General features: G+C 70.0%; 54 protein-coding genes and 1 riboswitch (2 of these 55 only partly in view). Of the genes, 19 read left to right on the forward strand and 35 right to left on the reverse strand.

All coding sequences use genetic code 11. From position 1 onward, the window contains the following. Positions 1–677, forward strand: partial view of a helix-turn-helix domain-containing protein gene (locus tag ACN20J_RS03050; RefSeq protein WP_419665130.1) — the 3' portion only. The gene continues 316 nt to the left of window position 1, outside the view; only the last 677 of its 993 coding nucleotides appear in the window; the start codon falls outside the window, past its left edge; the stop codon is at positions 675–677. Between the two features lie 63 nt (positions 678–740). Here the strand turns inward: ACN20J_RS03050 and ACN20J_RS03055 are convergent, their stop codons facing one another. After that, positions 741–1,490: an SDR family NAD(P)-dependent oxidoreductase gene (locus tag ACN20J_RS03055; protein WP_361918915.1), complete on the reverse strand. Its 750-nt coding sequence runs from the start codon at positions 1,488–1,490 to the stop codon at positions 741–743. Positions 1,491–1,618: 128 nt separating this feature from the next. On the opposite strand from ACN20J_RS03055, the gene ACN20J_RS03060 reads away from it, so the two are divergent. Beyond that, positions 1,619–2,053, forward strand: a complete 435-nt coding sequence (locus ACN20J_RS03060) for an Rrf2 family transcriptional regulator (RefSeq protein WP_030942118.1) — start codon at positions 1,619–1,621, stop codon at positions 2,051–2,053. A gap of 66 nt (positions 2,054–2,119) precedes the next feature. Here the strand turns inward: ACN20J_RS03060 and ACN20J_RS03065 are convergent, their stop codons facing one another. Then, positions 2,120–2,908, reverse strand: coding sequence for a class I SAM-dependent methyltransferase (locus ACN20J_RS03065; RefSeq protein ID WP_361918911.1), 789 nt, complete (start codon positions 2,906–2,908; stop codon positions 2,120–2,122). A gap of 170 nt (positions 2,909–3,078) precedes the next feature. Here ACN20J_RS03065 and ACN20J_RS03070 point away from each other — a divergent pair, with 170 nt between their 5' ends. Next, positions 3,079–4,335: a sensor histidine kinase gene (locus ACN20J_RS03070; protein WP_419665131.1), complete on the forward strand. Its 1,257-nt coding sequence runs from the start codon at positions 3,079–3,081 to the stop codon at positions 4,333–4,335. Then, entirely contained in the window at positions 4,332–4,964 is a 633-nt protein-coding gene (locus tag ACN20J_RS03075) for a response regulator transcription factor (RefSeq protein ID WP_361918905.1), read from the forward strand. The genes ACN20J_RS03070 and ACN20J_RS03075 overlap by 4 nt, the downstream gene beginning before the upstream one ends. 251 nt (positions 4,965–5,215) lie before the next feature. Here the strand turns inward: ACN20J_RS03075 and ACN20J_RS03080 are convergent, their stop codons facing one another. Together ACN20J_RS03080 and ACN20J_RS03085 are read right to left on the reverse strand one after the other, a co-directional pair. Next, entirely contained in the window at positions 5,216–5,701 is a 486-nt protein-coding gene (locus tag ACN20J_RS03080; RefSeq protein ID WP_419665132.1) for a hypothetical protein, read from the reverse strand. 195 nt (positions 5,702–5,896) lie between these two features. Next, the gene (locus tag ACN20J_RS03085; RefSeq protein WP_419665133.1) at positions 5,897–6,400 is read right to left on the reverse strand and encodes a hypothetical protein; all 504 of its coding nucleotides are present in this window, start codon (positions 6,398–6,400) and stop codon (positions 5,897–5,899) included. Positions 6,401–6,651: 251 nt separating this feature from the next. Between ACN20J_RS03085 and ACN20J_RS03090 the strand changes: the two genes are divergently transcribed. Continuing rightward, complete coding sequence (locus tag ACN20J_RS03090) at positions 6,652–7,038, forward strand: hypothetical protein (protein ID WP_419665134.1); 387 nt, start codon at positions 6,652–6,654, stop codon at positions 7,036–7,038. A gap of 12 nt (positions 7,039–7,050) precedes the next feature. On the opposite strand, the gene ACN20J_RS03095 is transcribed toward ACN20J_RS03090, so the two are convergent. The 3 genes from ACN20J_RS03095 to ACN20J_RS03105 all read right to left on the reverse strand — a co-directional run bounded on the left by ACN20J_RS03095 (position 7,051) and on the right by ACN20J_RS03105 (position 9,168). Further along, positions 7,051–7,533 carry a VOC family protein gene (locus ACN20J_RS03095; RefSeq protein ID WP_419665135.1) on the reverse strand — a complete coding sequence of 161 codons (483 nt, stop codon included), beginning with the start codon at positions 7,531–7,533 and terminating at the stop codon, positions 7,051–7,053. Positions 7,534–7,583: 50 nt separating this feature from the next. After that, positions 7,584–8,399 carry an N-formylglutamate amidohydrolase gene (locus tag ACN20J_RS03100; protein WP_419668820.1) on the reverse strand — a complete coding sequence of 272 codons (816 nt, stop codon included), beginning with the start codon at positions 8,397–8,399 and terminating at the stop codon, positions 7,584–7,586. Between the two features lie 172 nt (positions 8,400–8,571). Beyond that, positions 8,572–9,168: a hypothetical protein gene (locus ACN20J_RS03105; protein ID WP_419668821.1), complete on the reverse strand. Its 597-nt coding sequence runs from the start codon at positions 9,166–9,168 to the stop codon at positions 8,572–8,574. A gap of 270 nt (positions 9,169–9,438) precedes the next feature. Then, positions 9,439–9,521, forward strand: a riboswitch (cobalamin riboswitch). Positions 9,522–9,713: 192 nt separating this feature from the next. On the opposite strand from ACN20J_RS03105, the gene ACN20J_RS03110 reads away from it, so the two are divergent. The 6 genes from ACN20J_RS03110 (at position 9,714) to ACN20J_RS03135 (ending at position 14,955) form a co-directional block, all read left to right on the forward strand. Beyond that, positions 9,714–10,733 (forward strand): FecCD family ABC transporter permease, encoded by a 1,020-nt coding sequence (locus ACN20J_RS03110; RefSeq protein WP_372505563.1) that lies wholly within the window; start codon positions 9,714–9,716, stop codon positions 10,731–10,733. 36 nt (positions 10,734–10,769) lie between these two features. Continuing rightward, complete coding sequence (locus ACN20J_RS03115) at positions 10,770–11,540, forward strand: ABC transporter ATP-binding protein (protein ID WP_419665136.1); 771 nt, start codon at positions 10,770–10,772, stop codon at positions 11,538–11,540. Between the two features lie 8 nt (positions 11,541–11,548). Then, entirely contained in the window at positions 11,549–12,547 is a 999-nt protein-coding gene (locus ACN20J_RS03120) for an ABC transporter substrate-binding protein (RefSeq protein WP_419665137.1), read from the forward strand. Between the two features lie 85 nt (positions 12,548–12,632). Then, positions 12,633–12,971: a PadR family transcriptional regulator gene (locus ACN20J_RS03125; protein ID WP_189841942.1), complete on the forward strand. Its 339-nt coding sequence runs from the start codon at positions 12,633–12,635 to the stop codon at positions 12,969–12,971. Next, entirely contained in the window at positions 12,968–13,846 is an 879-nt protein-coding gene (locus ACN20J_RS03130) for a hypothetical protein (protein WP_419665138.1), read from the forward strand. Before ACN20J_RS03125 ends, ACN20J_RS03130 begins: the two co-directional genes overlap by 4 nt. Before the next feature lie 149 nt (positions 13,847–13,995). Next, positions 13,996–14,955, forward strand: coding sequence for a DUF4184 family protein (locus ACN20J_RS03135; RefSeq protein WP_419665139.1), 960 nt, complete (start codon positions 13,996–13,998; stop codon positions 14,953–14,955). 54 nt (positions 14,956–15,009) lie between these two features. Here the strand turns inward: ACN20J_RS03135 and ACN20J_RS03140 are convergent, their stop codons facing one another. Both ACN20J_RS03140 and ACN20J_RS03145 read right to left on the reverse strand, forming a co-directional pair. After that, positions 15,010–15,915 carry an NAD-dependent epimerase/dehydratase family protein gene (locus ACN20J_RS03140; protein ID WP_361918879.1) on the reverse strand — a complete coding sequence of 302 codons (906 nt, stop codon included), beginning with the start codon at positions 15,913–15,915 and terminating at the stop codon, positions 15,010–15,012. Positions 15,916–15,953: 38 nt separating this feature from the next. Further along, on the reverse strand, positions 15,954–16,748 hold the full coding sequence (locus ACN20J_RS03145) for an alpha/beta fold hydrolase (RefSeq protein WP_361918876.1): 795 nt from the start codon (positions 16,746–16,748) through the stop codon (positions 15,954–15,956). Positions 16,749–16,930: 182 nt separating this feature from the next. On the opposite strand from ACN20J_RS03145, the gene ACN20J_RS03150 reads away from it, so the two are divergent. Further along, positions 16,931–17,410, forward strand: a complete 480-nt coding sequence (locus ACN20J_RS03150; RefSeq protein WP_189841938.1) for a MarR family winged helix-turn-helix transcriptional regulator — start codon at positions 16,931–16,933, stop codon at positions 17,408–17,410. Between the two features lie 46 nt (positions 17,411–17,456). On the opposite strand, the gene ACN20J_RS03155 is transcribed toward ACN20J_RS03150, so the two are convergent. Both ACN20J_RS03155 and ACN20J_RS03160 read right to left on the reverse strand, forming a co-directional pair. Then, on the reverse strand, positions 17,457–18,266 hold the full coding sequence (locus ACN20J_RS03155; RefSeq protein WP_419665140.1) for an alpha/beta fold hydrolase: 810 nt from the start codon (positions 18,264–18,266) through the stop codon (positions 17,457–17,459). Between the two features lie 46 nt (positions 18,267–18,312). Then, complete coding sequence (locus ACN20J_RS03160) at positions 18,313–18,771, reverse strand: cupin domain-containing protein (RefSeq protein WP_189841936.1); 459 nt, start codon at positions 18,769–18,771, stop codon at positions 18,313–18,315. 134 nt (positions 18,772–18,905) lie between these two features. Here ACN20J_RS03160 and ACN20J_RS03165 point away from each other — a divergent pair, with 134 nt between their 5' ends. Then, positions 18,906–19,511, forward strand: coding sequence for a TetR/AcrR family transcriptional regulator (locus ACN20J_RS03165; RefSeq protein WP_419665141.1), 606 nt, complete (start codon positions 18,906–18,908; stop codon positions 19,509–19,511). Positions 19,512–19,549: 38 nt separating this feature from the next. Here ACN20J_RS03165 and ACN20J_RS03170 read toward each other — a convergent pair whose 3' ends face one another. Then, a complete protein-coding gene (locus ACN20J_RS03170; protein WP_190231162.1) occupies positions 19,550–20,236 on the reverse strand; it encodes a response regulator in 687 nt (228 codons plus the stop codon). Then, the gene (locus ACN20J_RS03175) at positions 20,233–21,408 is read right to left on the reverse strand and encodes a histidine kinase (protein ID WP_419665142.1); all 1,176 of its coding nucleotides are present in this window, start codon (positions 21,406–21,408) and stop codon (positions 20,233–20,235) included. The genes ACN20J_RS03170 and ACN20J_RS03175 overlap by 4 nt, the downstream gene beginning before the upstream one ends. 181 nt (positions 21,409–21,589) lie before the next feature. Here ACN20J_RS03175 and ACN20J_RS03180 point away from each other — a divergent pair, with 181 nt between their 5' ends. The 3 genes from ACN20J_RS03180 (at position 21,590) to ACN20J_RS03190 (ending at position 25,672) form a co-directional block, all read left to right on the forward strand. Beyond that, on the forward strand, positions 21,590–22,165 hold the full coding sequence (locus tag ACN20J_RS03180; RefSeq protein WP_189841932.1) for a class I SAM-dependent methyltransferase: 576 nt from the start codon (positions 21,590–21,592) through the stop codon (positions 22,163–22,165). Positions 22,166–22,249: 84 nt separating this feature from the next. Then, the gene (locus ACN20J_RS03185) at positions 22,250–24,475 is read left to right on the forward strand and encodes an MMPL family transporter (protein WP_419665143.1); all 2,226 of its coding nucleotides are present in this window, start codon (positions 22,250–22,252) and stop codon (positions 24,473–24,475) included. Positions 24,476–24,652: 177 nt separating this feature from the next. Further along, positions 24,653–25,672, forward strand: coding sequence for an NAD-dependent epimerase/dehydratase family protein (locus ACN20J_RS03190; protein WP_419665144.1), 1,020 nt, complete (start codon positions 24,653–24,655; stop codon positions 25,670–25,672). Positions 25,673–25,847: 175 nt separating this feature from the next. Here the strand turns inward: ACN20J_RS03190 and ACN20J_RS03195 are convergent, their stop codons facing one another. Next, positions 25,848–26,321, reverse strand: coding sequence for a carboxymuconolactone decarboxylase family protein (locus ACN20J_RS03195; protein WP_189841929.1), 474 nt, complete (start codon positions 26,319–26,321; stop codon positions 25,848–25,850). 140 nt (positions 26,322–26,461) lie between these two features. On the opposite strand from ACN20J_RS03195, the gene ACN20J_RS03200 reads away from it, so the two are divergent. Then, positions 26,462–26,809, forward strand: a complete 348-nt coding sequence (locus ACN20J_RS03200; protein WP_055610190.1) for a VOC family protein — start codon at positions 26,462–26,464, stop codon at positions 26,807–26,809. Between the two features lie 22 nt (positions 26,810–26,831). Here the strand turns inward: ACN20J_RS03200 and ACN20J_RS03205 are convergent, their stop codons facing one another. The 13 genes from ACN20J_RS03205 to ACN20J_RS03265 form a co-directional block, all read right to left on the reverse strand. After that, the gene (locus tag ACN20J_RS03205; RefSeq protein ID WP_361900351.1) at positions 26,832–27,341 is read right to left on the reverse strand and encodes an SRPBCC family protein; all 510 of its coding nucleotides are present in this window, start codon (positions 27,339–27,341) and stop codon (positions 26,832–26,834) included. Positions 27,342–27,433: 92 nt separating this feature from the next. After that, positions 27,434–28,423: a sugar kinase gene (locus ACN20J_RS03210; protein WP_419665145.1), complete on the reverse strand. Its 990-nt coding sequence runs from the start codon at positions 28,421–28,423 to the stop codon at positions 27,434–27,436. Beyond that, entirely contained in the window at positions 28,420–29,271 is an 852-nt protein-coding gene (locus ACN20J_RS03215; RefSeq protein ID WP_419668822.1) for an SMP-30/gluconolactonase/LRE family protein, read from the reverse strand. Before ACN20J_RS03215 ends, ACN20J_RS03210 begins: the two co-directional genes overlap by 4 nt. Positions 29,272–29,393: 122 nt before the next feature. Then, complete coding sequence (locus ACN20J_RS03220; protein WP_419665146.1) at positions 29,394–30,026, reverse strand: bifunctional 4-hydroxy-2-oxoglutarate aldolase/2-dehydro-3-deoxy-phosphogluconate aldolase; 633 nt, start codon at positions 30,024–30,026, stop codon at positions 29,394–29,396. Positions 30,027–30,103: 77 nt separating this feature from the next. Next, positions 30,104–30,922, reverse strand: coding sequence for a hypothetical protein (locus ACN20J_RS03225; protein ID WP_419665147.1), 819 nt, complete (start codon positions 30,920–30,922; stop codon positions 30,104–30,106). Continuing rightward, positions 30,919–32,064, reverse strand: a complete 1,146-nt coding sequence (gene dgoD / locus ACN20J_RS03230) for a galactonate dehydratase (protein WP_419665148.1) — start codon at positions 32,062–32,064, stop codon at positions 30,919–30,921. The genes ACN20J_RS03225 and dgoD overlap by 4 nt, the downstream gene beginning before the upstream one ends. Beyond that, complete coding sequence (locus ACN20J_RS03235; protein ID WP_419665149.1) at positions 32,061–32,846, reverse strand: FadR/GntR family transcriptional regulator; 786 nt, start codon at positions 32,844–32,846, stop codon at positions 32,061–32,063. The genes dgoD and ACN20J_RS03235 overlap by 4 nt, the downstream gene beginning before the upstream one ends. A 34-nt stretch (positions 32,847–32,880) precedes the next feature. Continuing rightward, a complete protein-coding gene (locus ACN20J_RS03240) occupies positions 32,881–33,654 on the reverse strand; it encodes an SDR family NAD(P)-dependent oxidoreductase (protein ID WP_419665150.1) in 774 nt (257 codons plus the stop codon). Between the two features lie 71 nt (positions 33,655–33,725). After that, positions 33,726–35,789, reverse strand: coding sequence for an alpha-galactosidase (locus tag ACN20J_RS03245; protein WP_419665151.1), 2,064 nt, complete (start codon positions 35,787–35,789; stop codon positions 33,726–33,728). Next, positions 35,786–36,634 carry a carbohydrate ABC transporter permease gene (locus tag ACN20J_RS03250; protein WP_189841919.1) on the reverse strand — a complete coding sequence of 283 codons (849 nt, stop codon included), beginning with the start codon at positions 36,632–36,634 and terminating at the stop codon, positions 35,786–35,788. The genes ACN20J_RS03245 and ACN20J_RS03250 overlap by 4 nt, the downstream gene beginning before the upstream one ends. Continuing rightward, positions 36,634–37,569, reverse strand: coding sequence for a carbohydrate ABC transporter permease (locus tag ACN20J_RS03255; protein WP_189841918.1), 936 nt, complete (start codon positions 37,567–37,569; stop codon positions 36,634–36,636). The genes ACN20J_RS03250 and ACN20J_RS03255 overlap by 1 nt, the downstream gene beginning before the upstream one ends. Position 37,570: 1 nt before the next feature. Further along, entirely contained in the window at positions 37,571–38,860 is a 1,290-nt protein-coding gene (locus ACN20J_RS03260; protein WP_189841917.1) for an ABC transporter substrate-binding protein, read from the reverse strand. 113 nt (positions 38,861–38,973) lie between these two features. Then, on the reverse strand, positions 38,974–41,133 hold the full coding sequence (locus ACN20J_RS03265) for a glycoside hydrolase family 27 protein (RefSeq protein WP_419665152.1): 2,160 nt from the start codon (positions 41,131–41,133) through the stop codon (positions 38,974–38,976). Positions 41,134–41,515: 382 nt separating this feature from the next. Between ACN20J_RS03265 and ACN20J_RS03270 the strand changes: the two genes are divergently transcribed. After that, a complete protein-coding gene (locus tag ACN20J_RS03270) occupies positions 41,516–45,595 on the forward strand; it encodes a discoidin domain-containing protein (protein ID WP_419665153.1) in 4,080 nt (1,359 codons plus the stop codon). 64 nt (positions 45,596–45,659) lie between these two features. On the opposite strand, the gene ACN20J_RS03275 is transcribed toward ACN20J_RS03270, so the two are convergent. From ACN20J_RS03275 to ACN20J_RS03305, 7 genes are all read right to left on the reverse strand, one after another. Further along, complete coding sequence (locus tag ACN20J_RS03275) at positions 45,660–46,043, reverse strand: VOC family protein (RefSeq protein WP_190231176.1); 384 nt, start codon at positions 46,041–46,043, stop codon at positions 45,660–45,662. 93 nt (positions 46,044–46,136) lie between these two features. Beyond that, positions 46,137–46,736, reverse strand: coding sequence for a PadR family transcriptional regulator (locus ACN20J_RS03280; protein ID WP_361996839.1), 600 nt, complete (start codon positions 46,734–46,736; stop codon positions 46,137–46,139). Positions 46,737–46,789: 53 nt separating this feature from the next. Next, complete coding sequence (locus tag ACN20J_RS03285) at positions 46,790–47,587, reverse strand: SGNH/GDSL hydrolase family protein (RefSeq protein WP_190231178.1); 798 nt, start codon at positions 47,585–47,587, stop codon at positions 46,790–46,792. A gap of 161 nt (positions 47,588–47,748) precedes the next feature. Then, positions 47,749–48,873 (reverse strand): PP2C family protein-serine/threonine phosphatase, encoded by a 1,125-nt coding sequence (locus tag ACN20J_RS03290; protein ID WP_419668823.1) that lies wholly within the window; start codon positions 48,871–48,873, stop codon positions 47,749–47,751. A 288-nt stretch (positions 48,874–49,161) separates the two neighbouring features. After that, a complete protein-coding gene (locus tag ACN20J_RS03295; RefSeq protein ID WP_189841911.1) occupies positions 49,162–49,920 on the reverse strand; it encodes an IclR family transcriptional regulator in 759 nt (252 codons plus the stop codon). A gap of 48 nt (positions 49,921–49,968) precedes the next feature. Beyond that, positions 49,969–50,436, reverse strand: coding sequence for a ribonuclease E activity regulator RraA (gene rraA, locus ACN20J_RS03300; protein WP_190231179.1), 468 nt, complete (start codon positions 50,434–50,436; stop codon positions 49,969–49,971). Between the two features lie 112 nt (positions 50,437–50,548). Continuing rightward, positions 50,549–51,388 (reverse strand): methyltransferase domain-containing protein, encoded by an 840-nt coding sequence (locus tag ACN20J_RS03305; RefSeq protein WP_190231180.1) that lies wholly within the window; start codon positions 51,386–51,388, stop codon positions 50,549–50,551. A 278-nt stretch (positions 51,389–51,666) separates the two neighbouring features. On the opposite strand from ACN20J_RS03305, the gene icmF reads away from it, so the two are divergent. Further along, a complete protein-coding gene (gene icmF / locus ACN20J_RS03310; RefSeq protein ID WP_419665154.1) occupies positions 51,667–54,897 on the forward strand; it encodes a fused isobutyryl-CoA mutase/GTPase IcmF in 3,231 nt (1,076 codons plus the stop codon). Positions 54,898–54,952: 55 nt separating this feature from the next. Here icmF and ACN20J_RS03315 read toward each other — a convergent pair whose 3' ends face one another. Beyond that, on the reverse strand, positions 54,953–55,574 hold the 3' portion of the coding sequence (locus ACN20J_RS03315) for a zinc-dependent alcohol dehydrogenase (protein WP_361918816.1). The gene runs 407 nt beyond the window's last position; the window shows 622 of its 1,029 coding nt (coding positions 408–1,029); its start codon lies beyond the right edge, outside the window; the stop codon is at positions 54,953–54,955.

Raw genomic sequence — 55,574 nt, forward strand, 5'->3', positions numbered from 1 at the left:
ATTTCACCCGCCCGCGAGGCCGCGACAGATTCGCCGTGCCGGCAGGTCAGTTCATCGCGCGGTACAACAACTCGTCATGGCAGTTCGCAGTAGCCTCACACACGACACAGAAGTTGATGCTGCCGGTCGCTCACCTGGGACCGCTCATCCGAAAACGACCAGTCCTCGGACCGTCCGAATCCGCCGAAATGCGGCTGCTCTTGGCGCATGTACGCATGATCGACGCCACGCTGGACGAACTGTCCCCGGCCGGAGTGCATGCAGCCCGCAACGCTCTGGTCGAACTGACAATGGGGGTGCTCGCCCAGAAGACCGACGGAGCCGAGCCGCTGCTCGCTCCCGCACTCGCCCAGGCCGCCCAGGACCTCGCCAACACGCATCTCACCGACCCGGAGCTTTCTCCGGCGATGCTGGCTCGCGAGCTCAACGTCTCGGTGCGAACACTGCAACGGGCGTTCGCTGTGACCAATGAGTCCATGACCGCCTACATCCGCCGCCAACGGCTGGAGCAAGCCCGGCACGCACTCATCACGCCTCACGGCCGGCCGAGTATCTCCGAACTCGCCGCCCACTTCCAGTTCGCCGACAGCAGCCACTTCATCCGGACCTTCAAAGAGTTCTACGGCCAAACACCTGCCCAGTACGCCCGGTCCCACGGCCGCACAGCGACGCCCTAGCAGAATCTGCCGCCGCGCCCCGAAGACGGGATTTCCTTCGGGGCGCGCGGCAGGGGTTCGGGTTCAGGCGTTGTAGCCGCCGTGGGCGTCCAGCACCGCGCCCGTGACGTACGACGCGGTGGGGCTCGCCAGGAAGGCGATCGCCGCGGCGATTTCTTCGGGTTGACCTATGCGTTGCAGGGACAGCGAGCTGAGCAGGGCCTTGAGGGTCCCGGGGTCCGGCGGTTGCATGCCGCCCTCCATCAGTCCGGCCTCCACGACGTTGGCCGTGATGTCCCGGGGCCCGAGGTCGCGCGCGGCCCCCATGGTGTACCTCTCGATTCCGGACTTGGTCGCCGAGTAGTCGGCGAGGCCGGGGGCGCCGACCCGGGAGCCCAGTCCGGAACTCACCGTGATGATGCGGCCGCCCGTGCGCAGCACTCGTGAGGCGGCCCGGATGACGGCGATCACGCCGAGGTAGTTGGTGGCGTGCATCCGGTCCAGTGCGGCGGTGTCGGCGTCCGGGTCGTCCACCGTGCCAGCCACGGAGATCGCCGCGTTGTTGACGAGGATGTCCAGGCCGCCGAAGTGCGCGACCACGTCGTCGATCAGCGCCGGCGCCCGACTCGTGTCTGCCTGGTCGGACTGGAAGGCGACAGCCTTGGCTCCCTTGCCGTGCACCTCGTCGACGACGGCCTGCGCTTGCTCCTCGGAGCTGACGTACGTGAAGGCGACGTCGGCGCCCTGCTCGGCCAGCAGCCGTACGGTCGCGGCTCCCAGTCCGCGCGACCCCCCGGTGACCAGGGCGACCTTGCCCATGAGTGGCTTGCTCATTCTTCTCACCTCGTTGATTGATCCTTCCCGGCAGTCGCAACGTTAATTGTTACGACAGCCTGTTGCAACCTTTGCTGTTACGACTGCGCCGTCGTAACATGAAGCGTTGCGGCCGAGAGGAGGAGTCCATGAGCGCCAACAGCAGGCTGACCATTGCCGCCCACGCGCTGGCCTGGATCGGTCTCTACCAGCGACAGGGCCATGAGGTCGCCACCTCCGAGCAGATCGCGACCAGCGCCAACACCAACCCCGTGGTGATCAGGCGGCTGCTCGGCGAGCTGCGCAGAGCCGGGCTCGTGGAGTCCCGGCGGGGCGTGGGCGCGGGCTGGTCGCTGGCGCGCGAGCTGGAGTCGATGACCCTGCTCGACGTGTACGAGGCAGTGGAACCCGGCCCGCTGTTCGCGATGCACCGCACCACCCCGGACCAGGGATGCGTGGTGGGTTACGGCATCCAGCCGGCGATGCAGGGCATCTACGAGGGCATCGAGGAGACCCTGAGACACGAGCTGGCCCGCGTCACGCTCGAGAACGTACTCCGGGACGTACTCGCGGCACCTCGCTAGCCTCCCCGCTACGCCCTGACATCACCAAGATCCACATCCATGTTCATGTCCATGTCCAAGTCGGTGTCACTGCGGACCGAGGTCCCCATGGGTCACACGGATCTTGGACTGGCCGTGCGGGAGTTCCTCCCAGTCGTCCATGAAGCGCGCCCGCAGTCCGTGTTGTTCGGCCAGAGCCGTGAGCGTCTCGGTGCGGTAGTAGAAGTCCTCCCTCAGGACGTGGTGTTCCTCCCCCTCGGTGCGGTCGAAGGTGAAGTCGAACCAGCCGCCCGGCGCGAGCACCCGGCCGACGTGGGCCAGGCATTCGTCAATGACGGGGAGCGGCGAGTGCGAGAAGACGCTGTGGGCGTGCACCACGTCGAAGTGGGCGTCGGGCAGGAACCGCAGCGTCAGGTCGCGGACCGGGGTCAGTGTGGGGAGCCGCTGTTGCAGGCCCATCTCCACGACGGTGTCCTGGGCGGCGACGAGGATGTCGGGCGAGATGTCGATGCCGTGGTAGTGCCCGGGCTCCAGGTGCCGGATGAACCGCCAGCCGCCCCGCAGGTTGCCGCAGCCGATCTCCAGCATGCGGTGTTCCCGGCGCAGGCCGTGGCCGAGCAGGTAGTCGAACTGCATCGCGCCCAGCGCGAGCCATCGCTCCCGGCTGCGGCTGCCGACCGCCGCGTCCGGGTCGGCCCGGGTGTCGGAGCGCATCACGGCACGGTAGTAGGAGACGTGGTCGGTGTGACGGTGGCGCAGCCACAGGTCCCGGGCGGCTCGGGTCAGATGGCGTGGCACCCGGTCCGGGTGACGCAGGGCGTAGCCGATGCGGTGGCCGAGGGCGGCGCGGTTGGCGGTCAGGTTCTTCGGGGGCATGTGGTCGCTGCCTTTCCGAGGGGTACGAGGTGTGGTTTCAGCCTCGGTGCGGGAGCGGTGCGGTCGGCTCGGTCAACAGGCTGCGTTCCTGCGGAGGTTCGGGTGACGGCCGAGTCAGCCGATCGGTTGATGCGGTGCCGCGTCCGACGCGTTAGACACGGAGGATGAGGATGAGGACGAGACACAGTGATCCGGACGAACGCTGGCTGGACGCGGTCGTGCACGCCGCGTTCTTCCTGCTGCTTGGCTCCTCGTTCGTCCGCTTCCTGACCCGCGACGCCGGCGGGGCGCGCACCGGGTGGGTGGTGGCCCTGTTCGCGGTCTTCTGTCTGCTGTACGTCCTCGGTCGCTTCCTCGCTCCGGCGCCGCCCTCCGGCTCGCGCCCGACCCGGCGTCATCTGGTCTGGCTGGGCTCGGTGTCCGCGGTCTGGGTCGTGCTCCTGGCCCTCGCGCCGAGCGCCACGTGGTGCGCGATGCCACTGCTGTTCGCGGGCCTGCACGCGCTGCCCCCGCGGATCGCGGTGCCGGTGGCGGCCGTGCTCACCGCGCTGGTCGTGGCCTCCCAAGTACGCGTCGCCGAGGGCGCGTTGAACCCCAACATGGTGATCGCCCCGCCCGCCGTCGCCGCGGTCGCCACCGCCGTGATGGTGCATCTGCAGCGTCAAGGGGCCCGGCAGCGCGTCCTGATCGAGGATCTGATCCACACGCGTCAAAACCTTGTTGTCACCGAACGGCGGGCGGGTGTCCTGGCGGAGCGCCAGCGGCTGGCCGCGGAGATCCACGACACGGTCGCGCAGGGCCTGTCGAGTCAGCGGATGCTTCTCCAGGCCGCCGGGCGCGTCTGGCGGACCGACCCGGACGCGGCCCGCGAGCACGTTCACAGGGCGGCGGAGATCACCTCCCGCAGCCTCGCGGAGGCCCGTCGCTTCGTGCACGACCTGGCGCCGGCCGACCTCGCCGACGACACCCTGCCGGGCGCACTCGCCGTACTCGCCGAACGGGAGAGCGGTCCTGGGCTGACCGTGGAGTTCCGGCTCGACGGCGAGCCGGGCAGGCTGCCGGAACGGGTCGAGGCGGCGCTGCTGCGGATCGCCCAGGGGGCGCTGGCCAACGTGCGCGAACACGCGGCGGCGACCCGGGCCGCGCTGACCCTGACCTGCCTGGACGACCAGATCTCGCTGGACGTCGCCGACAACGGGCGCGGATTCGAGACGGACCCCTCGCGCGGCTCGTCCGGCCCGGCCCCGGACAGCGCGCGCGGGCACGGGCTGCCCGCCATGTACATCCGGGCCGCACAGGCGGGCGGCACACTCACCGTGGAGTCCACGCCGGGCGAGGGCACCGTCGTGTCGGCGGCGATCCCCCTGGCACCCCTGGCGTCCGTGCCCCTGTCCCCTTCGACGACCCCCAAGGAGCCCGTCCTGTGACGCCCGTCCGGCTGTTGTTGTGCGACGACCACGCCGTGGTACGTGCGGGGCTGCGCGCCCTCCTGTCCAGCGCCGACGGCATCGAAGTGGTCGGTGAGGCGGCCACCGGCGAGGAGGCGCTCGCGATGGCTGCCCGGCTGAGTCCGGACGTTGTGCTGATGGACCTCCAACTCGACGGCGGGATGGACGGCGTGACCGCCACCCGACGCCTGACCTCCGAGTGTGGTGGGACGGGCCCCCGGGTCCTGGTACTCACTATGTTCGACACCGACGCCGACATCACCCGGGCCATCGAGGCGGGCGCTACCGGCTACCTCCTCAAGGCCGAACACCCTGACGAACTGTTCACGGCGATCCGCCACGCGGCGTCCGGCCGCACGGCTCTGTCGGCCCCGGTGGCCGACCGGTTGATGACCCGGCTGCGCAGCCCGAGCCCCACCCTGTCCCCGCGCGAGCACGAGATCCTCGGACAACTCGCCCACGGCTCGGGCAACCGGGAGATCGCCCGAGCTCTGTTCATCAGCGAGGCGACGGTCAAGACCCATCTCGGGCGGATCTACGGCAAGTTGGGGGTGGAGACGCGGGCGGGAGCCGTGGCGGTCGCCAAGGAGAAACGGCTGCTGGAGTGAGCACTTTCAGCGTGGCCACCGAGTCCCGATCAGGTTGTCAGGCGGCTGTGGTGACATGCGGCGAAGACCCCATGTCGCTGCGGCACCGGCGCGGGCGGAGGCGCGTTTCGGCCTCAAGGTGGTGGCCGGCGTCATCGAAGGGACGTCGCGACATGTCCCAGCGCGATGGGGCCGACACCGACCCTGGAGCGGCGGAGAGCCCTGCCCAGGGCTATGGCTATGGCTATGGCAGCAAGCTCCGGGCTGCAGACCTACGATTCGGAGCGCAATCCCAGAGCGCTGTGCTGCACCACACCCGAGGGAAGATCACTCGTTCCCGAAGCCCTGGCAGTCAACTCAACAAGGCCGGCCCGGAGTTCGGCGGCGGGCTCACCGAGGACGATCGCGCTGATGACCAGCTCCATCATCAGACAGTCGTACTCGTCGCCCATGTTCCGGTAGCGCTTCCCATCGGCCTCCACCACAGCAGAGGCGATCTTCCTCCCACGACCAGCAGCGGGGGCAAAGGACACCTCATAGACGCCGCGACCGGTCCAACTCCGGTGCAGAAAAAGGACATCGCCTTCAACGAAGACGTTCCACTTCTCATCCATGTCCCGGGCTCGATATCCGCGCCGGATCCGGTCCCAGTCCTCGTCGGTCCAGACAGGCTCCGGCAACTGAGACACCGGCCGGGGTGTGCTGATCGGGTGGAGGCGCCGGAACGACTCTCGGGTGAGCGGGGCATCAGCAGTCATGACGCGATCTTATGAAAGCACCACTCCGCCAGGACAGCGGATTACCTCCAAGCGCAGGCAACCTGGGTGGAGGACCCCTTCAGCCGCCTTCCCGACGCGTCGGCAGAGTCCTGAACAGCAGCTTGGCAAGAACTCCTTCACCATAAACCCAGATAGCCGGAGCGGCTTGGCTCCGCCGACCACCGGCAACTCGCCTCAGCCGCAATACGTGTTGCTCAACAGCATGTTGATCCGCTTGCCGTCAGCCATGGACACCTTGTGGTCCCCCCTGCTGAAACGTCGGGCGGCGACCTGGTCCGGATTGGCGACGTTCCGTTGGAGGTCGGTGCACTGGGCATCGGCTTTGTCGATGTCCTCGGGTGCGCCCAGTGCGGGATCGATGTAGCGCAGGTTGCCTTGCAGCGCGACGACGCCTGCCGCGCGAAACGCCTCGTCGACCTGCGCGCTCGCGTCCGTAGCAGGGTCCGCCGGAAGAGCGTCGTCGGTGGGGCGGGGCGAAGCGCTCGGACTCTCGTCGGGCGTGGCGTCGGGATCCGACGATGGCGCGGCTGCCGTCGCCGACGTCCGGGGCGCGCTCGATCGGTCCTGGGTGGCCTTGTCCGTACCGTCGCTCCCACACCCTGCCAGCAGTAGTGCCACACCAGGGGTGAGGAGTGCGACGAGGACTCCTGGGCGTCGAGTGGAAAGCATCTGGCGCATGGGCTCCGCTCCGCGGTCAGGACCGGTGGCTGTTCCGGGCGAGCTCATGGTGAGGCACGGCAACCGGGACCGCTCCCGAGTAGGCCCAACTCGTCCACCACCAGGATCAGTTGGGACACAAGGCGTGACTCGCGGACTGTCCGGCGGGCATCATCTGGGGGTGCACCGGCGGCGCGGACACCGACAAGGGTGTACGCACCCGCCCGCGGCACCGCGCCAGGTCTGCACGCACCGGCCAATGGAGGGTCCTCATGATCGAGTCCGAGCTGAAGCGAGCCCTGCACCCCCATCTGCGCAAGGAGACACTGAAGGTGGCCCTGTCCGGGTACCTCGGTGCCGGATTCCGGCGTGCCGTCCTCGGGGTGACCGACCGTCGGGTGCTTCTGGTCAAGAGCTCCTACTGGTCGGTCAGCAACAAGGGACTCATGTGGGCGGATCCGCTCGACGAGGTGGCTCTCGGCAACAGACCCAGGGAGCTGCACATGAGCGGCGCCTACACGGGCAACACCTACGTCCGCATCCGCCGCGCGGACGGCAGCACGTTCCGTCTGAACCCCCGTACGAACTTCATCGGCGGGGGTGACGGCACCCGGCGCAGCGTGGAAAGCCTGTACTCATCGGTCAAGGGCCGCTTCTGAACCCATCCGTGCTCAGAAGACCAACTCGCCGACGCCCAGCAGGTTTCCCTCGCTGTCACGGAACCAGGCACCGCGTTCACCCCGTGCGCCCTTGCTCGGATAGTTCCCCTCGATCTCGGCGATGCCGTTCGTGGTGCGGAGTCCAGGCACGTCGACCTCCTCGAACACCACGCCACGCCGCTTGAGTTCCGATACGACCGTCTCGATGTCGTCGACCTCCAACGCCATCTGCGTAAAGGTCCCGGGCGAGGCCCCCGTCGACTGGAACACGACGAAGTCCGCGCCTGCGCACCGGTACAACAGCCCACCCGGCCGCTCGTCTACGGGATCCAGACCGAGTTTCTCGGAATAGAAACGTCGCGCCCGGTCCAGGTCCTGGGCGGGAAGCCTCGTCGCCACCCGTGCCCCGGCCAGAATGTTTCTGTCGTCTGCGTTCGTGTCTCCACTGTGCCGTGGGCAGCGGCCGGACGGGCGGAGGCGACAGCGGCGAGCCATGGCGCACGCCATGTGGAACCGCGCCCGTTCGCGGTGGAAGCAGGCCCGCGTCAGGCGCGCAGCGCACCGGCCGTACTCGCCATGTCGACCAAATCAGCAAGCGCGCTCGCAAGCGCATCGAGGCCGGGGCCCACCGGGCCGCCCGGCTCGGTCATGTAGACGTCCCGCCGGATCTCGATCATCAGGGCGCTGACCCGGGGGTCGGTCCCGTAGTACTTCAGCGGGACGTACGTCCCCTCGAAGGGGGTGTTGATGCCTGTGCCTCCGAAGCCCGCGAACGCCTTCTCGGCGTGGGCCAGCAGGTCGGCCGGGGTGTGGAAGGCGTCCCGGCCCAGGCAGATGGGCGGCCGGGGGCCGTCACCGTGCAGTTCGTAGGGCAGGCGCTCGGTCGGGTAGGAGTGGACGTCGATGATCACGGCCCGTCCGCCTGCTTCCAGCCGCTGTGTCACGGCGTCCGTGACGGCGGCGGCGTACGGGTGGAAGTAGCGCTCGACGAGCCGCTGTCCGTCGTGGTCGGCCGGGCGGAGCTCCTCCCGGTGCGTGGTCCGGGTGTAGACCGCGCCCATCCCGACGGCCAGCATCTCCTCACGCTCGTCGGGGAACCGTTCGGGGTCGACGACAAGCCGAGACAACTGGTTGACGAACTGCCAGGGCTCAGTTGCGCAGCGTTCGGCTGCCGTCGCCGCGATCCGGGCGGTGTGCGAGTCGGTGATGTGGCCCAATTCCCCTTCCAGGGCGGCATCTTCGAGCACGATGCCTCTCCGCACGTCCTGCGGAATCACGCGCGATGAGTGCGGGACGTGCAGGATCACAGGGGAGTCCGGCGCGCCGGCCACGAGACGGTAGGAAGCCGACAGGTCGTTCATTCTGGAGTCCTCGATGCGGGCGCGTGGGGATTGGCGGTGGGCGCTGGTGCGGGTGCGGGTCATGCGTCAGGGCATGTGCACCCTTCCTACTACACCGACCAGTCGAGCCGGAGGGGTGCGCGGGCCGCACGGCGGACCGGCGGGAGTGGCCACCCCTCCAGCAGGGGCCGGGTTACAGGCCGTCGCGGACCATGGCTGCGACGATCTGGACGTGGCGATTGGCTGCCGTGCCGGAGAACTCGTTCTCGTAGTTCAGGCCGTAGGGCCAGAAGTGGCCGCCGCCGGTGGACAGCGTGGCACCGGAGCCGTCGAACTGCTTGACGAGCGCTGTGGCTTGGGCTCCGCGCCAGGTCCCGCTGCCTCCGAGGGAGGACCAGCCGGAGCTCGTACCCACGCCGATGGTGTGGGCGATCTCGTGCAGCGCGGTCCGCTCGGTCATGTAACTGCGGTTGCCGAAGCGGATGGTGCCGTTGATGTTGCCGTCGGCCGTGGGTACGCCCGGGTCGTAGCGGACGGTGATGGTCTTGCCGAGGTCGCTCACGTTGTTGTAGCGGGACACCGCGGCGTTCATGGCCGTCGTGATGAGGTTGTACGCCGTCTGCTGGTCCTGGGTGGGGTTGGCGGCCCGCTCGAGGGTCCACGTGATGGTGGCCGCCGCCACCTGTTCCTTGGGGGCCGGGGCCGCCTGAGGTGCGGCCTGCGCGACGCCGGGCCCGACCACTAAGGCTCCCGTCAGCGCGGCTATGGCCACCTTCCTTCGCCAGGGCATGGTCGGTCGCACAGTGGGCTCCGGGGTCTGTCGTGGGGTCATGGAGAGGTGCTCCTGTGTGTGGGGGGGATGTGGAGGTTGAGCCGTCGGGTGCGGAGATGACGGCTTGAACAGTCCATGCCGTGGCCGACATTTCAAGCGTTGTTCGAAATGCCGATCAGACGTACTGCTGTCAGAACCTCCGTCAGTATCCAGTCGTTGACCGCGACGTCAAGTGCCCCAGCCCATCCGCCACTTCCCCGGTTTGCTACGCTCCCGTCGCTGCCTGTGGGGGAAGTCCGGTGAGAGTCCGGCGCTGACCCGCAACGGTGTGCGTGGCGAACCCGTCGTTCGTCGCGCGAGCCCGATCGCCCGTAGGTGGTGCGACCCGTTGACTGCTCGCCGTGGACTGCGAGAGGGGACCGCACGGCTGGCGTGTCGTACGGGCTGCCTCTTTTCTTGACGTTCAGGCGGCCTCAGATGAAGGACCGCCCCCGACCGTGCGCCGAAGTCCGAGCTCGATCCCGAACCCAACCCCGAACCCGAGCCCGAGCCGAATATTCGTCGTGCCGTTGGTCGTTGGGCTGGGACTGCTGCTCCTCGTGTCGATCGTGTGCGGGGTGGCTCTCGGGGCCGCGGGGGTCGGCTGGGCGGACGTGCAGCGGTTTCTGTGGGCCGGGTTCACCGGCGGGACGGTGCATGCCGGGGATGTCGCCGCGTACACCATCGTCTGGGAGATCCGTCTGCCGCGTGTCGTGCTCGGTGCTGTCGTCGGAGCGGGGCTCGCGGCCGTCGGTGTGGCGGTGCAGGCGATGGTGCGCAATGCGCTCGCCGACCCGTTCGTGCTGGGTATCTCCTCGGGCGCGGCCGTGGGTGCCAACGCCGTCATCCTGCTCGGCGCGTTCGCGGGGCTGGGGGTCTGGGCGCTGTCGTTGTCTGCGTTCGTCTCGGCCCTCGCGGCGATGGTGCTGGTGTACTCCGTGGCCCGGTCGGCGCACGGGTTGACGCCGCTGCGGCTGATCCTGACGGGGACGGCTCTGGCGTACGGCTTCGAGGCCGTCACCACCGTGATGGTGTTCGGCGCGGCCCGGGGCGAGGCGGCCCGGTCGGCGATGATGTGGCTGCTGGGAAGCCTGGGCGGCGCGACGTGGGCGCAGGTCCCGCTCGCCGCCGTGACCGTGGCGGCCGGGTGGGCGTGGTTGCGGTGGCGCGCCGAGGCGCTCAACGCGCTGGCCATGGGTGACGAGACCTCGGCCGCGCTCGGTGTCCAACCAGGGCGGCTGCGCCGGGAGTTGTTCCTTGTCAGCGCGGCTGTGACCGGGACCGTGGTCGCGGTCAGCGGGGCCATCGGGTTCGTCGGACTGATGGTGCCGCATGTCGTGCGGATGCTGGTCGGTGCCGATCACCGGCGGGTACTGGCGGTGGCTCCGCTCGCCGGCGCCGTCCTGCTCGTGTGGGCGGATCTGCTGTCCCGGCTGCTGTTGGCGCCCGCCGAACTGCCCGTCGGGGTGATCACAGCGGTGGTCGGTGTGCCCGCCTTTCTGCTGCTCATGCGGCGCGGCGGCTACGCCTTCGGGGGCCGCTGATGGCCACCGAGTCAGATCTGAGGAGGGTGGGCGGCCATGCGGCTTGACCTGGAAGGCGTGGCGGTCGAGGCCGCCGGGGTCCGACTGGTCGACGACATCCGACTCGCCGTCGACAGCGGTGAGTTCGTCGGTCTTGTCGGCCCGAACGGCAGCGGCAAGTCCACACTCCTGCGCTGCGTGTACCGGGCGCTGAGCCCGGCGGCGGGCACCATCCGGATCGACGGGGACGACGTACACGCCATGTCGCCCAGGGCCGCCGCCCGGGTGCTGGCCGCACTGCCGCAGGAGTCGTCGGCCGAGTTCGACTTCACCGTCGCCGAGGTGGTCGACATGGGCCGGCTGCCGCACCGGGACCGTACGGCCGCCGGGGACCGTTCCGTGTGCGCGGACGCCATGGCCCGCACGAGTGTCGCGCACCTCGCCGAGCGCGGGTTCCTCTCGCTGTCCGGTGGTGAGAAACAGCGCGTCCTCATCGCCCGCTCCCTCGCCCAGCAGCCCAAGGTGCTCGTCCTCGACGAACCCACCAACCACCTCGACATCGCCCACCAGTTGGACGTGCTCTCACTGGTACGAGGCAGCGGCCTGACCGTGCTGGCCGCCCTGCACGACCTCAACCTGGCCGCCGCGCACTGCGATCTCCTGTACGTCATCGACGGCGGCCGAATCGTCGCCTCGGGACCACCGCACGACGTGCTCCAACCGGACCTGCTCGCCGGGGTGTTCGGGGTCCGCGCGCATCCCGTACGGCATCCGGAGACCGGCGCCGTACAGCTCCTCTTCGACCGGCTCCCGCTCACCACCCCGTAAGGATCCCCATGCGCAAGTTCCTCTCCGCTGCCCTGTGCCTCGCCGCGACCGTCACGACCGCCGGTTGCGGCGCCAGTATCGAGTCCTCCGGCGACGCGAAGTCCTCGTCGGTCGGCCTGACCAACTGCGGCCGGAAGGTGACGTACGACGAGGTCCCGAAGCGGGTGGTCACGAACGATGTCGGGATCACGGAGCTGATGTTCGCGCTCGGCCTTGAGGACCGTATGGCCGGGTTCGCCATGCCCGACGACAAGGGCGATCTCAGCGGCGTGCCCTGGAAGGACGGCTACGACAAGGTGAAGTGGCTGTCGAAGGACCAACTCACCAAGGAGAACGTCCTCGACGCCCGCGCCGACCTCGTCTTCGCCGGCTGGAACTACGGCTTCCGCGACGACAGCGGCTTCACCCCCGAGGCGCTGAAGAAGCTCGGCATTCCCTCGTACATCCTCACCGAGTCCTGCCGCAACGGCCGCACCAAGACCTCGCGCGGCCTCATGCCGCCCCTGGACGCCCTGTACGCCGACCTCACCAATCTCGGAAAGCTGTTCGGCGTCGAGAAGCGGGCGGCCACGCTGATCGCCGACTTCAAGAAGCAGATCGCCGACGTACGGGCAAAGGCACCCGAGGGCGCCGAGCGGCCCAAGGTCTTCCTCTACGACAGCGGGCAGGACCAGCCCTTCACGTCCGGCCGTTACGCCGCCCCCGAGCAGATCATCAGCAAGGCAGGCGGCGTCAACGTCATGCACGACGTCGCCGACTCCTGGACCACCACCGGCTGGGAGAGCGTCGTGGAGCGCGACCCGGATGTCATCGTGATCTGCGACTACGGGGACGTGAGCGCCGAGCAGAAGAAGAAGTTCCTGCTCTCCTACGCCCCGCTGCGCAACGTCTCCGCCGTCAAGCACCGGCGGATCTTCGTCCTCGACTACGTCGACCTCGTCGAGAGCCCGCGCAACCCGGCGGCCATCGCCCGCCTCGGTGCGTACCTGCGGACGACGGTCGAGTGACCCGACCCTCCCCTAGTCCCTGGCCCTGGCCCTCGCCCTCGCCCTCGCCCCTAAGAAGGTCCGTCGGACGGAATACTCTGCTGGTATGAGTGAACGAGGAATGCAGGAGCTGGCCCTGCTGCTGCTGACGGCGCTGGCAGATGCGCCTCGGCACGGATATGCCGTCGCTCAGGAGGTCAAAACCATCACCGACGGCCGGGTGGTGCCGCGTACCGGGGCGCTGTACGGGGCGCTGGACCGGCTGTTGGCGGAGGGTTTGATCCAGGTGGAGCGTGAGGAGGTGGTGGGCGGCCGGGCACGCCGGATCTTCGCTCTCGCTCCCGCCGGGCGGGAGCGGCTGGAGGCCGAGGCGGAGCGGTTGGCCGCCACCGCCCGGGAGGTCAGGCGGCGTCTGGGCACCGGCGGGGCGGCGGCGCTGACGTGACCGACCCTCTCCTGCGTCTGTATCCGGCCGCGTACCGTGCCGCGTACGGGCAGGAAATCGTCGATGTGCACCGGGAGATGACGGCGGACATGCCGCGCGTGGCCCGGCTGCGTGCGGACGCCGACCTGGCCGCGCACGCCGTACGGGTTCGACTGGGCCTCGACTCGGCGTCGCCCGCGGGACGCTTCTTCGCCCTGGCCGCCCCGTTCGCCCTGGCGGCCGGTGCGGTGGACAGCGGGCTGCACCTGACGCGCTGGTACGCAGGACTCGTTCGCTCGCCCGCCCCGGTGTGGATCCAGCTCTCCACGATGGATGGCGCCCGGACCCTGTACTTGCTGCTCTCACTGTTGGTGTGCCTCGGCGCGGTCATCGCCTTGGCCGGGCGATGGCTGCCGGGTGCGGGGATGGCCGTGTTCGGGCTGGTGGGGACGGCCGTGCAGTGGGCTGTTGCCACGCCCTCGCCCGGCGGGGGGGCGATCGCTCCTGTCACCGCGGCCCTGCTGACCACCGCCGTCGTGCTCAGCTGCCCTCCTGATCGACGCGGTGACAGGCAACTGTCCACGGCAGCCGGGGTGATGGCCGCTGCTGCGTGGTTTCCCGTCGTGGTCGTGGACACCGGGGCCTTCGGCGTGACGACGGACTATGGCGCCTGGCCGATGCTCGTGCTCGCTCTTACGGGGGCCGTCCTCGCCGTACGCGCGCGTTCCTCCGGTCTGCGTGAGCTCGGGGCGATGGCGGTGGCTTCTCCGCTTCTGGTCGCGCACGCGTACACGGATGCCTGGCTCGAAGTCCGGCCTGTATTGGGACTGTTCCTCCTGCTGCCGATCGCGGCGGCGCTCACCGCGTGCTTCCAGATCGTTCGCCGCCGGCGCTGACACAGCCGCATCACCCAGGTCGACGGCCGCCGGCGATTCGACCGCGCTTGCGATAGTCCGTTGAAGTGAATACTCTCCCCGGTGTTCTATTCGTGAGTTCCTTCGGGAGCTCCTTCGTGAGTTCCTTCAGGCCAGGGAAGACCATCGAATTGCCATTCACCGTGTCCCACCCCGCCGCCGTGCTCCCGCTGATGCGCCGCCCGTTCGTTCCGGCTGCTCTGGTCGCGGGAGCCGTGGCACCCGACGTCCCGTACTTCCTCGCCCGCATCGGCGTATCGGAGACCGGCCCCCATGACTGGTACGGGCCGCTCCTCAACGCCACTGAGACCCACTCCTTCGATGCGGGCCTGTTGGTCGGCTTGCCCCTTGCCGTCGGCTTGGTCGCTGCGTACCGGATGCTGCGCGCGCCGGTCACCGCCCTGTTGCCGTCGCGCTTCGGCCTTCCGGAATCGGAGCGGGTGCCCGGCCTGCGCGCCAAGGCCGGGCACACGATGTGGCTGCTGGTCTCCGCGCTGATCGGCATCGCCTCCCACCTGGCATGGGACTCCTTCACGCACGGCGACGGCTTCCTGGTCACCCATGTGGAGGCGCTACGAGCGTCAGCCGTGGGTGGCCTGACGGTCGCTCGGCTGTTGCAGTACGTGAGTACCGTCTTCGGCCTGGCGGTCGTCGGTCGGCATCTTTGGCGGCGTCGCGACCGGCTGCGCGCCCAGGGCGGCACCGTGGCCCGCCTGGGTCCTGTCATGCGGTGCAGCGTGGTGGGTCTGCTGGTCCTGTCCCCCGTGCTGGGCGGCGCCGCGCATGCCCGCGCCGACTTCAACGCCTACCGCCATGTGACCGAAGTGGACTACGGCCACCCGACCACCGTCGACTTTGGAGACGGTGCGAGCGAGACCACTTACCCGTCCAAGACGGTCCGGGCCCCCTGGGGCACCCTCGCCGAAGGCGTGCTGACCGGGGTCGCCACGAGAGCGGGCGCCGCCTTCGCGGGCGCTGTGCTGTTGTACGCCGCTGTCTGGCAGATCGGGGATGCCACCCGCCGCCGCCCGATGAGGAGGACCAGCTCCACGCTCTCGGTCCGGTCCTCCACGCCGCCGTCCTCTGGATGACCCGCCACCTCGTCGCGACCCGCGCTCGACGATCGCGGTGTCTTCTGCGGGGTCTCAGCCGTCGGTCTGGGCGGACTTCCATGCGCGGTAGTGCTGCTCGGGCGCGTCGGTGAAGGAGGCGTGGCGTGGGCGCCAGCCGAGCAGGCGGTGGGCCTTGGCGCTGGTGACGAGTTCGTCCTGGTCGGCGGCCATCTGCATCATGCCGCCCGCTTCGGCGGTCTCCAGGGTGATCTCGCCGGTGAAGCCGGCGGCACGGACGGCGGTCTGCTGTATGTCCAGGGCGCGCAGACGCTGGTCGTCGGCGATGACGAAGACCTCGCCATCGACGGCTGTGGGGTTGTCGAGGATGCGTACGTAGGCGTCGGCGAGGTCGTCGACGTGGATCCAGCTCCAGCGCTTGGTGGTGTCGCCGTAGAAGACGGGCTTGCCCTCCTCGGCGGCGGCGAACCACTGGCCGGTCATGGAGGTGGTGGCCGGGCCGCCGTACATGAAGCCGGGACGGACCACGGTGTGCGCGAGGCCGCCGGCGGCAAGCTCCTTCTCCAGGGCGAAGCGGAAGCCGATGGGGCTCTCGGGGTTGCCGGGGGTGTTCTCGTCCATGAGCGCGAGTCCGGTGCGGCCGTAGGAGGAGATGCCGGTCGTGAAGACCAGGTGGCGGTGGCGCCCGTCTCGCTCCTGCGCCGCGGCCAGTTCGGCGAACAGCCGCTGGTCGCCGCCGACGGGGTCGCTCATGTCCATGAGCAGGTGCACCACCGCGTCCGTGCCCTCCAAGTGGGCGCGCCACGTCTCGGGTTCGGAGAAGTCGCCCCGTACAGGGGTGACTTCATTGACGGCGAGCTCCCGGGCGGCCGGGCCGTCGGTGTCGCGGGCCAGGCCCAGGACAGTGTGTCCCGCGCGGGACAGGGCGGTGGAGACGCGGCGGCCGGCGTAGCCGGTGGCGCCGATGACGAGGACCTTCATGACAACGTGCTCCGTTCGGTGTGGTGCGGATTCCCGCGTCAGACGGCCGGGGTGGTGGTGAAGAAGCGGGCCAGGCGTTCGGCGGTCCATTGCGGGTTGTCGGCGGCGAAGGTGTGAGCGGCGCCGGGGACGATGTCCGCGCGCACATCCGTCGCGGCGTCGCGGGCGCCGTCCAGCAGAACCCCTTGGGGCAGGCCGTGTTCGCCGTTCAGGACGAGGACCGGCATGCCGACCGGACCGTACGCGCGGGCCGCTCGGCCGTCCTCGACGAGCGTGGCGTAGTGCTCGAAACCGCCGCGCATCGCGTCGGGCCCCGTGTAGACGCGCAGAAGGTCGGCGCGGTCGGCGTCCGTGATGCCGCCGCGGGTCATCATCGACCAGAACCCGCCCAGGTACTGCTCCTCCTTGCCGTCGGTGAGCATCGCGGCCAGGTCGCTCTGGGCGTGGAAGCCGAAGTGCCACGAGCCTCCGGTGGCATGGTTCATGTGATCTTCGAGGCCGTATCCGGGCAGGAACGCCTCGCTGAGCACGAGACGTGTCACGTCCTGCGGATACGCCTGGGCCCAGGCGTGGGCGGTCATGGTGCCGACGTCCGTGCCGACCACCTGCGCCTCGTCGTGCCCCAGGTGGTGGAGGAGCTGGTGGAGGTCCTCGGCCTCGTCCCGTTTGGTCCAGCGCCCGGCCGGGATCGAGGAGTCGCCGGAGCCGCGAAGATCCGGCGCGATGACGGTGAAGCCCCGCTCGGCGAGCAGCGGCATCAGCGCGCGCCACTCGATCCAGCTGAACGGCCAGCCGTGCAGCAGCACGACGGCGGGTCCGGACCCACCACTCACGTAGTGCACCCGAACGCCGTTGACCTGGGCATATCCGTGACTGAACCCGTCCGGCACCACAGCCTGAACCGGGGAAATGGGTGATGTTGTCGGTGATGTGGGTGGTATGCGAGAGCCTCCAAAGTTGCTTGCTTCAGCAACAATGACTCCTGATTGCTTGCTTCGTCAAATAGACTGGGCGCATGCCTGCCGACACCGACCCCGCACCCTTGTCCCCGGACGAGCTTCAGCTCTGGCAGAGCCTGGGACGCCTCGTCCACGCGCTGCCCCGCGCGCTGGAGGACGACATGTCCCGCACCGGCGTCACCATGACCGAGTTCGCCGCCCTGCTGCTCCTCAGCTCCGCCCCCGACAGGCGGATGCGCATGTCGGCCCTGGCCGACGCCGCCGGGCTCACTCCCTCGCGCATCACCCGCGTCGTCGACGGCCTGAGCAAGCACGGGCTGGTCCGCAAGGAACGCCACGGCGAGGACGGCCGGGGCAACGACGCCATACTCACCGAGTCGGGGCTCCACGCCATGCAGGCGGCGCAGCCCGCCCATCTGGCCAGCGCCCGTCGCCGTTTCCTGGACCAGATCCCCGACGAACTCGTCCCCGCTCTCGCCAGCACCTTCGCGAGCCTCGCCGACTCACTGTCCCAGCCCGGTCGAACGGCGCCCTGACTCCCCCGCTACGCCCGGAAGCCGCGGCGGGCTCCCTTTCCGGCAGTCAGTGCCGCGGCCGGTCAGTGGCGTGGGCGTCGGTGAAGTCCCAGAGCACCGGCAGGAGTTGCTCGGGCGTCTCGGCCTGGGGCATGTGGCCGGTGCCCTCAAGCAGCCGGAACTCCGCGTCGGGGATGGCCTGTGCGTACGCACGCCCGTAGTCGGCGTCCACGACCTGATCGCTCGCACCCCACGCGACCAGGGTGGGGTGGGCGACCTTGGCCAGGCGGTCGGTCAGGGTCGGGTCGGCCATGGCGTGCGGGCCCGAATAGACCTGCAGGGTGGCCCGGTTGGCGGCCATCACCGTGCGCTGCGCCTCGGTCAGCGCGCTGGGGTCGAAGCTGAACTTCGAGGGGTCGTGGAAGGAGAGACGGGACAGTTCGACGGGCGTCAGGGAGAAGGTGTCGGCTATCGGGTGGCCGGGGACCTGGATGCCGACGGCGTTGACGAGGGTGAAGCTGCTGATCCGGTCGCTGCCCAGGGCCGCCAGTTCGGCGGCGATCCAGCCGCCGATCGAGTTGCCGACGACGGCGACGTCGCGCAGGTCGAGTGCGTCGAGCAGCCGAGCGTAGACCTGGGCCAGCGTCGTGACGTCGGTCAGCCAGTCGGGGCGGTCGGTGCCGTCGAAGCCGGGATGGACCGGCGTGAACACCCTGGCCGGCCGCTGCTCGGCCAGGAGTCCGGCGAACGGCGTGACGGTCTGCGGGCCGCCGCCTCCGTGCAGGAGCAGGAAGGGGTGCCCCTGCTGTCCGTGGAGGTCGACGGTGACGTCGAGGGTGCCCTGGTCGAGCGTGAGGGTGTGGGTGGTGCGTGTCATTCGGTGCTCCTCAAGTGGGCCGTGCGGTAAGGAAGATGAGGTGCCGTCACACGAAGTCGGTCGCGGGGACCGTGGCGTATCGGCTCATGACCTCGACCGTCGATTCCGGGGTCAGTTCCCCGCCGCCGGCGATCATGTTCCGCAGGTCGCGGAAGTACTGGACGTACAGGTCGGGCGTGAAGGTATTGATCATCACCGCGGGTGTGTCGCCGAGGTTGGCGAAGGTGTGCGGGGCGCCGGGCGGGATCATGGCGAGCGTGCCGGCCGGGGCGACGTGGGTCGCCTCCCCGATGGTGAAGTGCACGGTGCCGGAGACGACGTAGAAGCCCTCGTCGTGCTGGGCGTGGCGGTGCTGCGGCGGGCCCTGGGTGTGCGGGGCGAGCGTGATCTCCCCGATTCCGAGGCGGTGCCCGGTGGTGGTGCCGTCCTCGATGATGCGCATCTGTGTGGGGCCCAGCTGGATCGTCTCGCCGTCGCCCGGGCCGACCACCGAAACCGTGCTCATGGTTCCTCCTGCGCAATCCTTCGTGAGAGTTGACTCTCATGAGAGTAGAGAAGCCGAGCCTCGTTATGCAAGTGAACTCTCATAACGCGTGTCGGCTGCTAAAATGCGTGTGAGCCAACAGGAGGAGTCCCACGATGACGGCGCAGGCGGGTACCGGCCGCACCAACCAGAAGCAGCGCACACGGATGGCGATCGTGGCGGCCGCCCGGGACCTCATCGGCACGGGCGCCGAGGTGACCATGCCCGCGATCGCCCGGGCGGCCCTGGTCTCCGAGGCCACCGCCTACCGGTACTTCCCCGACCTCCCCTCGCTGATCAGCGAGGCACTCGCCGGTGTCTGGCCGCCTCCCGCAGAGGCGCTCGCACCGGTCGCGGACTCCCCCGACCCCGTCGAACGCGTCGCTTTCGCCTGCGAGTTCCTGTTGCGCGGCATCCACTCCCGCCAGGGCTCGGTCCGCGCGATGATCGCCGCCACCATCGCCCGGCCCGAGACGGTGACCACGCGCCCGGGGATCCGCTTCGGACTCATCGACCATGCGCTCCTCCCCCTGGAGGGCACCCTCGGCGCGACGGCCCCGGACGCCTTCGCGCAGCTCAAGAGGGACCTCGCGGTGGTCGTGAGCGCCGAGGCGTTCTTCACCCTCACCGATCTGTGCGGCCTCGACCCCGACGAGGCCATCGCCAGTGCCGTACGGACCGCGACCACCCTCACCGAGGCGACAGTGCGCTCGATCGCCTGACGCGCCTTACGGCCGACCGCCCGGAGTGCCGCGGATCGCTATTCGAGGCCCTCGGCGAGACGGAAGTCGTCGTCGACCAGGCCCAGTCGGTGAGCCACGACCGCCGCCTGGACACGGTTGCGCAGTCGCAGTTTGTCCGTGACGGAGGCGACGTGGGTCTTGACCGTGGTCACGCCGAGGTGGAGGGATTCGGCGATCTCGGCGTTGGACTGTCCGACGCCGACGAGGGCGAGTACGTCTCGTTCGCGGGGTGTGAGGGTTGCCAGAATCGCCGGGTCGGCCGTGTCGCCGGTGACGTCCTGGTGGTGTGACTGGACGGCGCGCCGGACGACACGCGCCATGACCGCGGGAGCGAGCAGCGACTCGCCCTGCGCCGCTCGCCGTACGGCGGCGAGCATCGCGTCGGGCTCGCCGTCCTTGAGCAGATAGCCGACGGCCCCGGCGCGCAGGGCACCGTAGACCTCGGCGTCGTCGTCGAAGGTCGTGAGCATCACGATGCGCGTCGCCGGGAGGGTCTTGAGGATGCGGCGGGTGGCCTCGATCCCGTCGACTCGTGGCATGCGCAGGTCCATGAGGATGACGTCCGGGCGCAGCCGCTCGGCCATGCGTACGGCTTCGAGCCCGTCCGTGGCCTCACCGACCACGTCCTCCCCGGCCGTACGCAGCAGGAGGGTGACCCCGGCCCGTACGAGGGTCTGGTCGTCGACGACGAGTACGCGGATCATGAGCGGGCTCCGAGGGGCAGCGTGACGCGCAGTCGCCAGCCGCCGGTGCGGGTGGGGCCGGCGGCGAGGGTGCCGCCGAGGATCTCGACGCGTTCGCGCATGCCTGCCAGGCCGTGGCCCGACGCGGGCAGGGTGGGGTGCGGGCCGACCGGGCCGGAGTTGGCCACCTCCACCGACAGTTGGGTGTCGTCGACGTCCACGGTGGTTTCGACCTCGGCGCCCGGGCCGGCGTGCTTGAGCGCGTTGGTGAGTGCCTCCTGCACCACGCGGGCGGCCGTCACCCGGAGCGTGAGCGGTGCCTCTGTCGTGCCGTCGTCGAGGTGGGCGACCACGTGCAGTCCGGCGGTACGGCTGCGCTGGACCGCGTCGGCGATCATCTGCTCGGGGTCGACGAGGGACTCCTGCTCGGAGGGGTTCCGCAGCACGCGCAGCAGGCTGCGCAGGTCGACGAGGGCCTGGCCCGCGCTGGTGTGGATCGCGCCCAGAGAGTCGACGGCCACGCTCAGGCGCTGTTCGGGGTCGGGTGCGTGGGTGGCGGCGTACTGGGCCGTTCCTGCCTGCAGCGCGATCGCGGACACGTGGTGTGCCACCAGGTCGTGCAGATCCCCTGCGATCCGGGCGCGCTCGGCCAGCCGGATGGCCTGCATTTCGGCGTCCCGCCGCTGCTCGGCGTCGCGGACCCGCTCCTCGGCGACGGCAGCGGCCAGGCGGACGCCGGCGAGGTAGCGCCCGAAGGCGACCGGCGCCGCCACCGTCAGGGCCAGCGTGACGATCCGCACCAGCCCGTCGACGCCGGTCAGCAGCCCGCCGTCGTCGCTGCCGAACGCCACGAGGATCGTCGCGTACCCGACGAGGTACGCGGCGGCGGTGGCGAGCCAGCGGTGCCGGTACGCCACCGCTCCCAGCGCCACCACCCCCGCCAGCGGGGCGACATGGCTGCCCTCGGGAAGGACGGAGTCGCCGACAAGGGTCAGGACGACCTCGACCGCGAAGACGATCAGGGGCACATGGCGTACGAGGCCGAGCGCCACGGCAGCCGTCCCGACCAGGACCCACTCCGTGGCCCCGCCGCCGGACGATGGGCCCAGGACGATGCTCACCGCACCGAGCCCGCCCGCGACGGCCACGATCGCGGCGTCGAGCCAGGACCACCGAGCACGGAATCTCTCCACCTGGCCAGACTACGGCGCGATCGCCGACGGCCCCCTCCTCCGACCGGTCGCCCCGTCTCCTCCTTCTGGCCGCGGATGCGGCCCCTGGCACGAAGCCGGCGAGGGCGCGTCTCCCTAGCGTCGATGCCCTGACCACCGTCGCCGCGTGTCCCGCGGCGGCCGTTCACGAAGGGCACGTGACGTGACGTTTTTCGGGGAGTTCCTGCGCAGTCCACTGACCGTGGGGGCGGTCGCGCCGAGCAGCGGCGCGCTCGCTCGGGTGGTCACGGCGCCGGTGCCGGGGAGCGGCGATCCGGTGGTGGTCGAGCTGGGCCCGGGTACGGGCGCGTTCACCGGCGCCATCCAGCGACGTCTCGGCGGCCGGGGCCGGCACATCGCCGTCGAGATCAACGAGCGGTTCGCCGCGCGGCTGGCGGCCCGGCATCCGGGCGTGGACGTGGCGCTGGCCGACGCCGGGAGCCTCGCCGGAGTGCTCGGCGAGCGCGGCATCGAGCGGGCCGATGTGATCGTCAGCGGCCTGCCGTGGGTGGCGTTCGGCGAGAACGAGCGCCGTGACGTTCTCGCGGCGGTGGTGGACGGGCTGTCGGAGTCCGGGGCCTTCACGACGTTCGCGTACGTGCATGCCCGCTGGGCGAGTCCGGCGCGGCGGCTGCTGCGGTCGTTGGAGACGCGCTTCGACGAGGTCGTGGTGGGCCGGACGGTGTGGGGCAACCTGCCGCCGGCGCTTGTCTACCACTGCCGTCGACCTGCCTGGTGATCCACGTCGCTGGTGATCCGCATTGCTGATGAGAAGGCCAGATGGCACGTCATTCCTGATGGCACGTCAAGGAGAGGGATTGTGATGGCAGACATCGACGACCGGAGCCCGGTGGTGGGTCCGTTGGGCCGGCTGGGCCGGTTCGCGTACCGGCGTCGTGGCCGGGTGTTGCTGTTGTGGCTGGCCGGGCTGGTGGCGGCCGTAGCGCTGTCGGCGGCGTTCGCCGGTGAGTTCACGGCGGACTACTCGGCACCCGGATCGGACTCGAAGAAGGCCCAGCAGGCGCTGGAACAGCGGTTCCCGAGCCAGTCTTCCGCCGTCGTCACCGTGGTGGTGCGGGCGGACGCCGGTGTGCGGGACGAGGGTGTCCGGCGCGAGGTGACCGAGCTGCTGGACGAGCTGGCAGCGGTGCCGCACGTGGCGGGAGCCAACGATCCGTACGCGACCCCGGGCGCGGTGTCCGACGACGGGCAGACCCTGCTGGCGAACCTGCGCCTCGACGTGGTGAACGCGACGGACATGCCGGTCGAGGACAGCACCCGGCTGATCGACGTCGCCGAGGAGAGCAGTACGGCCGGGATGCGGGTGGCGCTCGGCGGGCAGGCGATCCTCCTGGCCGAGGGCGGCTCGGTCGGGTCGGAGGCGATCGGGCTGGCGGTCGCCGCCCTGATCCTGCTGCTGACCTTCGGCAGCGTGGTCGCGGCCGGGCTGCCGCTGCTCGTCGCGGTGGCGGGGCTGGTGGTCAGCGGCGCGCTGACCGGTGTGGTGATCCGGTTCGTCGACGCGCCCGAGTGGTCGACCTCCCTCGCGGCCATGCTGGGCATAGGCATCGGTATCGACTACGTCCTGCTGATGGTGACCCGGTTCCGTGAGTGGCGGGCGGCCGGGCTCGACCCGGAGGCCGCCACGGTGGCCGCGCTCGACACGGCCGGACGCTCGGTCGTGGTCGCCGGGATCACGGTCGTCGTCAGCCTGCTCGGCCTGTTCGCCATGGGTCTGTCGTACATGCGTGGCGCCGCGCTGGTGGCGATCGTCGGGGTCCTGGTCGTGCTGGCCGCGAGCGTGACGCTGTTCCCGGCGCTGCTGGGCTATCTGGGTCGTCACGTGGACCGGTTGCGGCTGCCCGGTCGTCGCCGTACGGCAGTTGTGAGCGCCGACGGGCACGTCAAGCCCAGCCGGGCCTGGATGCGGTGGAGTGGGCTCGTCCAGCGACACCGGTATGTGGCGGGTGCGGTCGGCCTGGCCGTGATGCTCGCGCTGGCCGTGCCGTTCCTGAACGTTCAGTTCGGCTTCCCGGACGCGGGCAACAACCAGGCAGAGACGACGACCCGGCAGTCGTACGACCTCATCTCCGACGGGTTCGGGATCGGCGCCAACGGGCCCGTCCGCCTGGCCGTCCAACTCCCGGACGGCGACGACTCGGTTCTGACCCGGTTGAGTGACGCCGCCACCGACACACCCGGCGTCGCTTCGGTCGCGCCGCCGTTGCTCAACCAGGCCGGTGACACCGCCGTCCTGACCGTCACACCGACCACCGGCCCGCAGGACCAGGCCACGCAGGATCTGGTGCATCGCCTGCGGGACACCACCGTCCCGGCGGCCGTCGAGGGTACGGACGCGACGGTCCTGGTCGGCGGGACCGCGGCGACGTCGATCGACAGCACCACCGATCTGGCCGGCCGCATCCCCTACCTGATCGCCGGAGTCGTCCTGCTGTCGATGCTGTTGCTCCTCGTCGCGTTCCGCAGCATCGCCGTCGCGGTCAAGGCCGCCGCGATGAACCTGCTGTCCGTCGCGGCCTCGTACGGGGTGGTCGCCCTGGTCCTGCAGGGCGGCTGGGCAGGGCAGTTGATCGGTATCGACACCCCGACTCCGTTGCCGCCGTTCGTCACCGTCCTCATGTTCGCGGTGCTGTTCGGGCTGTCCATGGACTACGAGGTCTTCCTCCTCAGCCGGGTGCGCGAGTCGTGGATCCGCACCGGTGACAACGCCCGGGCGGTGACCGAAGGTCTCGCCGGTACCGGCCGGGTCATCACGGCAGCCGCCGCGATCATGATCGCGGTGTTCGTGGCCTTCGTGCCGAGCCCGGACGTCGTCCTGAAGCTGATCGGTGTCGGCATGGCCGCCGCCATCCTCCTCGACGCGACCGTCGTACGGCTCCTGCTGGTCCCGGCGGCGATGCACATGCTCGGCCGGTTCAACTGGTGGATCCCGCGCCGACTCGACCGCAGGTTGCCGCAGTTGCACGTCGAGGGCCACCCGGAGCACCACACCAAGGCCCTGGCCGGCCCGGCGCCCGTACGCGTCTGACCCGTCTCGCGGCAATGAGACACCAGGTCGGCCATCACACGTCTGGTGGCCGACCGTTCAGCAAGAGCAGGAAAGGACCGAGATCATGACAGTGCGGAGAGCCAGGCAGGTCGCCACGTCGCCGGCTGCGGCGGGAACCACGTTCGGCCGCTTCGGCCGGCCGACGGAGGAGGAGCAGTGACGGAGAAAGTGCTGGTCACGGGCGGCACGGGGTACGTCGCCGGCTGGGTCATCGTCGGGCTGCTCGAGCGCGGCTACGAGGTCCGTACGACGGTGCGCGGCCCCGCCAAGGAGAAGGCGGTCCGCGACGCGGTGTCGACGGTGACGGTTCCGGGCGACCGGCTGAGCTTCGCCGTCGCCGACCTCACCTCCGACGAGGGGTGGGATGCCGCGGTGGCGGGCGTCGACCATGTGCTGCACGTGGCCTCCCCGCTCGGGGACGAGAACACGCGCGACGCAGAGGCGCTCATCGTCCCGGCCCGGGACGGTGCTCTGCGCGTTCTGCGGGCGGCGACGGCGGCCGGCGTGAAGCGGGTCGTGATGACATCGGCGGCGAATGCCGCCAGTCCGTCCTCCTACACGGAGGAGGGCGTGACCGACGAGACGTTGTGGACCGACCCGGACGATCCGACGTTGATTCCCTACCGCAGGTCCAAGACGGTTGCCGAGAAGGCGGCCTGGGACTTCGTCGCCGACCACGGAGGCTCGACCGAGCTGACGACGATTCTGCCCGGCGCCGTGTTCGGCCCGATCCTCACCACCCGCAACCTCGGCTCGGTCAGGATCATCCAGCGCATGGTGGCGGGCAAGATGCCGGGCACCCCACGGATCGGGCTGGAGATCGTCGACGTCCGCGACCTCGCGGACATCCACATCCGTGCGATGACATCGCCTGAAGCCGCGGGGCAGCGGTTCCTTGCCACGGGAGAGTTCACCTGGATGCGGGAGGTGGCTCAGGCGCTTCGGGCCGGGCTCGGTCCGGCCGGCGCCAAGGTACCCACACGTCAACTCCCCGACTTCGCGGTCCGGTTCGCGTCGTTGTTCGACCGGCCGCTTCGGGCGATCACCGTCTCGCTCGGGCGCCGCAACCGCCACAGCACCGAGAAGGCGAAGCGCGTCCTGGGCTGGCAGCCCCGGCCGGCGGCCGAGACCGTTGTCGACTGTGCGAGGAGCCTCATCGACTGGAGGGTCGTCTAGGCCCGGCAACTCGGCACCACCGAACCGACCCGAGGGGACACGGCGGTTGCCTCCGGAGGGCAGACACCACCACCCACGCCGGTCCTTCAGCCCCCGGTCTCCGGATAGGTCCTCAACTGCCTTGCCCCTTGGGGCCCGTGGGAAGCAGACACGGGCCCCAGTCGGCTGCCCCTCGTTACCCGAACTGCCCGGGCTGGTAGTCCCCTGCGGGCTGCTGGACCATGACGTTCAGACGGTTGAAGGCGTTGATGATGGCGATGATCGACACCAGAGAGGCGAGCTGCTCCTCGTCGTAGTACTTGGCGGCGTTCGCCCAGGCCTCGTCCGTGACGCCACCGGCCGCGTCGGCGATGCGGGTGCCCTGTTCCGTCAGTTCCAGGGCCGCTCGCTCGGCGTCGGTGAACACCGTGGCCTCACGCCAGGCCGCGACCAGGTTGAGGCGCACCGAGGTCTCCCCCGCGTGGGCTGCGTCCTTGGTGTGCATGTCGGTGCAGAAGCCGCAGCCGTTGATCTGGCTGGCCCGGAGCCTGACCAGCTCCTGGGTCGCGGCCGGCACTGTCGACTCCCCCATCACCTTGCCCGCCGTGACGATGTGCTTCAGGGACTTCACTGCGAGCGGGATGTCGAAGAGGTTCAAACGGGCTTCCATGATGCACTCCTTGCCGTTGCTGGCGGATACACCTCTACGACGGCCCGGCTCGGCGAGATGTGACATCGCCGAATGTGACCCGCGTCTCAGTAGGGGAGAATCGGGGCACGTCCACTCTCGCCCGTCAGCAGGAGTCGCCCATGTCCATCCGCCGAGTCATGCCCGACATCCGATCGGACGCCATGGAGGAGAGCCGGGACTTCTACGGCCTCCTGGGATTCGAGGAGGTCATGAACCTGGGCTGGGTCATGACGCTCGCCTCTCCTTCCAACCCCACGGCGCAAGTCACCTTCATGAGCCAGGACAAGAGCGCGCCGGTCGTGCCCGACATGAGCGTCGAGGTGGACGACGTGGATGCGGTCCATGCGGCGATGCGAGAGAGCGGCGCGGAGATCGTGCACCCGTTGCAGGACGAGGAGTGGGGAGTACGCCGGTTCTTCGTCCGTGACCCCAACGGCAAGGTGGTCAATGTGCTGAGCCACCAATGACAAGCGGTGCTGTTCCGCGCCGTCAGGACTGAGGTGCCGTTTCGAGTTCCCGCTTCAGGTTCCGCAGGGTCCTGTCGATGTTGCGCACCTGGAAGTCCGCGAACGTGCGGCCTCCGGTGGCCACGCGGTCGAAGACGTTGGTCACGAAGGTCGGCCAGGATCGTCGGTCGTCGGTCCAGGTCTCGGTGACCCGCGTGGCATCGCCGTCCTGCTCGAAGCGGTACTCCCAGGTGGCGATCGGGGCTCTCAGGCGAGGGCGGCTGAGCCCGATCGCGTGGACCCGGAAGGCGAAACGGCTGCCCGGCTCTGCCGCAGTCACCGTGCATCGAGTCACCCAGCGGAAGGCGCCACGCTTGTTGCGCCCTTCGAAAGTCATCCCGAGCGAAGCCGATTCATCGGGCGCCGACACGGTCGCACCGAGGTTCTCCGGACTCCAGCGCCCCATGTCGGCAGGGCGGCTGATCGCGTCGTACGCGACAGCCGGTGGCACCTCTATGAGGACGCTGCGGGACACGGTGAACGTACGGGCCACGATGGACTCCTTTTCCCGGCGCACTGATTACTCGCCGGTAACCATCATGGCACAGGGTCCTCAACGGAGGGTGACGCCTATGAACTGGGCTTTCAGGGACGGCCGTCGGCCTCTGTCTCCCACTCGCGTGCGGGGAGGTCGAGCAGCCGTTTGATCCAGGCGGCGTCCGGCAGAGGGCCATGGTCACCCGTCACCTTGAGTGCCGACGCGGCCGTGATGTGTCCGAGCCGCAGCGCGCGCTCCATTCCCCCTCCGCGCAACAGACCGGTCAGGAATCCGGCGGCGAATGCGTCACCCGCGCCGACAGGCTCCACCACGTCCGTGCGGAGAGCGGGCACCGTCCACGAACCCTCGTCGCCGAAAACGGTGGCCGCACGACCGCCGTCCTTGACGACAAGGAGACGCGGATGCGGCAACAACTCCCGTACGTCGGCCACTTCGAGGCCGGCGTCCCACAGGTCCTGTGCCTCGTCGAGGCCGACGAAGGTGATGTCGGCGCGGTCGGCCAGGTCGCGCAGCACCGAGGCAGCGGTCCTGGGCGGCCACAGGGCAGGACGGTGATTGACGTCGAAGCTGATGGCGTACGGGCGCTCGGCGGGCGGAACGGCGAGCGCCGCCACGACCAGGCTCCGGCAGGACGGGGAGAGTGCCGGGGTCACGCCCGTCAGGTGGACGACGGAGGCCGAGCGCAGTCTCTCGTCGTCCAGTACGTCGGGTCCCAGGGCCGAGGCCGGCGAGTTGCCGCGGTAGTAGTGGACGCGGGTTCGGGTGCCGGTCGGCTCCTTCACGAGCAGGCCCGTGGGCCGTTCCGGGTCGGTTCGTACGCCGCCGACGTCGACGCCCGCCGCGCCGACCGCGGCACGCACACGCCGTCCCAACGCGTCGTCGCCCAGCGCCGACAGCCAGGAGACGGGGATGCCGAGGTCCGCCAGGTACATCGCCACGTTCGACTCGGCCCCGGCCACCGACACACGCAGGTCCTCGGCGGTCTCCAGCGATTCGGAGGGGCCGGGAGCCAGGGCGGCCATGGTCTCCCCGATGCAGACCACCGATCCTTCGGCAGGCTTCCAGCCGTCCTTCATGACCTCTCCCCCGCGAACGAAGCCGATCCGTCGTAGCGGTAGGCAGTCGCCGGCCGGCCCGGTACCTCGACTCGGGCGGTGAACACCGCGCCGTCGTAGGGGCCTGGTTCGGCTAGTCCCACACGAGCGGTCGTGATGTGGAGAAGGTCCTCCTCCAGGCACACCCCGGCGGGCTGTCGTGCGGGCAGAGTCAGCGTGCGGTCCAGGCGGCCGTCCGGCAGATACCGGCGTACGGATCCCGTGCCCCACACCGCCACCCATAGGGCGCCTTCGACGTCCACCACCATGCCGTCGGGGCTGCCGTCGTCGACGGTGACGAAGACCTCCGGGGGCCCGAGTTCGGCGGTGTCCGGGTCAACCGGGTAGCGCCTGATGACTCCCCGGGCGCTGTCGGCCAGGTACATGGTGGCGCCGTCAGCCGTGAAGGCCGGCCCGTTCGGCACCGTGATGTTGTCGAGGACACGGGTCACCGTGCCGTCGTGGTCCACCCGGTAGAGGGAACCGGCTCCCTCGTCGGCGTCGTACGCCATGGTGCCTGCCCAGAAGCGGCCGAACGGGTCGGTGGTCGCGTCGTTCATGCGCATGGGTCGCGCGGCATCCGCTTCGGGCTGTGCCAGCCACCGCGTCGATCCGTCGGGCGACAGCAGGCAGATCCCGGTGCCCGCGGCGGCGATCCAGGTGCCGGGAGCTTCAGCCACGGGGGCCACCGCGCCCAGGGGAACGGGCAGTTGGACCAGTTGCCGCAGGGGGTCGGTGGGATGTCCGACGGCGGTGAGCAGGCGGCCGGCGAGGATGTCCACGAGCACGAGGCCGCGGTCCGTCCAACGGATGCCCTCACCGAGCTCCAGACGGTCGGGGCGGAGAGCTTCGGCACCGCCTCCGACCTTGAGTCCGGCTCCGGCTCCGGCTCCGGCTCCGGCTGAGGCTGTCGCGCTCCCAGCTCGGCCTTCGGTGTGCGATGCGGCTTCGGTCACGGTGTGTCTTTCCGTACGACGGTCAAGAAGGCGCGGGCTCGTTCGCGCAGCGCGGTCAGGCTGCCGCCGTCGGCGGCGTCTCCGATCAGCGGCGAGCCGACTCCGACCGCGGTCGCGCCGGCGGCCAGATATGCCCGGGCGGCAGCCTCGTCGACACCGCCCACCGGCACGAACAACTCGTGCGGGAACGGGCCTCGCAGAGCCTTGAGGTAGGCGGGGCCGCCGGACTCGGCGGCCGGGAAGATCTTCAGCGCGGCGGCGCCGAGGGGACGTGCGGCCAGGATTTCGGTGGGGGTCATCACTCCGGCCACGACGGGCAGGCCGAGTTCGCGTGCCGAAGTGACGCCTTCACCAAGTGCGGGCGTGACGGCGAAGTTCGCGCCGGCCCGCTGGGCCGCGCGGGCGTCGTCGGCGGTCAGGACCGTGCCGGCTCCGAGGGGCCGGTCGGGGCCGAGCTCCTTGCGCGCCTGCTCGATGACGGACAGGGCGTCCGCGCCGGTCAGGGAGACCTCGATCAGCTCGACGCCTTCCTCGGCGAGGGCAAGCACGGTGCGTACCGAGGCTTCGGGGTCGGTGCCGCGGATGATCGCGACCAGGCGGTGGGCGGCCAGGGCCGCTCGCAGATCCATGGACGGGCTCTCCCTTTCACGTGGATTCAGACAGGTTCACAGGGTCGGTTCAGGCAGGTCGGTTCAGGTGCAGCAGTTCACGCACAGCGGCAGTTCGCGGTCAGTGTCAGCCGCCATCGCACCTCGCCGGAGTCGGGTACGCGGGCAGCGTCGCCGGGGCCCGCCTCGGCGAGGTCGAAGACGCGGCCGAGCATCGGTTCGACGCCTGTGCTGCGGTAGGGGTGCGCGGCGGGGAAGCCGCCGAGGTTGCGCCACAGGGCGATGGACATGGGCTGTCCGTCGGCTTCGAGGGCCAGCGACAGGTGGTCGGCCCGGTCGTGGACGCAGCAGCGGGCGGCGTCCACGACGGCTCCGACGGCGGTGCCGTCGTCCGGACCGAGTTGGTCGAGGCGCAGTCCGCAGGGTGCGGGCCAGTTCCCTTCGACCCAGGCGGCGCCTTGCGGCCACGTCCCCTCCAGCAGCGGTGCCGCCTCGGGGAAGAGGCGGGTGTTCGCTCCGTCGCGGATGTGCAGCGTCGCGCGGCCGGAGAGGTCGAGCAGAGCGTGCGCGGCCCACACGAAACGGAAGCCCGCGTCGGCCTTCAGCACGTAGTCCGCCTCGGCCCCCTCCGCGGTGCCACGGATCGTGCGGGTCAGGGTGAAGCGGTCGCAGTGGAGGACGTCGCTGTCACCGTCGCGTGTCCAGGGCCGTGACCAGGCGTCCCCGTGGTCGGGGGTGCCGCGGACCGTGGGGATGCACTCCTCCAGTCCGCCCGCGTCCACGAAGGTGTCGCCCGGTGACACGTTCTGCCGCTCGGGTGCCTCGCGCCGCCAGAGCCATTCGCGCCCCGGGGTGCGCAGTGAGGTCCAACGGCCGCCGTGGGCAACGTCGGTGACGATGTCCATCGGTGCGGTCACCACTCCGCGAAGGAACCGTCGGGGTGCCGCCACACAGGGTTGCGCCAGGCATGACCGGTGCGGTCGGCGGCGCGTACGGCGTCCTCGTCGACGGTGATACCGAGGCCGGGGGCGTCGCCGCGCGGGGCGTGCCCGTCGACGAACCGGAACGGCTCAGGGTCGACCACGTAGGACAGCAGGTCGGCGTCCTTGTTGTAGTGGATGCCGCGGCTCTGCTCCTGGATGAGGAAGTTCGGGGTGGCGAAGGCGACTTGGAGGCTGGCCGCGAGCGCGATGGGGCCGAGCGGACAGTGCGGGGCGAGCTGGGCTCCGTAGGTTTCGGCGAGCGAGGCGATGCGGTGCACCTCCGAGATGCCGCCGGCGTGGGACAGGTCGGGCTGGGCGACCGCGACCCCCGCGGCGAGCACGGGCAGGAACTCGGCGCGTCCGTAGAGGCGTTCACCGGTGGCGAGCGGTACGGGGCTCGCGGCGACCAGGCCTGGCAGCAGATGGCCGTGCTCCGGGAGGACGGGTTCCTCGACGAACAGCGGGTGCAGTGGGGCGAGTTCGGCGAGGACGCGGCGGGCGCCGGCGGCGGTGAAGCGGCCGTGGAAGTCGACGGCGACGTCGCGGTCCGGGCCGAGTGCCTCGCGGGCGGCGGCCACGCGGTCGACGACCGCGGCGGTTTCTGCAGCGGTGGGGACCGGTGACGTGGCTCCGGCGGCGTTCATCTTCACGGCGGTAAAGCCTGCTTCGACCTGGGCGGCTATCTGCTCGGTCAGCTCGGCCGGTTCGTCGCCGCCCACCCAGGCGTAGACCCGGATGCGGTCACGCACCGGGCCGCCGAGCAGGGCGTGCACAGGAGCGCCGTACGCCTTCCCGGCGATGTCCCACAGGGCCTGGTCGAGGCCGGCGACGGCGCTGGAGAGGACCGGGCCGCCCCGGTAGAAGCCGCCCTTGGTGAGGACCTGCCAGTGGTCCTGGATGCGCAGCGGGTCCTGTCCGACGAGGTATTCGGCCAGGACGTCGACGGCGGCCCGGACGACTTCGGCGCGCCCTTCGACGACCGGTTCTCCCCAGCCGACCACGCCCTCGTCGGTCTCGACGCGGCAGAACAGCCAGCGGGGCGGGACCAGGAAGGTCTCGATGCGGGTGATCTTCACTGGGAGCGGGAGCCTTCCACGGAATCGGAATCGGACACCGAATCGGAGTCGGAATCGGAGTCGGAATCGGAGTCGGAGTCGCCGACGCGGTCCAGATCGCGGCCGGCCTGGTCGAGCAGGGCACGCATCGCTGCCTCGGCGGCCCCCGGGTCCCGGTCGCGTACGGCGTCCAGGACGGCGCGGTGGGCCGGGACCGGGTCCTCGCTGTGCGGGGAGCTGTGCACGATGCGGTCGCGGTGGGCCAGGCCCGACTCGATGACCATCTCCATGCGTTCGAGGAGTTCGTTGTGGGTGGCGGTGAGCAGGGCACGGTGGAAGGCGAGGTCGGACTCGACCGCGTGGGCGGCGCCGTTGTCCCGCTCCCCCATCGCCTCGATGGCGGCGTCCAGGGCGGCCAGGTCCTCGTCGGTGCGACGCTCGGCGGCCAGGCGTACGGCGGCGGGTTCGATGATGGCTCGTACTTCGGCGAGGTTGTGGAGCAGCGCCCGGTCGGAGGCGTTGGTGCGGCCTCCCTCGAACTGCCAGCGCAGCACGTCGGCGTCGAGCAGGTTCCACTCGGCGCGGGTCCGTACGAAGGTGCCGCGCCGCTGGCGGGCGTCGACCATTCCCTTGGCGGCGAGCACCTTGAGCGACTCGCGCAGCGCGGTCAGGCTCACGTCCAGCTCGCTCTGCAGCGCCACCAGGTCCAGCGTGGCCCCCTCGGGGATCTCACCGCCCAGGATGCGGCGGGCGAGGAGTTCCACGGTCTGGCCGTGCACGCCGCGACGGGCATAGGGCGTCATGTCGTACAGCCTTTCTGCTGTTGAGGGAGCGTGGTCATGCGGAGGCCTTGACGACGCTCCAGCCGCCGTCCACGACGAGACTCGTCCCCGTGATGTAGGAGGCCTCGTCGGCGCTGAGGAACGCGATGGCCGCGGCGACCTCCTCGGGCGAGCCGAAGCGGCGCACCGCGGTCTCGGCGATGCTGCGTTCCCGGTCCTCGGGAGGGACCCTGTCCCAGGCGGCGGTCAGGATCGGGCCCGGGACGACGGCGTTGACGCGTACCTCGGGACCGTATTCGACGGCGAGTTGGCCGCACAGGGAGAGCAGCGCGCCCTTGGAGGCGGCGTAGGCGGGATGGCCGGGGATGCCCTTGTGGGCGTGGACGGACGAGGTCAGGACCACCGCGCCCCGCCGCTCCCGCAGATCGGGCAGCGCCGCCCGGAAGCCGAGGAAGCTGCCGGTGAGATTGACGTCGAGCTGCCGCTGCCACGAGGGGAGGGACATCTCGTGGGCGGGGGTGACGTCGACGGTGAAGGCGTTGCTGACGAGGACGTCCACGGGACCGTAGGTGTGCGCCGCGGCGACCACCCGGGCCCAGTCATCCTCGACGGCGACGTCGGCGGTCACGAACCGGGCCCGCCCGCCGTCCTTGCCGATCCGCTCCGCCACGGCCTCGCCCCGCTCCTCTGCCAGGTCGACGAGCACGACGGCGGCTCCCTCCTCGGCGAGGCGTACGGCCGTGGCGGCTCCGATGCCGGAGGCCGCTCCGGTGACCACGGCCGTGCGGCCGTCGAAGCGGGCGCCGTGCCGTCGTAGGGGCTGGTCCATCTTGGGGTTCGACTCCTTCGCGGGCGTGGGACGGTTGATCGGCCGTCTTAAGAACATATGCCGGACCGGGCTCACTGCCGTATCAGCACCACCAGTTCGGCGTCGTGGTCGGCGCTCCAGGCGAAGGGCAGTCCGTAGTGGAGCAGATGTGCTCCGCTGTACGTCGTCCCCGTCGCGGTGTCCCGGTAGTGCGCCGTCGGATCCATGCCCCGCAGCCGCAGCCGGTCGGGCCGTCCGGGCACGAGCGGGGCCCCGTCCAGGCGACCGGTGCCGAGGGCGGCGACGACCGTACGGTCGTCGAGGTCGTACTGCACGCCGCAGGTGCTGTCGTGCGGCGTGCCGAGGAGGCGGGCCTCTCCCCGATGGACGACGTCCCGCACGTTCTTGTACCGGGCGATCCACCCGGCGGCCTCGGCCCGCTCCTCCGGTGTCCAGGTACGCAGGTCGGCGCCGATGCCGAGGACCCCGCAGATGGCGTTGACGAAGCGGAAGGCGAGGCTGCGTGGGCGTGGGTCGAATATGCCGGGGGCGTCGGTGACCCAGGAGCTCATGACGTGCGGGGCGTGGGCGTGCAGGAACCCGTGCTGGATCGAGAGCCGGTCCAGGGGTGCTGTGTTGTCGCTGGGCCAGACGACGTCGGTGCGGGCGATGGTCGCGTGCTCGATGCGGGCGCCGCCGCCCGCGCAGCCCTCGACGGTGACGTCGGGGTGGACGGCACGCAGATGGTCCAGGACGCGCAGATAGCCGGCGACATGCTCCGCGTCCAGGTCGACAGGTCCGGCACCGGGGCGCCCGCGCTCGGTGGGCGGGCGGTTCATGTCCCACTTGAGGTAGCTGATGTCGTGGGCGCCGAGCAGCCGGTCGAGCGTGCCGATCACGAAGTCCTGGACGTCCCCGCGGCCCAGGTCGAGCAGCAGCTGGTTGCGGACCAGGCGGGCGGGGCGGCCCTCGATCCGGTAGACCCACTCGGGGTGTTCGGCGTACAGGCGGCTGTTCGGGCTGACGGCCTCGGGCTCGACCCACAGGCCGAAGTCCAGTCCGAGCGCCCGGATGTCCTGGACGAACGGGCCGAAGCCCTGTGGGAACGCCGCAGGGTCCGGGTACCAGTCGCCCAGGCCCCCGGTGTCGTCCCCTCGGCCGGTGAACCATCCGTCGTCGACCACGAAGAGTTCGGCGCCGATGTCGGCGGCCAGCTTAGCCAGCTCCAGTTGGCCGGCCGCGTCGACGTCGAAGCCGGTGGCCTCCCAGGAGTTGTAGAGCACCTTGCGGGGGCGGTGCAGTCGCTCGCCGGAGAGGTGGCGTTCGTAGCGGTGCCAGACGCGGGAGAGGCCGTCGAGGCCGTCGGCGCTGAAGGCGCAGGCCAGGCGGGGGGTGGTGAGGGTGTCGCCGGGGGTCAGGTGGACGACTCCCTCGTGCGGGACCCGCCCGGCGCGGACGCGCACGCTGCCGCCCGGCTCCGCCTCGGCGGTGATGTGCCAGTTGCCGGGCCATGCGAGGGCGATGCCGTAGGCCGCCTCGGCCTCCCCGTCCTGTACGGCGAGCCAGGGTGCGTACGCGTGTCCGGGTGCGCCCTGGAGGCTGCCCATGGTGAACGTGCCTCGTGCCAGGTCGAGTTGGGTGCGCTGGAACTCCTGGGACCACTGTCCGGTGAGGTAGGTCAGCCGGGCGGTACCCGTGACGGGGATGTTCACGGCGGCCGAGTCGTGCCGCTCCAGGCGGAGTTCTTCCGTGGAGGTCAGTTCGGTCCAGCGGAGGATCACGTCCGTGCCCGGCACGGTCTCGTAGCAGAGGACCGTACGCAGTCCCAGTACGTCGTCGGTGAAGGCGAGCCGCAGGCTTCCCTCCCCCTCCTCCGCGCCGTCGAAGTCCCACCACACGCCACGGTCCTGACCCGGGCGTGCCGCGACCAGCTCGGATCCGGTGAACGGCCTTAGCCCGTACGGCAGATACTCGGCGGGCGCCGCGTCGGCGGGGGTGACGAAGTGGGTGCGGTGGGACCAGTCGAGGGCGGAGGGGCCGTCTTCGACGCCGAGCGGGCCCCAGGCGTCGAGTTCGGCCCAGGGTCCGTCCGGGGACAGGCGGACGGTGTAGCTGGTGTGCTCGGTGCGCAGCGTCCAGCGCGGGTACGACGTCACTTCACCGCTCCGAGGTTGAGGCCGGCCACGAAGTGCCGCTGGAACCGCAGGAACACGATCACGGTGGGCGCGGCGGCGATCACGGAGCCGGCGGCGATCACGTTCCACATCGATACGTACTGTCCCTGAAGTCCGATGAGGGCCGCGGTGATCGGCATCTTGGTGTCGCTGCGCAGCACGGTGATCGCCCAGAGCAGGTCGTTGAAGATCCAGGTGAAGGACAGGGCGCTGAGGGCGGCCAGGGCGGGGCGGGTGAGCGGGAGGATGATCCGCCAGAAGATCTGCCAGGGCCCGGCGCCGTCGACGACGGCCGCCTGCTGGATCTCGGCCGGTATGGAACGCATGAAGCCGTGCAGGACGAAGACGTAGAAGCCGACGCCGAAGCCGATCTGTACGCCGATCAGCGCGGGCAGCGTATCGAAGACGCCCATCTGCTCGCTGAGCTTGGAGACCGGGATGAGCAGGATCTGCGGCGGGAGCAGGTTGCCGCCGAGCATGAGCAGCAACAGGGAGCGCCGGAAGGGCATTTCGTAGCGGCTGAGCGAGAAGGCGGCCATGGCGGCGAGCGCGAGGGTCACCAGGACGCAGGGCACGGTGACCAGCAGGCTGTTGATGAGGGCGCGCTGCTGGCCGCCGTCGTTCCAGGCCTGGCCGAAGTTGTCGAGGGTGAAGGACTGCGGCCAGCTGCCCAGGCCGTTCGCGGCGATGTCGTCGAAGGAGCGCAGGCTGGTCACCAGGACCAGGGCGATGGGCAGCAGCCACAGGAGGGCCAACGTTCCGGCACCCAGGTGGAATCCGGCGGTCGCGGCCCGCTTGCGGCGCAGGGCCGTGGACGTGGCGGACATCAGTCGGCCTCCCGGAACGCGCGGACGAGATAGGAGCAGATGACGCCGAAGGCCAGCACGAAGATGACGACGGCGAGTGCGGAGCCGTAGCCAAGTCGCAGGGACTGGAAGGCGGTTGAGTACATGTAGGTGCTCAGCAGCTCGGACGAGTGGTAGGGGCCGCCGCGGGTCAGCGACCACACGACGTCGAAGGAGCGCAGCGAGTCGATGACGATGACCGACAGAACGACCGCGTTGACGCTGCGCAGTTGGGGCAGGGTGACGTGGCGGAGGCGTTGCCAGGCGCTTGCGCCGTCAACCTTGGCCGCCTCGTACAGGGCCGGGTCGATGCCCTTGAGGCCGGCCAGGTAGAGGACCATGACGTAGCCGATCTGCCGCCAGAGCGCGGGCACGATGACCGCGTACAGGGCGGTGTCCTGGTCGGCGAGCCAGGCGTGGCGCAGGTTGCCCAGGCCGACCGATTCCAGGAGTTGGTTCAGGACGCCGTCGGGCTGGTAGATCGCCTGCCAGACGAGGGCCGTGGCGACCAGGGAGAAGACGACGGGCAGGAACAGGGCCGCGCGGTAGAAGCCGACGCCGCGCCGCTCCTGCTGGAGCAGCAGCGCGGCGGCCAGGCCGAGCAGGGCGGAGAGGCCGCCGAAGAGGACGAGCCACAGGACGGTGTGGCCGGCCGCGCTGCGGAAGACCTCGTCGTTGGCCATCTCCCGGAAGTTGTCCAGGCCGACGAACTGCGGCGGGGAGACACCGTCCCAGCGGGTGAGGGCCAGGTAGAAGCCCTGCAGGGCGGGCCAGAACACCCATACCGCTTCGGCGAGGAGCGGGACGAGGACGAACGCGAGCACCAGCGGGGGTGTACGGCGCGGGCCCCCGGTCCGCCTGCCGCGGGGCGACGGCGGGGCCGGGGACTTCCGTTCGGGCGCGGTCAGGACTGCCATGTCAGGCGTTCCAGATCTTCTCGGCGTCGCGCTGCCAGCCGGTGAGGATGCTGCCGATCTCCTTCGGCTTGGCCAGGAACCTGGTCAGTGCGGTGTCCGCGGTGGGCTGGAGGGCGTCGCTGGAGTCCCGGTTGAAGAACTGGGTGATCTCGGCGGCCTCCTCGACGTGCGCGCGGCCCTTCTTCACCAGGGCGGTGCCGGCGTCCTTGGCCTTCGGGTTGCACGGCAGGACGGTGCCCGACGAGCCCTTGATGTAGATCTCCTGGGACTCGGCGGTGGCGAGGTAGCTCATCAGGTCGACGACCTGCTCGCGGCGGCCGGTGCGGGCGCTGGCGAAGTAGCCGTCGACCGGGGCCTCTTCGGCGAGCGGGATCTTCGGGTCGATGACGGGGAAGCGGAAGAAGTCGATGTCGTCGAGCGCGTCCTTGGGGGCGGCGTCGGCGAAGAAGGTGCCGATGAGCATCATGCCGGTGCGGCCGTTGAGCAGGGCGGTCGTGGCGTCCTGGAAGGGGACGGCGTCGCCGTTCGGGTCGAAGTACGGCAGCACCTCCTGCCAGCGGTCGAAGACCTTGCGCACCTCGGGGTCGTCGAACCGGTGCTTCCCGGCGAGGAGTTCGCGGTGGTACTCGGCGCCGTTGATCCGGATGTCGAGGTAGTCGAACCAGGCCGAGGCCACCCAGGCGGTGTTGCCGCCCGCACCGAGGCCGATCGGGTCGACGCCCTTGCTCTTGAGCTTGTCGCACAGGTCGAGGAAGTCGTCCCAGCTCTTGGGCTCGCTCACGCCCCACTTCGCGAAGTTGGACTTCCGGTAGAACATGCCCCACCAGTAGTAGGTGGCGGGGACGAAGACCTTCTTGCCCGAGGTCGCGGTGCACAGGGAGTTCAGTGCCTTGGAGTAGCTCTTGAGGTCGGGCGAGGAGCTCCAGACCTCACCGAGGTCGAGGAGCAGGTCCTTCTTCGCGTAGGCGTCCGCCACCGAGCCGGGGTACCAGGTGTACACGTCCGGCGGGTTGGCGGAGGTCAGGTAGGTCGGCAGCTGGGTGCGGAAGGTCTCCGCGGCGACCGTGTTGAGGCTGGCGCGCGCCGACCCCTTCTTGCCGTACGCGGCGACGAGGTCCTGCATCGCGGCCTTGGCCTGCGGTGCGGACACGTTGGACTGGAGGGTCACCGCGCCCTTGGAGGAGCTCTTGCCGGAGGAGGTGGAGGTGACACAGCCGCTGAGCAGCGCCGCCGTCCCGGCGGCACCGAGTCCTGCAAGGAACCGGCGTCGGCCGGTCTGATGGTTCGTCATGGATGGCTCCCTGTGGATCCGCGCGAGCGGGGCGGCCCTCCTGACGGCCGGGCCCCGCTCGCGCGGATACAGATTCGCGTGGCACTCACGCCACGTCAAGAATAATTACTAATTTATTTGAACTGGGTCCGGTGCACGTAGCCGTCGACTCCGCGGAACACCGCGTCGACCGTGCCGTCCGGCCCTGTCACCGCTCCGAGCGCGCCCTCGATGGCCGCGCTGGGGAACTCCTGCCGCTTGGTCCAGCCCTGCCAGCCGCCGTTCTCGTACCGCTGCTGCCAGAGCGTGTAGTCGGAGGCCCGCGCGTACAGCACCACGGCGTCCCCTACGGCGACGAGCGTCGGACTGCCACCGACGGTCCCGCCGAGCGACGTCCACGGCGACCACTCCCCCGACGCCGCCCGGGACCGCGTCCACACGTCGTCCGCCGCGGAGCGCACGGCCACGTGGACCCGCCCCTGGGAGTCGACGGCGGCGGACGGCCGCCCGTACACCGGCCGGTCACCGGGCATGCCGAGCGAGGTCCAGCCGGACGACGGGCCGCGCTGCACGACCTGCCCCTCGGAGCCGGTGGCGAACAGCGTCCAGTGGCCGGGGTCGGTGAACGCCACCGACGGCGCGTCGGTCACCCGGCCGCCGAGGTTCTGCCACGTTCCCCAGCGACCGTCGGCGAAGACCCGCCGGTACACCCGGGAGTCGGTGCCGCGCACGAAGACGTCGATCCGGCCGCCGGCCGAGGCGTACGCGGCGGGCTGGCCGAGGATCCTGCCCTTCGTGGGGCCGCCGAGATCCCTCGACCGGGCCTTGCCGTCGGCGGTGGCCGTGTGCTGGACGAGGGAGCCGTTCGGTCCGCGCAGGAACGTCGTGAGCGTATCGCCGTCGCGCACCACCGCCGGGCTCGCCGTGGCCTTCTGCCCCAGGCTGGTGCCGGGCAGGGCGTCGGCGCCGGTCAGCTTCAGGAACGCGGTGCCGTGCGCGGGGACCTCGACCGTGTACGACTCGGTGTGGGTACCCCGGTCCGCCCTGGCCCGCAGGTCACGCACCTTCACCCCGCCGCCGAGCCCGACGTCGGAGAACTTGACCGTGCGCTCGACCGCCTTGTCGGAGCGGTTGAGCAGCACGACCGCGCGCCTGCCGTCACCCGCGAGGACCTTGCTGTAGACGTCGCCGACGGAGTCACTGGCCACCCGTACGCCCTGGATGGCGAGGGGGTCCTGGTCGACGGCGATGATCTCCGGGTTGCGCAGCGTCTCGATCATCGAGTCCGACAGGGTGCGCGGATCGGATCCGATGACCAGCGGCGAACCCATCTCGGCCCACATCACGAACTGCGTGGTGGACTCCTCCTGCGTCAGCTCCAGGGTTCCGTCGCCCATGCGCCGCATGGGGATGAGGTAGTCCGGGTCGTTGTAGTGGCCCGGCCCCTGCGCCTCGGGGTGCCAGGCGTTCGCGTCCATGTTGCGCAGCACGTTGGGCCACTGTCCGGGGCTCGGGGTGCCCCAGGCGATGTCCGTGCCGGTGCGCCAGGAGTCGGCGATGGTCGGGGCGTAGACGTACGAGTTGTGCGCGTCCTGCTCGGGTGTGTGCGGCACGCCCCAGTCGTCGGTGAGCGGGTTGCAGAGGTTGAGCAGCATCTTGCGGCCCGACTTGGCCACCGCGTCGCTGAACTCCTTGAACGCCGGGCCCGGGTCGAGCTTGGCGCCGATGCCGCACAGGAAGTCGACCTTGACCGCGTCGATCTTCCAGCCTGCGAACTGCCGGGCGTCCTCCTCGTAGTGACCCCTGCTGCCGAGGCCGCAGGTCTTGCCGCCGTCGTAGGCACCGGCGTCGGTGTAGATGCCCGCCTTCAGGCCGCGTTTGTGCAGGTAGGAGACCAGCGCCGGGATGCCGGAGGGAAAGCGGTCCGGATGGGCGGCCAACCGCCCCTTCGCGTCACGTGGGTTGTCGGCCTGCCAACCGCCGTCGAGCCACACGATGTCGTAGCCACTGTCGCGCAGACCGCTGCTGACCAGCTTGTCCGCGACGGAGCGCACCGCCTGTTCGGTGGGTGCGCCCAGGCCGTAGTAGGTGTTCCATCCCATGTAGGGCGTGGGCGCGAGACCACTGTCGTAGTACTCGGGCGCGCCCTGGTCGGCGGCGCCCCGATCGGGGCCGGTCTGCGCCGTGGCCACCGGGGCGGCGGTCACCGCCAGCACGGTTGCGATCGCGACCGCGGTGGCACGGCGCGTCAGTCTGAACGCCGCGGGTGTGCGGACCTGCGGGTGTGAAGTCACTTGCCTCTCCCGAGGGTTGGGAAGCACGAGGACGTGACGCGGGCCGCGCTGCGACAGGGGGCCACCGACGTCACGGCGAAGACTGTGGCGCGCGGCCGAAACCCTGTCAATATTAATTCCTAATTTAATAGAAAGACGTCCGGTGGCGCCTCACCCACACCGACGCCCGGGCAGCCACTTCGCCCTGCTCAAGCACCCGACGGAGCCACCCGAGGCGCCGGGGCACAACCCCGACCAACCAGGCCTCAAGAGACGAACTCCGCACCAGGGGTTGACAGAAACCCTCCCGCGTCACAGCCTTTGGCAACGTTGTCATCCGTTGGCATCACGTGCCGTGTCCTACCCGGCCCGCACCGCTGTCTTTTGATGGGACATCACGCTCATGACAGATCAGTCGAGCTCGCCACGCCTGTCGCGACGCTCCCTCGTCACCACGGGTTCCACCCTGCTGGCGGGGTTCGGACTCGGTTCCCTGTTGCCCGCGTCGACCGCCGCCGCGGCGGGCACCGACGCGCCGGCCGCGCCCTCCTCGCCCCGCGAGCTGGCGCTCTACCGCCCCGTCACGGTCTCGTCGACGGCCTACGCGCCCACCCCGGGCTCGTTCGTGGTCGACCGGCTCGCCTCACCGGGAGTGCGGGGCAGCGGCTGGCGTGCCGGGGCGGGCGACCCGCAGTGGATCTCGATCGATCTGCAGGCCGCCTGTGACGTCACATGGATCCGCCTCACGTTCGAAGCCGACGCGAGCGACCCGGTGTTCACTCCCCCGACCACGGGAAATCCGGCCAGCGGCACCACGGGCAAGGAGATCCAGTCGAGCTACTCGGTCGAGTACGTGGTCGAGACGTCCACCGACCGCGAGTCCTGGACCAGCGTGTACCGCACGACGGCGGGCACCGGCGGAGTGGTGAACATCCAGCTCCCGCGCCCGGTCACCGCGCGCTATGTGCGGATGACCTCGCGCAAGCGCTCCAACCCCAATCCCCTCGGTCTGAACGGCTTCGAGGTCTACGGCAGCCCCAAGGGGCACCGGCCGTCGGCCACCGGCTGGACGGACTGGGGCAAGCACTCCGGGCCCGCGCCCAAGCTCGTGGTGGCCGACGACGGCACGGTGCCGGTGGAGTCGGGCTGGCGGCTGACCCTCGACGACTGGGCCGACGCCGACGGCAAGGAGCTGTCGAAGACGACTGTCGACACCAGCGGTTGGCTGCCTGCCACCGTTCCCGGCACGGTCCTGGCCTCGCTCGTGGACCAGGGCAAGCTGCCCGACCCCGTCGCCGGACTGAACAACCTCCATGTCCCCGAGGCCCTGTCACGGCACGCATGGTGGTACAAGCGGGACTTCGAGCTGCCGCGCGGTCTGCGCACCGGAGCCGGACGGCGGATCTGGCTGGAGTTCGACGGCATCAACCACAAGGCCGACATCTGGCTCAACGGCAAGCAGGTGGGCGACCTGACGTTTCCCTTCGCCCGCTCGTCCCACGACGTGACCAAGCTGCTCTCGACGGGCGACGCCAACGCGCTGGCCGTGAAGATCACGCCGATGCCGGTGCCCGGCAGCCCGGGCGACAAGGGCCCCGCCGGCGAGGCCTGGGTGGACGCGGGCGCCAACCAGATGAACCTCAACTCGCCCACCTACCTGGCCTCTTCGGGCTGGGACTGGATGCCCGCGGTACGCGACCGGGCCGCCGGCATCTGGAACCACGTCCGGCTGAGATCCACCGGGCATGTCGTGATCGGCGATCCCCGTGTCGACACCCTCCTGCCGAAGCTGCCCGACGTGTCGGTCGCCGAGCTGACCGTCGTCGTCCCGGTCCGCAACGCCGACACCGCCGACCACAGGACGACGGTCTCCGCGGCCTTCGACGGCGTACGGGTGTCCAAGGTCGTCACCGTGCCCGCGGGCGAGAGCCTCGACGTCACGTTCACCCCCGACGCCTTCGGGCAACTGCGGCTGCGCAACCCGAAACTGTGGTGGCCCAACGGGCTCGGCGACCCCGTGCTGCACGATCTCACCCTGGTCGCGTCACTCGACGGCGCCGAGAGCGACCGCCGCACCACCAAGTTCGGCATCCGCCAGTTCGGCTACGAGTACGAGGTGCCGCTGCCGTTCACCGCCTCCGAGGACGCCTACACCCAGTCCGTCACCTTCGACCCGCAGCAGGCCAGGTACGTACGCGTCAAGTGCCTGACCAGGGCGTCCGGTTGGGGCAACTCGCTGTGGACGCTGTCCGTGTCCGACAGCGCACGCCCCTCCGTCGACCTCGCCCTGCACGCACCCGCCGACGCGTCGAGCAAGGACGGGGACGACCACGGCCCGGCCAACGCGACCGACGGCGACCCCGCGACCCGCTGGTCCTCGTCCTACGAGGACGACCAGTGGATCCGGGTCGACCTGGGGTCCTCTCAGTCGTTCGACCGGGTCGACCTGACCTGGGAGCAGGCGTACGCGAAAACCTACGTCGTGCAGGTCTCCTCGAACGACGCCGACTGGACCGATGTGGCGTCGGTGGACAACAGCGCGGTGCCGCTGCCCTTCAACAACGGCAACGCCAGCCTCCAGGTCGAGGACTTCGCTGCGCGCACCGCCCGTTACGTCCGTATCGCCTGCGGGGTACGCAACACCAGCTGGGGCAACTCCCTGTGGTCCCTCGGCGTCATCGACAGCGCCAAGCCCGGAACCGACCTCGCCCTGCGCCAGAAGGCGACCGCCTCGACCGAGGAGTCCGACCACCCGGCCGCGCACGCCACCGACGGCGACACGGGAACCCGCTGGTCGTCCCAGTACGAGGACCAGCAGTGGATCCAGGTCGACCTGGGCGCCGCGAAGAGGTTCGACCGGGTGGCGATCGTGTGGGAACCCGCCTACCCGAAGACCTACGTGATCCAGGTGTCCGACGACGGGGACACCTGGACCGACGTGAAGTCCGTGTCCAACACGCCCGACCCGCTGAAGATCAGCGTGAACGGAGTGCGGGTCCTCGCCCGCGGCGGCAACTGGGGCTGGGACGAACTGCTGCGCCGCATGCCGCCGGAGCGGATGGACGCGGCCGTGCGGATGCACCGCGACATGAACTTCACCATGATCCGCAACTGGGTCGGCACCTGCGACCGGGAGGAGTTCTTCGCCGCCTGCGACGAGCACGGGATCCTGGTCTGGAACGACTTCCCCAACGCGTGGGCCATGGACCCGCCGGACCACGACGCCTTCAACTCGATCGCCCGGGACACCGTCCTGCGCTACCGCATCCACCCCAGCGTGGTGATCTGGTGCGGAGCAAACGAGGGCAACCCGCCCGCCGCCATCGACAAGGGCATGCGCCAGGCCGTCGAACAGCAGGCGCCCGGCATCCTCTACCAGAACAACTCGGCCGGCGGCATCATCACCGGCGGCGGTCCCTACGGCTGGGTCGAGCCGGAGAAGTACTTCGATCCGTCCACGTACGGCAGCAAGGACTTCGGCTTCCACACCGAGATCGGTATGCCGGTCGTCTCCACCGCGGCCAGCATCCGGAACATGACGGGCGACGAACCGGAGTGGCCGATACGCGGCGCCTGGTACTACCACGACTGGAGTGAGCGCGGGAATCAGGCACCGCACACCTACAAGGCAGCCGTCGAGGCCCGACTCGGCGAGACCGAGGACCTGGACGACTTCGCCCGCAAGGCCCAGTTCGTCAACTACGAGAACACACGCGCCATGTTCGAGGCATGGAACGCGAACCTGTGGGACAACGCCAGCGGACTGATGCTGTGGATGTCCCACCCCGCGTGGCACAGCACGGTCTGGCAGACCTACGACTACGACTTCGACGTCAACGGTACGTACTACGGGGCCCGGACAGCATGCGAGCCGCTGCACGTCCAGGCCGACCCGAAGGGACAGGTCCTGGCCGTCAACCACACGCGCAAGGACCTCAAGAACGCCACCGTCTCAGCCCGGCTGTTCGACCTGTCGGGCCGACAGCTCGGCAGGACCAGAAGCACACGGCTGGACGTGGCGCCGGCCGCCACCGCGAAGGCGTTCACCAGCGCCTGGACCGACGACCTGCCCGACCTGCACCTGCTGCGCCTGACTCTGGAGAGCAGCGACGGCCGCGTCCTGTCGAACAACACCTACTGGCGCCATCGCACCGCGGCAGCCATGCGTGCGTTGACCAAGGCGCCGCAGACCAGGGTGTCCGGAACGGTGACGCGCCTGTCCCGGTCCGGAGCCCGTCACGAACTGACCGCCACCATCCGCAACCACGGACGGTCCGTCGCCGCCATGGTCCGGCTGTCCCTGCTCAACGACAAGACCGGCCATCGCGTCCTGCCGACCCTCTACAGCGACAACTACCTGTGGCTGCTCCCCGGCGAGTCACAGACCGTCACCTTGTCCTGGCCCGCCCGCGCGCTGCCCTCGCACCGGCCGCTCCTGAAGGTGGAGGCGTACAACAGCCGCTCTGCGACAGCGCGCCCGTAGGTTCCTGTCCGACGCACACCCGGCCAGGTCCCGGCCAAGTCAGGTCAGGTCAGGTCAGGTCAGGTCAGAGGGGCTTGAGCCGGGTGTGCAGGAGGCAGAACTCGTTGCCTTCCGGGTCGGCCAGAGTGTGCCAGTTCTCGGCGCCGGTCTGGCCGACGTCGGCGGGCCTGGCGCCGAGGGCGAGCAGCCGCTCCAACTCGGCGTCCTGGTCGCGGTCGGTGGCGTTGACGTCGATGTGCAGTGGGAGCTTGCCCCTCCGCGGATCGCTGCTCGGGCTCAGGACGAGCGTGGGCTGCGGGCCGCCGAAGCCGACATCGGGCGGCCCGATCTCGATGCTTCCGTCGTCCTCCCGGTCGAGTTCGACGTAGCCGAGGACCTCGCACCAGAACGCGGCGAGCCGCTCGGGGTCGGCACAGTCGAGAACCAGTTCACTGATGCGGCATGCCATGCCGGGGAGTGTACATAGACCGCCCGAGAGTCGGTCGTGGGCCGCGATTGAGCAACCGCGGCATCGCGAGGTCGCGGCAGGGGACGTACGTGCTCAGCCGCGTGCCTCGCGCGCCTCACGTGCTGGGGAAGCGAGCGCCTCCGCACGCTGTGCGAGGCGCTTGAGGGCCACCTCGCCCCAGGTCAGGTTGTCCCGTTCGAGGGACAGGCCGCGCAGGCAGGTGAGATAGGGCCCGATGCGATCAGCGGTGGTGAAGTACTCGTCCTCGGTTCGTCCGGCCAACAGCCATTCCCGTACCCGCTCGTAGCGCGCGATCTTGGTCGCGGCCAGCTCCATGCGCTGGGCGATGGCGGTTCGTACGGCCTCCATGTCGCCGACGTCCACGCACTGGACCTTGACCAGCAACTCGTCCCGGATGGCGGTCGGTTTGGCGGGCGGTTCGGCGGTGTAGGCCCGTACGGCGGCAAGGCCCTCGTCGGTGAGCGAGAACAGCCGCTTGTTCGGGCGGCGCTCCTGCTGAACGACGCGGGCGGCGACGAGGCCCTCGCCTTCCATACGCTCCAGCTCGCGGTAGATCTGCTGCGGTGTGGCCATCCAGAAGTTGGCGACCGATGCCTCGAACCCCTTGGCGAGGTCGTACCCCGACGCCTCACCCTCCAGAAGCGCCGCCATCACCGCGTTGCGAAGAGCCATGGATCCAACCTAACAGCCTGTTGATTACTCAATGCGACGACTATGAGGGGCCCTCACGAGGGGTCTTCGACGGCGTGGGCCACCGGAAGCAGGGTGGGGCGCTTGGCCTCCCGGCCGTCACCCGACGAGCGCCCGCGCAGTCGACGGGCGAGCCAGGGGCCGAGGAAGGAGCCCGCCCAGCGCAGTTCGGTCCCGACGACGCGCAGCCTCGAATGCCTGGGCGCGTCATCGGACAGGGGCCGGATCCAGCTGTCGTCGCTTCCCGGTACGGCGAGTGCTTCGGCGACCGCGGCGGCGATCAGGGCATGTCCGCGGGGGCTCGCGTGCAGGCGGTCGGGGCTCCACAGCCGGAGGTCGGTGACCACCGGGTGAGGCTCAGCGTCGGCCACCACGACACCGTGGCGTCGGGCCGCCTCGCGAATGCGGCTGTTCAGTGCGGTGACCCGGTGGGCGATGGGTCTGGCGGCCGGGACGATCCGCGCGAAGTCGGGGAAGGTCAGCGTCGCGACGCGGGCACCGCTCCCGGTGAGCGCGGCGAACATCGCCTCCAGGTGCTCGGCCACCTCGTCCGCGTCGAAACGGGGGCGCAGCACGTCGTTGACACCGGCGACGACCGTCGCCAGATCCGGGCGCAGCGCCAGGGCGGGCTCCAACTGTTCGGAGCGCACCTCACCCGCGAGGCGCCCACGGACGGCGAGGTTGGCGTACAGCAGACCGGGGTCGGTCCGCGCGATCTGCTCGGCGAGCCGGTCCGCCCACCCTCTCGGGTTCCCGGTGCCGTCGTCGTCACCGAGTCCCTCGGTCTGGCTGTCGCCCAGGGCGACGTACCGCGCGTAGCCACCGTTCGCCATGATCGCCCGCCTTCTCCGAGCTCGGACCCCCGCCGCCTGCAGAGCGAGAGCGGATGAGATGACTAACTAGTCGGCTATTAAGATAGTTGACTATCCCAGGAAGTGCACATGCCGGTACGGGGCAAGACTCCGCCGAACTTCGGCACCGGTGGCCCTCGGCATCACACCGACCGCGCCGACGGGTAAGTGGCGGTCGCTTCGGAACTCGTATCTCCGTTCGCTCCGCAATCCGTCGGTTCGGGAACCACCACTTCCCGGAGCGTCGGTTTGCGGATCAGGAGCAGTGCCGCGTCGTCGTGGAGGCGACCGCCGACGTGGGCCAGCAGTTCGTCATGCAGTGCGGTGAGGGTGCGGGCCGGTTCGTCGGACACGTGGCGTGCCAGCCCTTCGGCGAGCTGGTAGAACTCACGACCGCGGTCGCGGGCCTCGGTGACACCGTCGGTGTAGAGCAGCAGTTGATCCCCGTCGGCGAACGGTACGACGTCAAGGGCGGGGGCGTGCTTCGTGAGGGCGCGCAGGCCGAGGGGTGGGGCCGGATGCGTGGGCTCCACCGGCTCGACGCCTCCGGACGCGCGTATCAGCAGCGGAGGCGCGTGTCCGCAGTTCACCACCTCCAGCAGCCCGGCCTGTGAGTGGCCGGCGATCACAGCGGTGACGAAGTCGTCGCAACCGAGGTTGCGCGCCAGGCTCCGCTCGATCCTGTCCACGACGGCGAGGAGATCCGGCTCGTCGTAGGCGGCCTCACGGAAGACACCGAGCACCAGCGCGGCCGTCCCCACGGCGGCCAGTCCCTTGCCGCGCACATCGCCAACGATCAGGCGCACTCCGTACGGGGTGGGTATCAGCGCGTAGAGATCACCGCCGATACGGGCCTCGGCCGCCGCGGCGCTGTAGCGGACGGCCACCTGGAACGGGCCGACGGTCGCCGGTACGGGCTTGAGCAGCGCGTGCTGGGCGGTCTCCGCGACCGAACGGACGGCGGCGAGCACCCGCTCACGGCGCCCGCGCAGCACGCTGGCCAGGCCGCTCGCCACGGTGACGGCGGCCAGGGCGAACAGTACGGCCGCCAGTTCACGGCCCGGAACGCCGTCCCGGGCTCCGAGCGTCGCCCCGAGCACCGCGGCGAGGACACCGACGCACACGACACCGCGCGGCCCGTTCGTGGTGGCCGCCAGTGCGGGCCCGGCCGCGAGGAGAGGCAGCCAGACCATGCCCGCTCCGCCGACAAAATCGGCGAGCACGACGACGGAGACGATCAGCACGGGCAGTGCGTGCAGTAAGGGCATCCCGACGGCCGGCCGTGCGGTGGTCCGGCCGTGTGCCGGAGCTCCGGGATCGGTCACCCGGTTCCTGGGTTTCCGTATGGACCAGTGATCGAGTATCCGTACAGAGCAGTGATCGAGTATCCGTACGGACCAGTGGTTGGGTGTCCGTATGGACCGGTGGTTACCGCCATGATCACGGGCCTGACTCATACTTCGTCCGCTGTCCTCACCTGTGCACGGCGCACATTCCTGAAATGCCGGTTTCATCCAGGAAACGGTGTCGGCCCGGACCTTACAAGAAGCTGATTTTCAGATAGTGAGCGACAGGCTCCTGGTCACGCGGTTCGCGGTCGGGATCAGCCGCGCCCGGATGTCCGGCAGCCGGGAAAGCCGGTCCACCGGCATCGAGACGCCGAGCGAGCCGAGGATGTCACCGCTGTAGACGGGCACGGCGACGCAGACCGTGCCCAGGGCGTACTCCTCCAGGTCCGTGACGGCCGGGGCCACGGGTGAGGTGTCCAGGCGCCGGAGCAGTTCCGGCCTGCTGGTGATCGTCCGCGGTGTGAGGTCGGCGAGGTGGTGCCTGGAGAGGTAGTCCTTGCGGTTCTCCTCGTCCAGTTCCCTGAGCACGGCCTTGCCCAGCGCGGTGGCGTGGCCCGCGTCCTCGAACCCCACCCAGAGGTCGACGCGGGGCGCCCGGGGGCCGTCGACGATCTCGGCGACCCGGATCTCGCCCTCCTCGTAGAAGGTGAGATACGCGGCGGTCGTGAGCTCGTCACGCAGAGCGGCGAGCGTGGGGCGGACGCGGCTCAGCAGCGCCTGCCCACGGCCCGTGCTCTGCATCATCTGCAGCTTGTCGCCCAGGACGAAGCCGCCGTCGTCCAGCTTCCGCAGGTATCCGTCGTGGACCAGTGTCCGGAGCAGGTGGTACGCGGTGGCCAGGGGCAGGCCTGTCTCACGTGCCAGCTGCTTCGCCGGCGCCCCGTTCTGGTGCGCGCTGACGGCTTCCAGGAGGCGGAAGGCCCGCTGGACGGACGTGATCAGGGTGGGGCCGTCGTGCTCGCCCATAGGACCAGCGTGCGCCGGACTGGCGACGGGGGCAAGGCGAGCGAAGTCCTACCCGCGAGTGACGAGGATCCCGTCGGCGTCGCTGTAGAGGTGGCAGCCGGGCGTGAAGGTCACCCCGCCGAACGAGACCTCGACGTCCCTGTCCCCGACACCTTCCTTGCGGCTCTTGCGGGGGTTGGAACCGAGGGCCTTCACACCAAGGTTGATCTTGGACAGCGCCTCGACATCGCGGACGGCGCCATTGATGACGACACCCTCCCAGCCGTTGGACGCGCCGAGATCCGCGATGAGATCCCCCATGAGAGCGGCGGCCAGCGAGCCACCGCCGTCGACGACGAGTACCCGCCCCACGCCGGGCTCACCGAGGGTGGCCTTGAGGACCACGTTGTCCTCGTGACACCGCACGGTCGTGACAACACCCTCGAACGACGTCCGGGCACCGAAGAGCCGGAACTGGGTGGTGCACGACTGGAGGTCGTCCCCGTGCTCGTCGTAGAGGTCGGCTGTGGGCTTCATCGGATTCCCCTCGTTGAGACTCAGGTGCCCTGGGGCGGCCCGTCGGCGCTCGGCGAACCGCCGGCCAAAGCCTACGGGGACGCGGCGAGGGCGTCGGCGGCAAGTCGTTCCGTCAGCGGTCAGCCCCCTCGCGACGGGCAGGCACTCCTGCGACCGGCACTGTCCCCGAGGTCACGAAGAAGGTGACGGCGTAGGTGAAGCGTCCAGCGCTGACCGCCTCGTCGAACTGGACGACGAACCGGTCGGCGTCGGCGGCGTCGAGGTGTCCGCGAGCAGCAGCGGTGTGAGCCCAGCTCCGGAGTCCCATCACGTTGTCGACGGCCCTCGGGTCGCGGACGACGAGGGTGTGGGCCTCCACCGCGATGTCCTCCAGGGCACGGGCGGCGAGCATGCCCGCGTGTCGATGCGCCAGGGTGCCGTTGCGCAGGTTGACCTCGGCGCGGAAGCGCAGCACCTGGGCGGCGAGGTGCTGGTCCTCGATGTCGAGGACCTGGGTGGCGTAGTCGGGGTCGGCCAGCACGACCCGGCCGCCGGGACGGACCACCCGGGACATCTCGGCGACCACCCGCGCCGGATCCTCCACGTGCTGGAGCACTCGATCCGCGCAGGCGCCGTCGAAGCACGAGTCCCGGAACGGCAGACGGTGCCCGTCCGCCACGACGACGTGTCCGAGGCCCGCGTCCTTCATCGCGGTGGCCATCGTCAGGGAACTGTCCGCCCCCACTACCTGTGCTCCCGATTCGGTACGCAGAGCCAGCGCGCCGTCTCCCGCTCCGGCGCCCACGTCGAGGAATCGGCCTCCGGGACGGGCGCGCAGGAGATTTCGCAGCCGCTGTTTGTAGGTCCCGTAGAAAGGCTCGGCGGTCAGCCGCTTCAGGACCTCGACGAGTTCGGACGGCCGGGCTTGGCTGTCGACCGCGGTGAAGGCGTGTGGCACGTTGCGGCGGCTCATGAATGAAAACTAGCGCTGAGCAGGACAGTCGTGGCCTCCCCCGTCGGGTCGGCCGGATCGGTCGGCGGCATCACCGTGCCGTCCGCCGGTCTGCGGTCGCGGAGCCTGTAGCCTGCGCGAGCCCCGGCAGGGGGCTCTCAAGAGGGGCTCTCAAGACACCGAGCCGACTCGCGCGCGCCCTGTGCTTCTGCTCACACCGCCCCCGCCTCCTGTAATTTACTAGGACGTCCTACTATTTAGTCAGTCAGCGTTCCCCTGACCTGTCTGGGAAGGCCCCCATGAGCGACCTGCACCGCCCCGTGCACCCCATCCGTCTGGTCACCGCGTCGGCGCTGTTCGACGGGCATGACGCCTCGATCAACATCATGCGGCGGATCTTCCAGTCCCAAGGGGCCGAGGTGATCCATCTCGGGCACAACCGGTCGGTGCAGGAGGTCGTGGACGCGGCCCTTGAGGAGGACGCTCACGGCGTGGCGGTCTCGTCCTACCAGGGCGGGCACGTGGAGTACTTCGAGTACCTGGTCGACTCGCTGCGCCGGCAGGGAGCCGAGCACGTGCGCGTGGTGGGCGGCGGGGGCGGTGTCATCGTGCCCGAGGAGATCACCCGGCTGCGCAACAGCGGCGTGACCATCTTCTCCCCGGAGGACGGCCAGCGCATGGGCCTCGCCGGGATGGTCAACACGGTGGTGAAGGACTGCGACTTCGACCTCTGGGACGGCAAGCCCGCCGACACCGCCGCCGTACTCGCGGGCGACCGGTTCGCGATCGCCCGCGCCATCACGGGTGCGGAGCTCGGCAAGCTGCCCCCGGACCTCCTGGAGCAATTGCGTGCCGCCGGGGCCGTACGCAACACGCCGGTGGTCGGCATCACCGGCACCGGCGGCTCGGGCAAGTCCTCGCTGACCGACGAGCTGGTGCGCCGGTTCCGCCTCGACCAGCAGGACAAGCTGCGGATCGCGGTGATCGCGGTCGACCCGACGCGGCGCCGTGGCGGTGGTGCGCTGCTCGGTGACCGGATCCGGATGAACTCCCTCGACGGGAACCGGATCTTCTTCCGCAGCCTTGCCACCCGCGGCAGCCACGAGCTGCCCAAGCACCTGTCCGAGGTGATCGACGTGGTCAAGGCCGCCGGCTTCGACCTGGTGATCGTGGAGACGCCGGGTATCGGCCAGGGCGACGCGGCGATCGTGCCGTTCGTCGACACCTCGATGTACGTGATGACGCCGGAGTTCGGCGCCGCCTCGCAGCTGGAGAAGATCGACATGCTCGACTTCGCCGACGTCGTGGCGATCAACAAGTTCGAGCGGCGCGGCGCCAAGGACGCGCTGCGCGACGTGGGCCGCCAACTGGTGCGTAACCGCGAGGCGTTCGGGAAGCGGCCCGAGGACATGCCGGTCATCGGCACCTCGGCGGCCACGTTCAACGACGACGGTGTCACCGCGCTCTACCAGTACGTGAAGGCGGCGCTGGCCGAGCACGGACTGCCGTTGTCCGAAGGCACGCTGGCGCCGGTCGACGTGCGCCACTCCTCCGGCATCCGGCAGGTGGTTCCCGCCGACCGGGTGCGCTACCTCGCCGAGATCACCGACTCGGTCCGCGGGTACCACGCCGCCACCGAGCTGCTGGCCGAGGCCGCCCGGCGCGTGCAGCGCCTGGAGGCGGTCGAGGGCGAGCTGGTCGCGGCCGGCTCCGAAGCGGGGAACGTACAGTCGCTGCTCGACGGCGCCCGCAAGCAGCTCCCGCAGGACGTCAGGGAGCAGATCACCAACTGGCCCGCTGTCGTGGCCTCGTACTCCGGCGACGAGCTGGTCGTGAAGGCGCGGGACAAGGAGATCCGCACCCAGCTCACGCGCGAGTCGCTCTCGGGCAACAAGATCCCGCGTGTCTCGCTGCCCCGGTTCGCCGATCACGGGGAGCTGGTGCGGTTCTGGCGCCGGGAGAACCTGCCCGGCCACTTCCCCTTCGCCGCAGGGGTGTTCCCCTTCAAGCGCGACGGTGAGGACCCGGCGCGGATGTTCGCCGGCGAGGGGGATCCGTTCCGCACCAACCGACGCTTCAAGCTGCTGTCCGAGGGCCAGCCGGCCACCCGGCTGTCCACCGCCTTCGACTCGGTCACCCTCTACGGCCGCGACCCGGACGAGCGTCCCGACATCTACGGCAAGGTCGGCACCTCCGGCGTGTCGGTGGCGACCCTCGACGACATGAAGACGCTGTACGACGGCTTCGACCTGATCGCGCCGACGACCTCGGTGTCGATGACGATCAACGGCCCGGCCCCCACCGTGCTCGCGTTCTTCCTCAACACCGCCATCGACCAGCAGATCGAAAGGTTCCGTACCACCGAGGGCCGCGCCCCCTCCCCCGAGGAGACGGACGAACTGCGCGCGCACGCACTGGCGAACGTGCGGGGCACCGTGCAGGCCGACATCCTCAAGGAGGACCAGGGCCAGAACACCTGCCTGTTCTCCACCGAGTTCAGCCTGCGGATGATGGCGGACATCCAGGAGTGGTTCATCGCCAACAAGGTGCGCAACTTCTACTCGGTGTCCATCTCCGGCTACCACATCGCCGAGGCCGGGGCGAACCCCATCAGCCAGCTCGCCTTCACCCTCGCCAACGGCTTCACCTACGTGGAGGCCTACCTCGCGCGGGGCATGCACATCGACGACTTCGCCCCCAACCTGTCGTTCTTCTTCTCCAACGGCATGGACCCCGAGTACTCGGTCCTGGGCCGGGTAGCCCGCCGGATCTGGGCCGTCGCGATGAAGGAGAAGTACGGCGCCAACGAGCGCAGCCAGAAGCTGAAGTACCACGTCCAGACGTCCGGACGCTCCCTGCACGCCCAGGAGATGGACTTCAACGACATCCGCACCACCCTGCAGGCCCTCATCGCCATCTACGACAACTGCAACAGCCTGCACACCAACGCGTACGACGAGGCCGTGACCACCCCCACCGAGGACTCCGTCCGCCGGGCCCTGGCCATCCAGTTGATCATCAACAGGGAATGGGGCCTGGCGATGAACGAGAACCCCCTCCAGGGGTCGTTCATCATCGACGAACTCACCGATCTGGTCGAGGAGTCCGTCCTCCAGGAGTTCGAGCGGATCAGCGAGCGGGGCGGCGTGCTCGGTGCCATGGAGACCGGCTACCAGCGCGGTCGCATCCAGGACGAGTCGATGCTCTACGAGCAGCGCAAGCACGACGGCACCCTGCCCCTCATCGGCGTCAACACCTTCCGCAACCCGCACGCGGACACCGCCGAACCCGTCGTTATCGAGCTGGCCCGCGCCACGGAGGACGAGAAGCAGTCCCAGCTGGAGCGCGTGCGCGACTACCAGTCCCGCCACCGCGACCCGGCCCACGCCGCCCTGGCCGCCCTCAAGGACGCGGCCGTGAGCGGCGACAACGTCTTCGCCGTCCTCATGGAGACCGCCCGGGTCTGCTCGCTCCAGCAGATCACCGACGCGTTCTTCGAGGTGGGGGGTCAGTACCGGCGCAACGTGTGATCCGGCGCCGGTCGCCAACCGTCAAGTGCCTCGCACAGCGGCCGGGTGGCGTGGATCAGCCCGCGGCGGAGGGCGAGGTGGCATCGCGTACGAAGACGGGCTTGAGGTGCTTTCCGGGTAGCGCGTCGGGCAGTTGTTCCCAGTCGAGGACGTGGGAGACGACGCGCTCGGGGGCGACCTTTCCCGAGGCGGCCAGCTCCAGTGCGTCCGGCATGTGGTTGCGTACGTTGTCGCGGGCCACGCGCAGGGTGACGCCGGTGAGGTACATGTCGAGCAGGGGCAGTTCGCCGGGGCGGAAGTGGTTGCCGGCCGACTCGCAGATGCCTTCGGGTGCGAGGGACTTGACGGCCAGGGCCAGTTGGTCGACGCGGCCGGTGGCCTCGACGGCGAGGTCGAAGGCGTGCCGCATCGGCTCGATGGTCTCGGCCGTGGAAGCGCCGTAGCTGCGGGCGAGGGCGCGGTGCTCCGGGTCCGGGTCGACGTACAGCACCGAGGAGGCGCCGAGTGCGCGGGCCATGTCGCACACGTACAGGCCGATGCTGCCGCGGGCGACGACGAGTACGCGGGCTCCGGGGCGGGCCTTGAGGTGGGGTGCGACCAACCGCCAGGACAGGGACCAGTTGTCGCTGGCCGACGCCATGGCGACGGGGTCGAGGCCGTCCGGCAGCGGGACCAGC

It is taken from the genome of Streptomyces sp. 2-1 (genome assembly GCF_048564895.1).
Lineage (GTDB): Bacteria > Actinomycetota > Actinomycetes > Streptomycetales > Streptomycetaceae > Streptomyces > Streptomyces phaeochromogenes.

Excerpts from the sequence above, each read along its gene's own strand:
- ACN20J_RS03070 (WP_419665131.1), top strand. The coding sequence starts at position 3,079 with ATGAGGACGAGACACAGTGATCCGGACGAACGCTGGCTGGACGCGGTC.
- ACN20J_RS03255 (WP_189841918.1), bottom strand. The coding sequence starts at position 37,569 with ATGGCAGTCCTGACCGCGCCCGAACGGAAGTCCCCGGCCCCGCCGTCG.
- ACN20J_RS03195 (WP_189841929.1), bottom strand. The coding sequence starts at position 26,321 with ATGGAAGCCCGTTTGAACCTCTTCGACATCCCGCTCGCAGTGAAGTCC.
- ACN20J_RS03085 (WP_419665133.1), bottom strand. The coding sequence starts at position 6,400 with ATGCGCCAGATGCTTTCCACTCGACGCCCAGGAGTCCTCGTCGCACTC.
- ACN20J_RS03160 (WP_189841936.1), bottom strand. The coding sequence starts at position 18,771 with ATGAGCACGGTTTCGGTGGTCGGCCCGGGCGACGGCGAGACGATCCAG.
- ACN20J_RS03220 (WP_419665146.1), bottom strand. The coding sequence starts at position 30,026 with ATGGATCTGCGAGCGGCCCTGGCCGCCCACCGCCTGGTCGCGATCATC.
- ACN20J_RS03290 (WP_419668823.1), bottom strand. The coding sequence starts at position 48,873 with ATGCCCTTACTGCACGCACTGCCCGTGCTGATCGTCTCCGTCGTCGTG.
- ACN20J_RS03250 (WP_189841919.1), bottom strand. The coding sequence starts at position 36,634 with ATGTCCGCCACGTCCACGGCCCTGCGCCGCAAGCGGGCCGCGACCGCC.
- ACN20J_RS03260 (WP_189841917.1), bottom strand. The coding sequence starts at position 38,860 with ATGACGAACCATCAGACCGGCCGACGCCGGTTCCTTGCAGGACTCGGT.
- ACN20J_RS03120 (WP_419665137.1), top strand. The coding sequence starts at position 11,549 with ATGCGCAAGTTCCTCTCCGCTGCCCTGTGCCTCGCCGCGACCGTCACG.
- ACN20J_RS03270 (WP_419665153.1), top strand. The coding sequence starts at position 41,516 with ATGACAGATCAGTCGAGCTCGCCACGCCTGTCGCGACGCTCCCTCGTC.
- ACN20J_RS03055 (WP_361918915.1), bottom strand. The coding sequence starts at position 1,490 with ATGAGCAAGCCACTCATGGGCAAGGTCGCCCTGGTCACCGGGGGGTCG.
- ACN20J_RS03065 (WP_361918911.1), bottom strand. The coding sequence starts at position 2,908 with ATGCCCCCGAAGAACCTGACCGCCAACCGCGCCGCCCTCGGCCACCGC.
- ACN20J_RS03105 (WP_419668821.1), bottom strand. The coding sequence starts at position 9,168 with ATGCCCTGGCGAAGGAAGGTGGCCATAGCCGCGCTGACGGGAGCCTTA.
- ACN20J_RS03090 (WP_419665134.1), top strand. The coding sequence starts at position 6,652 with ATGATCGAGTCCGAGCTGAAGCGAGCCCTGCACCCCCATCTGCGCAAG.
- ACN20J_RS03095 (WP_419665135.1), bottom strand. The coding sequence starts at position 7,533 with ATGGCTCGCCGCTGTCGCCTCCGCCCGTCCGGCCGCTGCCCACGGCAC.
- ACN20J_RS03185 (WP_419665143.1), top strand. The coding sequence starts at position 22,250 with ATGGCAGACATCGACGACCGGAGCCCGGTGGTGGGTCCGTTGGGCCGG.
- ACN20J_RS03280 (WP_361996839.1), bottom strand. The coding sequence starts at position 46,736 with ATGGCTCTTCGCAACGCGGTGATGGCGGCGCTTCTGGAGGGTGAGGCG.
- ACN20J_RS03115 (WP_419665136.1), top strand. The coding sequence starts at position 10,770 with ATGCGGCTTGACCTGGAAGGCGTGGCGGTCGAGGCCGCCGGGGTCCGA.
- ACN20J_RS03060 (WP_030942118.1), top strand. The coding sequence starts at position 1,619 with ATGAGCGCCAACAGCAGGCTGACCATTGCCGCCCACGCGCTGGCCTGG.
- ACN20J_RS03170 (WP_190231162.1), bottom strand. The coding sequence starts at position 20,236 with ATGATCCGCGTACTCGTCGTCGACGACCAGACCCTCGTACGGGCCGGG.
- ACN20J_RS03155 (WP_419665140.1), bottom strand. The coding sequence starts at position 18,266 with ATGACACGCACCACCCACACCCTCACGCTCGACCAGGGCACCCTCGAC.
- ACN20J_RS03285 (WP_190231178.1), bottom strand. The coding sequence starts at position 47,587 with ATGGCGAACGGTGGCTACGCGCGGTACGTCGCCCTGGGCGACAGCCAG.
- ACN20J_RS03080 (WP_419665132.1), bottom strand. The coding sequence starts at position 5,701 with ATGACTGCTGATGCCCCGCTCACCCGAGAGTCGTTCCGGCGCCTCCAC.
- ACN20J_RS03275 (WP_190231176.1), bottom strand. The coding sequence starts at position 46,043 with ATGGCATGCCGCATCAGTGAACTGGTTCTCGACTGTGCCGACCCCGAG.
- ACN20J_RS03200 (WP_055610190.1), top strand. The coding sequence starts at position 26,462 with ATGTCCATCCGCCGAGTCATGCCCGACATCCGATCGGACGCCATGGAG.
- ACN20J_RS03305 (WP_190231180.1), bottom strand. The coding sequence starts at position 51,388 with ATGAGCCGCCGCAACGTGCCACACGCCTTCACCGCGGTCGACAGCCAA.
- ACN20J_RS03125 (WP_189841942.1), top strand. The coding sequence starts at position 12,633 with ATGAGTGAACGAGGAATGCAGGAGCTGGCCCTGCTGCTGCTGACGGCG.
- ACN20J_RS03210 (WP_419665145.1), bottom strand. The coding sequence starts at position 28,423 with ATGAAGGACGGCTGGAAGCCTGCCGAAGGATCGGTGGTCTGCATCGGG.
- ACN20J_RS03140 (WP_361918879.1), bottom strand. The coding sequence starts at position 15,915 with ATGAAGGTCCTCGTCATCGGCGCCACCGGCTACGCCGGCCGCCGCGTC.
- ACN20J_RS03150 (WP_189841938.1), top strand. The coding sequence starts at position 16,931 with ATGCCTGCCGACACCGACCCCGCACCCTTGTCCCCGGACGAGCTTCAG.
- ACN20J_RS03235 (WP_419665149.1), bottom strand. The coding sequence starts at position 32,846 with ATGACGCCCTATGCCCGTCGCGGCGTGCACGGCCAGACCGTGGAACTC.
- rraA (WP_190231179.1), bottom strand. The coding sequence starts at position 50,436 with ATGAAGCCCACAGCCGACCTCTACGACGAGCACGGGGACGACCTCCAG.
- ACN20J_RS03240 (WP_419665150.1), bottom strand. The coding sequence starts at position 33,654 with ATGGACCAGCCCCTACGACGGCACGGCGCCCGCTTCGACGGCCGCACG.
- ACN20J_RS03295 (WP_189841911.1), bottom strand. The coding sequence starts at position 49,920 with ATGGGCGAGCACGACGGCCCCACCCTGATCACGTCCGTCCAGCGGGCC.
- ACN20J_RS03165 (WP_419665141.1), top strand. The coding sequence starts at position 18,906 with ATGACGGCGCAGGCGGGTACCGGCCGCACCAACCAGAAGCAGCGCACA.
- ACN20J_RS03100 (WP_419668820.1), bottom strand. The coding sequence starts at position 8,399 with ATGAACGACCTGTCGGCTTCCTACCGTCTCGTGGCCGGCGCGCCGGAC.
- icmF (WP_419665154.1), top strand. The coding sequence starts at position 51,667 with ATGAGCGACCTGCACCGCCCCGTGCACCCCATCCGTCTGGTCACCGCG.